Source organism: Cyanobium sp. Cruz CV13-4-11, from assembly GCF_024346055.1.
GTDB lineage: Bacteria > Cyanobacteriota > Cyanobacteriia > PCC-6307 > Cyanobiaceae > Cyanobium.
In genome coordinates this window covers 1-55965 of the sequence record NZ_JAGQCH010000019.1, presented here as the reverse complement: position 1 = coordinate 55965, position 55965 = coordinate 1, and the positions used below count along the sequence as shown (strand labels likewise).

General features: G+C 68.2%; 55 protein-coding genes and 1 pseudogene (1 of these 56 only partly in view). 25 read left to right on the top strand and 31 right to left on the bottom strand.

Annotated features, from left to right (window positions below; all coding sequences use genetic code 11):
- From hrpB to KBZ12_RS13790, 3 genes are all read right to left on the bottom strand, one after another.
- Positions 1–2125, bottom strand: the 5' portion of a protein-coding gene (gene hrpB / locus KBZ12_RS13800) for an ATP-dependent helicase HrpB (RefSeq protein WP_254958569.1). Its footprint begins 455 nt before the window's first position; the window shows 2125 of its 2580 coding nt (coding positions 1–2125); it begins with the start codon at positions 2123–2125; its stop codon lies beyond the left edge, outside the window.
- The gene (locus tag KBZ12_RS13795; RefSeq protein ID WP_254958568.1) at positions 2122–2505 is read right to left on the bottom strand and encodes a hypothetical protein; all 384 of its coding nucleotides are present in this window, start codon (positions 2503–2505) and stop codon (positions 2122–2124) included. Before KBZ12_RS13795 ends, hrpB begins: the two co-directional genes overlap by 4 nt.
- Positions 2506–2569: 64 nt before the next feature.
- Positions 2570–2860 (bottom strand): DUF2973 domain-containing protein, encoded by a 291-nt coding sequence (locus tag KBZ12_RS13790; RefSeq protein ID WP_254958553.1) that lies wholly within the window; start codon positions 2858–2860, stop codon positions 2570–2572.
- 254 nt (positions 2861–3114) lie between these two features.
- Here KBZ12_RS13790 and KBZ12_RS13785 point away from each other — a divergent pair, with 254 nt between their 5' ends.
- Entirely contained in the window at positions 3115–4275 is a 1161-nt protein-coding gene (locus KBZ12_RS13785; RefSeq protein WP_254958552.1) for a trypsin-like peptidase domain-containing protein, read from the top strand.
- A 59-nt stretch (positions 4276–4334) separates the two neighbouring features.
- Here the strand turns inward: KBZ12_RS13785 and KBZ12_RS13780 are convergent, their stop codons facing one another.
- From KBZ12_RS13780 to KBZ12_RS13760, 5 genes are all read right to left on the bottom strand, one after another.
- Complete coding sequence (locus tag KBZ12_RS13780; RefSeq protein ID WP_254958551.1) at positions 4335–4604, bottom strand: hypothetical protein; 270 nt, start codon at positions 4602–4604, stop codon at positions 4335–4337.
- A 208-nt stretch (positions 4605–4812) separates the two neighbouring features.
- Positions 4813–4977: a hypothetical protein gene (locus KBZ12_RS13775; protein WP_254958550.1), complete on the bottom strand. Its 165-nt coding sequence runs from the start codon at positions 4975–4977 to the stop codon at positions 4813–4815.
- 111 nt (positions 4978–5088) lie between these two features.
- Positions 5089–6828: an ABC-F family ATP-binding cassette domain-containing protein gene (locus KBZ12_RS13770; protein WP_315859323.1), complete on the bottom strand. Its 1740-nt coding sequence runs from the start codon at positions 6826–6828 to the stop codon at positions 5089–5091.
- 241 nt (positions 6829–7069) lie between these two features.
- A complete protein-coding gene (locus tag KBZ12_RS13765; protein WP_254958548.1) occupies positions 7070–7315 on the bottom strand; it encodes a hypothetical protein in 246 nt (81 codons plus the stop codon).
- A gap of 88 nt (positions 7316–7403) precedes the next feature.
- Positions 7404–7712, bottom strand: coding sequence for a hypothetical protein (locus KBZ12_RS13760; RefSeq protein ID WP_216909171.1), 309 nt, complete (start codon positions 7710–7712; stop codon positions 7404–7406).
- Between the two features lie 214 nt (positions 7713–7926).
- On the opposite strand from KBZ12_RS13760, the gene KBZ12_RS13750 reads away from it, so the two are divergent.
- Positions 7927–8259 (top strand): ribbon-helix-helix domain-containing protein, encoded by a 333-nt coding sequence (locus KBZ12_RS13750; protein WP_254958547.1) that lies wholly within the window; start codon positions 7927–7929, stop codon positions 8257–8259.
- On the opposite strand, the gene KBZ12_RS13745 is transcribed toward KBZ12_RS13750, so the two are convergent.
- From KBZ12_RS13745 to KBZ12_RS13715, 7 genes and pseudogenes are all read right to left on the bottom strand, one after another.
- Positions 8248–9387, bottom strand: coding sequence for an anhydro-N-acetylmuramic acid kinase (locus tag KBZ12_RS13745; protein ID WP_254958566.1), 1140 nt, complete (start codon positions 9385–9387; stop codon positions 8248–8250). The genes KBZ12_RS13750 and KBZ12_RS13745 overlap by 12 nt on opposite strands.
- A 20-nt stretch (positions 9388–9407) precedes the next feature.
- Positions 9408–10112: a TrkA family potassium uptake protein gene (locus KBZ12_RS13740; protein ID WP_254958546.1), complete on the bottom strand. Its 705-nt coding sequence runs from the start codon at positions 10110–10112 to the stop codon at positions 9408–9410.
- Between the two features lie 79 nt (positions 10113–10191).
- Positions 10192–11571 carry a TrkH family potassium uptake protein gene (locus KBZ12_RS13735; protein WP_254958545.1) on the bottom strand — a complete coding sequence of 460 codons (1380 nt, stop codon included), beginning with the start codon at positions 11569–11571 and terminating at the stop codon, positions 10192–10194.
- Entirely contained in the window at positions 11568–12203 is a 636-nt protein-coding gene (locus KBZ12_RS13730) for a peroxiredoxin (protein WP_254958565.1), read from the bottom strand. The genes KBZ12_RS13735 and KBZ12_RS13730 overlap by 4 nt, the downstream gene beginning before the upstream one ends.
- Before the next feature lie 84 nt (positions 12204–12287).
- Positions 12288–13550, bottom strand: a pseudogene (gene hflX / locus KBZ12_RS13725) (GTPase HflX); the annotation flags it as partial.
- Positions 13551–13897: 347 nt separating this feature from the next.
- Positions 13898–14560, bottom strand: a complete 663-nt coding sequence (locus KBZ12_RS13720; RefSeq protein ID WP_254958544.1) for an HAD-IA family hydrolase — start codon at positions 14558–14560, stop codon at positions 13898–13900.
- On the bottom strand, positions 14557–15771 hold the full coding sequence (locus KBZ12_RS13715) for an NAD(P)/FAD-dependent oxidoreductase (RefSeq protein ID WP_254958543.1): 1215 nt from the start codon (positions 15769–15771) through the stop codon (positions 14557–14559). The genes KBZ12_RS13720 and KBZ12_RS13715 overlap by 4 nt, the downstream gene beginning before the upstream one ends.
- Positions 15772–15822: 51 nt before the next feature.
- Between KBZ12_RS13715 and KBZ12_RS13710 the strand changes: the two genes are divergently transcribed.
- Both KBZ12_RS13710 and KBZ12_RS13705 read left to right on the top strand, forming a co-directional pair.
- Positions 15823–16644, top strand: coding sequence for a phosphoadenylyl-sulfate reductase (locus KBZ12_RS13710; protein WP_254958542.1), 822 nt, complete (start codon positions 15823–15825; stop codon positions 16642–16644).
- A gap of 1 nt (position 16645) precedes the next feature.
- On the top strand, positions 16646–17404 hold the full coding sequence (locus tag KBZ12_RS13705) for a type III pantothenate kinase (protein ID WP_254958541.1): 759 nt from the start codon (positions 16646–16648) through the stop codon (positions 17402–17404).
- On the opposite strand, the gene bcp is transcribed toward KBZ12_RS13705, so the two are convergent.
- Positions 17374–17841 (bottom strand): thioredoxin-dependent thiol peroxidase, encoded by a 468-nt coding sequence (gene bcp, locus KBZ12_RS13700; protein ID WP_254958540.1) that lies wholly within the window; start codon positions 17839–17841, stop codon positions 17374–17376. The genes KBZ12_RS13705 and bcp overlap by 31 nt on opposite strands.
- A gap of 226 nt (positions 17842–18067) precedes the next feature.
- On the opposite strand from bcp, the gene KBZ12_RS13695 reads away from it, so the two are divergent.
- The gene (locus KBZ12_RS13695; RefSeq protein ID WP_254958539.1) at positions 18068–18739 is read left to right on the top strand and encodes an alpha/beta hydrolase; all 672 of its coding nucleotides are present in this window, start codon (positions 18068–18070) and stop codon (positions 18737–18739) included.
- Positions 18740–18795: 56 nt separating this feature from the next.
- Here KBZ12_RS13695 and KBZ12_RS13690 read toward each other — a convergent pair whose 3' ends face one another.
- A complete protein-coding gene (locus KBZ12_RS13690; protein ID WP_254958538.1) occupies positions 18796–21030 on the bottom strand; it encodes an AAA family ATPase in 2235 nt (744 codons plus the stop codon).
- A gap of 72 nt (positions 21031–21102) precedes the next feature.
- Between KBZ12_RS13690 and KBZ12_RS13685 the strand changes: the two genes are divergently transcribed.
- The 12 genes from KBZ12_RS13685 (at position 21103) to gltS (ending at position 36802) form a co-directional block, all read left to right on the top strand.
- Positions 21103–22251, top strand: coding sequence for an efflux RND transporter periplasmic adaptor subunit (locus KBZ12_RS13685; RefSeq protein ID WP_254958537.1), 1149 nt, complete (start codon positions 21103–21105; stop codon positions 22249–22251).
- Positions 22252–22261: 10 nt separating this feature from the next.
- The gene (locus tag KBZ12_RS13680; protein ID WP_254958536.1) at positions 22262–25672 is read left to right on the top strand and encodes an efflux RND transporter permease subunit; all 3411 of its coding nucleotides are present in this window, start codon (positions 22262–22264) and stop codon (positions 25670–25672) included.
- A complete protein-coding gene (locus KBZ12_RS13675; RefSeq protein WP_254958535.1) occupies positions 25672–25956 on the top strand; it encodes a hypothetical protein in 285 nt (94 codons plus the stop codon). The genes KBZ12_RS13680 and KBZ12_RS13675 overlap by 1 nt, the downstream gene beginning before the upstream one ends.
- Positions 25957–26031: 75 nt before the next feature.
- Complete coding sequence (locus KBZ12_RS13670) at positions 26032–27174, top strand: efflux RND transporter periplasmic adaptor subunit (RefSeq protein WP_254958534.1); 1143 nt, start codon at positions 26032–26034, stop codon at positions 27172–27174.
- Positions 27175–27182: 8 nt separating this feature from the next.
- Positions 27183–30482 carry an efflux RND transporter permease subunit gene (locus KBZ12_RS13665; RefSeq protein ID WP_254958533.1) on the top strand — a complete coding sequence of 1100 codons (3300 nt, stop codon included), beginning with the start codon at positions 27183–27185 and terminating at the stop codon, positions 30480–30482.
- A 110-nt stretch (positions 30483–30592) separates the two neighbouring features.
- The gene (locus KBZ12_RS13660) at positions 30593–31027 is read left to right on the top strand and encodes a hypothetical protein (protein WP_254958532.1); all 435 of its coding nucleotides are present in this window, start codon (positions 30593–30595) and stop codon (positions 31025–31027) included.
- Between the two features lie 237 nt (positions 31028–31264).
- Positions 31265–32050 (top strand): LysM peptidoglycan-binding domain-containing protein, encoded by a 786-nt coding sequence (locus KBZ12_RS13655; RefSeq protein WP_254958531.1) that lies wholly within the window; start codon positions 31265–31267, stop codon positions 32048–32050.
- 148 nt (positions 32051–32198) lie between these two features.
- Positions 32199–32918 carry a 20S proteasome subunit A/B gene (locus KBZ12_RS13650; RefSeq protein ID WP_254958530.1) on the top strand — a complete coding sequence of 240 codons (720 nt, stop codon included), beginning with the start codon at positions 32199–32201 and terminating at the stop codon, positions 32916–32918.
- Positions 32919–32931: 13 nt separating this feature from the next.
- On the top strand, positions 32932–33918 hold the full coding sequence (gene glsA, locus KBZ12_RS13645) for a glutaminase A (protein WP_254958529.1): 987 nt from the start codon (positions 32932–32934) through the stop codon (positions 33916–33918).
- 74 nt (positions 33919–33992) lie between these two features.
- Entirely contained in the window at positions 33993–34997 is a 1005-nt protein-coding gene (locus KBZ12_RS13640) for an AI-2E family transporter (protein WP_254958528.1), read from the top strand.
- Between the two features lie 36 nt (positions 34998–35033).
- Positions 35034–35585, top strand: a complete 552-nt coding sequence (locus KBZ12_RS13635; RefSeq protein ID WP_254958527.1) for a hypothetical protein — start codon at positions 35034–35036, stop codon at positions 35583–35585.
- Positions 35586–35590: 5 nt separating this feature from the next.
- On the top strand, positions 35591–36802 hold the full coding sequence (gene gltS, locus KBZ12_RS13630; protein ID WP_254958526.1) for a sodium/glutamate symporter: 1212 nt from the start codon (positions 35591–35593) through the stop codon (positions 36800–36802).
- An 11-nt stretch (positions 36803–36813) separates the two neighbouring features.
- Here the strand turns inward: gltS and KBZ12_RS13625 are convergent, their stop codons facing one another.
- Positions 36814–38175 (bottom strand): carbohydrate porin, encoded by a 1362-nt coding sequence (locus KBZ12_RS13625; RefSeq protein WP_254958525.1) that lies wholly within the window; start codon positions 38173–38175, stop codon positions 36814–36816.
- Positions 38176–38188: 13 nt separating this feature from the next.
- Positions 38189–39835: an alpha-D-glucose phosphate-specific phosphoglucomutase gene (locus KBZ12_RS13620; RefSeq protein ID WP_254958524.1), complete on the bottom strand. Its 1647-nt coding sequence runs from the start codon at positions 39833–39835 to the stop codon at positions 38189–38191.
- Between the two features lie 117 nt (positions 39836–39952).
- Between KBZ12_RS13620 and KBZ12_RS13615 the strand changes: the two genes are divergently transcribed.
- Together KBZ12_RS13615 and KBZ12_RS13610 are read left to right on the top strand one after the other, a co-directional pair.
- Entirely contained in the window at positions 39953–40354 is a 402-nt protein-coding gene (locus tag KBZ12_RS13615) for a hypothetical protein (protein WP_254958523.1), read from the top strand.
- 16 nt (positions 40355–40370) lie between these two features.
- Complete coding sequence (locus tag KBZ12_RS13610; RefSeq protein WP_254958522.1) at positions 40371–40613, top strand: hypothetical protein; 243 nt, start codon at positions 40371–40373, stop codon at positions 40611–40613.
- Here the strand turns inward: KBZ12_RS13610 and KBZ12_RS13605 are convergent.
- The 8 genes from KBZ12_RS13605 to KBZ12_RS13570 all read right to left on the bottom strand — a co-directional run bounded on the left by KBZ12_RS13605 (position 40594) and on the right by KBZ12_RS13570 (position 47172).
- Positions 40594–41058 carry a hypothetical protein gene (locus KBZ12_RS13605; protein ID WP_254958521.1) on the bottom strand — a complete coding sequence of 155 codons (465 nt, stop codon included), beginning with the start codon at positions 41056–41058 and terminating at the stop codon, positions 40594–40596. The two genes, KBZ12_RS13610 and KBZ12_RS13605, sit on opposite strands and share 20 nt — an antisense overlap.
- Positions 41059–41093: 35 nt before the next feature.
- A complete protein-coding gene (locus KBZ12_RS13600) occupies positions 41094–42296 on the bottom strand; it encodes an FAD-dependent monooxygenase (protein ID WP_254958520.1) in 1203 nt (400 codons plus the stop codon).
- Positions 42297–42334: 38 nt separating this feature from the next.
- Positions 42335–42592: a hypothetical protein gene (locus KBZ12_RS13595; RefSeq protein WP_396101240.1), complete on the bottom strand. Its 258-nt coding sequence runs from the start codon at positions 42590–42592 to the stop codon at positions 42335–42337.
- Between the two features lie 26 nt (positions 42593–42618).
- Positions 42619–43986 carry a phospholipase D-like domain-containing protein gene (locus KBZ12_RS13590; protein ID WP_254958564.1) on the bottom strand — a complete coding sequence of 456 codons (1368 nt, stop codon included), beginning with the start codon at positions 43984–43986 and terminating at the stop codon, positions 42619–42621.
- A 161-nt stretch (positions 43987–44147) separates the two neighbouring features.
- Positions 44148–44354 (bottom strand): hypothetical protein, encoded by a 207-nt coding sequence (locus KBZ12_RS13585; RefSeq protein WP_254958518.1) that lies wholly within the window; start codon positions 44352–44354, stop codon positions 44148–44150.
- Entirely contained in the window at positions 44354–45415 is a 1062-nt protein-coding gene (locus tag KBZ12_RS13580; protein ID WP_254958563.1) for a DUF4912 domain-containing protein, read from the bottom strand. The genes KBZ12_RS13585 and KBZ12_RS13580 overlap by 1 nt, the downstream gene beginning before the upstream one ends.
- Before the next feature lie 245 nt (positions 45416–45660).
- Positions 45661–46425: a phycobilisome rod-core linker polypeptide gene (locus tag KBZ12_RS13575; protein WP_254958517.1), complete on the bottom strand. Its 765-nt coding sequence runs from the start codon at positions 46423–46425 to the stop codon at positions 45661–45663.
- Between the two features lie 117 nt (positions 46426–46542).
- On the bottom strand, positions 46543–47172 hold the full coding sequence (locus KBZ12_RS13570; RefSeq protein ID WP_254958516.1) for a phycobiliprotein lyase: 630 nt from the start codon (positions 47170–47172) through the stop codon (positions 46543–46545).
- A gap of 67 nt (positions 47173–47239) precedes the next feature.
- Here KBZ12_RS13570 and KBZ12_RS13565 point away from each other — a divergent pair, with 67 nt between their 5' ends.
- A complete protein-coding gene (locus tag KBZ12_RS13565; RefSeq protein WP_254958515.1) occupies positions 47240–48130 on the top strand; it encodes a DMT family transporter in 891 nt (296 codons plus the stop codon).
- Here the strand turns inward: KBZ12_RS13565 and KBZ12_RS13560 are convergent.
- Positions 48090–48464: a hypothetical protein gene (locus KBZ12_RS13560; RefSeq protein ID WP_254958514.1), complete on the bottom strand. Its 375-nt coding sequence runs from the start codon at positions 48462–48464 to the stop codon at positions 48090–48092. The two genes, KBZ12_RS13565 and KBZ12_RS13560, sit on opposite strands and share 41 nt — an antisense overlap.
- A 3-nt stretch (positions 48465–48467) precedes the next feature.
- Complete coding sequence (gene sufR, locus KBZ12_RS13555; protein ID WP_254958513.1) at positions 48468–49226, bottom strand: iron-sulfur cluster biosynthesis transcriptional regulator SufR; 759 nt, start codon at positions 49224–49226, stop codon at positions 48468–48470.
- Between the two features lie 212 nt (positions 49227–49438).
- On the opposite strand from sufR, the gene KBZ12_RS13550 reads away from it, so the two are divergent.
- The 5 genes from KBZ12_RS13550 to KBZ12_RS13530 all read left to right on the top strand — a co-directional run bounded on the left by KBZ12_RS13550 (position 49439) and on the right by KBZ12_RS13530 (position 54742).
- Entirely contained in the window at positions 49439–49804 is a 366-nt protein-coding gene (locus tag KBZ12_RS13550; protein ID WP_015109146.1) for a ferredoxin-thioredoxin reductase catalytic domain-containing protein, read from the top strand.
- Positions 49805–49820: 16 nt separating this feature from the next.
- Positions 49821–51263, top strand: a complete 1443-nt coding sequence (gene sufB / locus KBZ12_RS13545; protein ID WP_254958512.1) for a Fe-S cluster assembly protein SufB — start codon at positions 49821–49823, stop codon at positions 51261–51263.
- Between the two features lie 89 nt (positions 51264–51352).
- The gene (gene sufC / locus KBZ12_RS13540; RefSeq protein ID WP_254958511.1) at positions 51353–52156 is read left to right on the top strand and encodes a Fe-S cluster assembly ATPase SufC; all 804 of its coding nucleotides are present in this window, start codon (positions 51353–51355) and stop codon (positions 52154–52156) included.
- 1 nt (position 52157) lies between these two features.
- Complete coding sequence (gene sufD / locus KBZ12_RS13535; protein WP_254958509.1) at positions 52158–53438, top strand: Fe-S cluster assembly protein SufD; 1281 nt, start codon at positions 52158–52160, stop codon at positions 53436–53438.
- A 23-nt stretch (positions 53439–53461) separates the two neighbouring features.
- The gene (locus KBZ12_RS13530) at positions 53462–54742 is read left to right on the top strand and encodes a SufS family cysteine desulfurase (RefSeq protein WP_254958562.1); all 1281 of its coding nucleotides are present in this window, start codon (positions 53462–53464) and stop codon (positions 54740–54742) included.
- A gap of 375 nt (positions 54743–55117) precedes the next feature.
- Here the strand turns inward: KBZ12_RS13530 and KBZ12_RS18715 are convergent, their stop codons facing one another.
- Positions 55118–55372: a hypothetical protein gene (locus KBZ12_RS18715; RefSeq protein WP_396101236.1), complete on the bottom strand. Its 255-nt coding sequence runs from the start codon at positions 55370–55372 to the stop codon at positions 55118–55120.
- 15 nt (positions 55373–55387) lie between these two features.
- Positions 55388–55810: a hypothetical protein gene (locus KBZ12_RS13525; RefSeq protein WP_254958508.1), complete on the bottom strand. Its 423-nt coding sequence runs from the start codon at positions 55808–55810 to the stop codon at positions 55388–55390.
- Between the last annotated feature and the right edge of the window lie 155 nt (positions 55811–55965).

The following is a 55965-nucleotide window of genomic DNA, read 5'->3' as shown; positions in this document are numbered from 1 at the left end:
GGTGGGCCCCCAGCCACGAACCCGGATCCTGCTGCAGCCGCTCCGGCGAACGGTCGGGCCAGGGCGCCCCCAGGTGGCGGTGGGCCAGCATCAGACGCTGCTGCAGCTGGCGACTGCTGCGGCTCCAGGGCAGCACTTCCAAGCCCAGACTTTCCAGACCCTCCAGCAGCGCCCGCTCCACCACCTCCCCTGTGGCTTCGGGCCAGGGGCGACGCTCCAGCACCAGCGCCCCGGCGCGCCGCAGCCGTTCGCAGCGCACCCGCTGGTCGTGGCCATCCCAGCGGGCTTCGGTGCACTCCTCGACCCCGTCCGCCAGCAGCTCCTCCAGCCCCTGACGGGAGACGGCCACCGCCAGCCGCACCCGGGCCTCCTGGCCCTGGCCGTCGACGCTGGCAATCGCCAGGGCTTCAGTGCCGGTGAGGGGGTCCCCCGGGGGCAGAACGGCGCCGCGACCGCTGCGCATCAGAAAGCGCCCATCCCCCCGGCCCCGGCCCCGGCCGAGGGCCAGCCGCTCCGGGTAGGCCCAGCCCAGCAACTGGGCCGCCTGGGCATCCTCGGAGCCGGAGGCGGCATCGCGGCCCGAGCGGCTGGCTGCCGAAGGGTGTGGGCCATGGCTGTCCGTGAGCTGGCGCAGCAGCTGGGATTGGAGATCTCGCCAGGGACGCCGGGAGCCCGTGCGGCCGGCACCCCCGGGTCCGGCATCACCGCGCCGCAGCCAGTCGAGCCGCCGCATCAGATCGCTGCCCGCCTCGCGGCGATCGAGGGGATCCCGTTCGCTCAGCAGCACGGCCATGGCACTGGCCAGGGACTCCCAGCCCCGTTCCCTGGCCCGCAGCAGCATGTGGGCCAGGCGGGGATGGACCCCCAGCCGGGCCATCGCTCGCCCGTGGCCGGTGATACGCCCGCCGCCATCGATGGCCCCCAGCTGCCGCAGCAGGCTGCGGGCCTCCTCAAGGGACCGGCGAGGGGGCGCCGTGATCCAGGGCAGCGTGTCGTCCGCTGCGCCACCCCATTCCGCCAGCTGCAGGGCGATCGGCAGAGGATCGACCTCCAGCAGTTCCGGGGGATCGAAGGCAGGGCGCCGCTGCTGTTCCGCCGGGGACCAGAGCCGCAGGCAATGGCCGGGGCCAAGCCGTCCGGCCCGGCCGCGGCGCTGTTCGGCACTGGCCTGGCTGGCGGGCTGGGTGACCAGGCCGTCCATGCCCGTGGCCGGATCGAAGCGGCTCAGGCGGCTCAGGCCGCTGTCGATCACCAGGGTCACCCCCGCGATCGTGAGCGAACTCTCCGCCACCGCCGTGGCCAGCACCACCTTGCCGGCCGCCTGCTGGGTCGCCGCGATGGCCCGGCCCTGGGCCGCCAGCGGCAGTTGGCCATGCAGCAGAACGCAGTCGACGTCGGCACCCCAGGCGGTGGCTTCGATGGCCCGGCGCGTCGTTTCCAGCTCCCCGAGGCCCGGCAGGAAGACCAGCACGGTGCCCCGGGGCTGGGGCTGGTCCAGCCAGTGGCCTTCGAGGGCCCGCAGCACCTGGCGCTCCAGCCGCTCCTCCTGGCGCGGCGGTTGGTAGGCGACCGTGACCGGATGGCTGCGGCCCTCGCAGCTGATCACGCTGGCCCCATCCAGCTCGGCGGCCAAAGGTTCCAGGTCGAGGGTGGCCGACATCACCAGCAGCCGCAGCTCCGGGCGCAGCAGGCTGCGGGCCTGACGCACCAGGGCCAGGGCCAGATCCGCCTCGGCCTGCCGCTCATGGAATTCGTCAAAGATCACGCAGGCCACCCCTTCGAGGGCAGGATCGGCTTGGAGCCGGCGCAGGAACAGGCCGGCGGTGACCACCTCCAGACGGGTGTCCGCCGAGGTGCGCGATTCCAGCCGGACGCTGTAACCCACCCGGCCGCCGAGGGGTTCGCCCAGATTGGCCGCCAGGCGCTCGGCGGCGGAGCGGGCCGCCAGCCGGCGCGGCTCCAGCATCAGCAGCCGACCCTCCTGGCCGAAGCGCTCCAGCAGGGCCAGGGGGACCCGGGTGGTTTTGCCCGCGCCGGGTTCGGCCTGCAGCAGCAGGGTGGCCCCGGGCCCAAGGGCGGCGGTGATGGCCGCGAGGCGGCCGTCAATGGGCAGGGGCGACGTCAGCGCACGTGGCGGAGGCCGTCCACCGGGTGGTAAGCCTCACCGGTGGTTTCCTCGTAGACGATCGCCGGCAGGCCCGTTTCGAACATGGTCTGGAGGGCCTCCTTGAGATAGGGGTTCCAGCCCCCGGTGGTGACTTTGCCGTGACGCACCGTCCAGTCCCAGGTGCCCTGGAGATCGCGGGGAATCCGGCCCTCCCGATCCCGCCGGGCCACCAGGTCCTGGGATTCGACGATGCCCACCAGGATCGGATCCTTCCCGTAGGACGGGGTGATGGTCAGCTCGAGCCGGATGGGATCGTCCTTCACCATCTTGAGGCGAAAACGAGGTGGCAGTTTCAGTGCCCCGAGCACGGCCGCCACGATTCGCGTTCTCTGATCCACCATCGATCTCCGCCTTTGAGCGCGTTCACCTCAGGGAGCCTATTCAGCGGCCGGCCAGGGGTGGTCAGTTCGGATCGGCTGGGAAGGCGGGCTGCTCGTTGTCGCCACTGAAACGGATCGTCAGGAGATCTTCCTGGGTGAGCTGGCCATCGGCGTCGAGGAGCTCCGGATGGATGGTGAGCCGACCGGTGCGATCACCGATCGGGCCGCCTTGGTCGGTCGTGGCCGTCCCCGGATCGCCTGGCCTTGGAACGGCGCCGAACCCCCGTCCCATGACCCGGAACGCCTGCCAGAGAAGCAGAACAAAGCAGGCCCCATAAAGGATCGGGAAGATCTGCGAGAGGAGGGAAGTCATGGCGCGATGGGAACCCCGCATGCCGCGGAGTCTCCCCCATCATCACCCGTCTGAAGGAGCGGTGGCGGTGGCCAGCATCCAGGCCCAGAGGGAGGTGCATGCGGCTCCGAAGGCGAGAAAAGCCAGGAGCAGGCGGCTGGTGTCCATGACCCGATAAGAAAGTTTACAAATCCTAGCCGATCAGGCCGGTTTGCCTCCCCTTTCTCCTTTCCGGGGAGGTGTCTACGGTTTTGTTACTGCTGATCCTTTTCGCGATGCCTTCCTCCCGCGTTCTTGCCGTGGCCGCCGCCGGGCTTGCCACGGCCACGGCGGCGGCCACGGCCACGGTCATGGCGACCACGGCCCTGATCAGCCCGACCCTGACCCCCCCCGGCCTCGCCCAGCCAGCCGGGGCCGTGCTCGGGCGGCAATCCTTCGTGGCGGCGGCGATCCGCCGGGCCGGCCCGGCCGTGGTCACCATTGACACGGAGCGCACGGTGCAATCCGCCGGCGGCGGTGGCGGCCTGCCGCCGGGTCTGATGAATGACCCCCTGTTCCGTCAGTTCTTCGGCATCCCCCAGCAGGGGGCGCCCTCGCGGCGCACCGAGCGGGGCCAGGGCAGTGGGGTGATCCTGCAGTCCGATGGCCTGGTGCTCACCAACGCCCACGTGGTGGATCAGATCGACCGGGTGACCGTGGGTCTGGAGAATGGCCGGCGCTACGAGGGCCGGGTCGTGGGCCTCGACAAGCTCACCGACCTGGCCGTGGTGCGGCTGGTGGGGGCAGGACCCTGGCCCGTGGCTCCCTTGGGTAACTCCGATGCCCTGCAGGTGGGGGACTGGGCGATCGCAGTGGGGAATCCCTTCGGCCTCGATAACACGGTCACCCTGGGGATCATCAGCAGCTTGAACCGCAATGCCAGCAAGCTGGGCATCACCGACAAGCGGCTGGATCTGATCCAGACCGATGCCGCCATCAACCCCGGCAACTCCGGCGGACCGCTGCTCAACGCCGATGGGGAGGTGGTGGGGATCAACACCCTCGTGCGCTCAGGACCGGGGGCGGGTCTGGGCTTCGCCATCCCGATCAACCGTGCCCGCAGCATCGTCAATGAGCTGGTGGCGACCGGTCGTGCCACCCATCCGATGATCGGGGTGGGTCTTGATGAGGTCAGGGCGGCCAGTGGCCAGGGTTCGGGCCGGGGTGCGGTCGTGGTTTCCGTGCAACCCAACGGACCGGCGGACCGGGGCGGCCTCAGGACCGGTGACGTGATCGTTGCTGCCCAGGGGGCTGCAGTGAAGGATCCTTCCCAGGTGATCACCGCCGTGGAGCGGGCCGGGGTGGGAGGAACGCTCAACCTGACGGTGAACCGTCAGGGGGCGACGCTGAACCTGCGCCTGGTGCCAGGGGATATGGCTGCGTTGCGTCAGGGATGAGGGAGTGGCCCGACCCCGCCACCTCGGGGCCGGGCCACGGATAGGCCTCTGGGCAGAACTCAGAGGATGTCCATGCCCCCTTTGCCAGCGTCCGGACGCAGGGCGTCAAGCAGGCCGGAATCCACGGCGAGTTCGGCGCCGAAGCGGGCCGGTGCACCCAGCTGCTGCCGCATCACCCATTGGGTGGCCGCCTTCTGGCTCTGCCAGGCCTGCAGCAATTGCTTGGCCAGACCCCGCAGGACCTGGGGATCCCCAGTGGCATCGATGGCCCGGGTCATGCGCTCGAGCTCGAATTTCTGACCGAGGCTGAGCGCGAGGGGTTCGGACATGGTGGGAGGCGCGATGGGGCGTTTCTGACCGTCCCAAAGCTACAAACTGTTTCAAGATGTCACGTAGCGGCTGTTACAGGGCCTATGCCCTGGTCAGGAAATCCGCTCAACCCTTGCCTCTGGTCCGTTCCCTCTTGTCGCCGGCCCTGCGCAGCGATAGGGAAAGGACCATCCCCATCAGGGCCAAGCCCCGTCAGTGGCGCTTCCGTCAGTGGCGCTCGCGGAGCTCTTCAACGCAGCGGGTGACGCACTCCCCATCCTCCAGGGAGCAGGTGGTGATGCACTCGAAGTACACCTCCATCGAATCGCTGGTGCCGGCCGTTTCCTCCCGCTCGGCGGTCCAGCCCTCGGTGACGACGTTCTGGATGGTCATCGCTGCTCCTGGATGGGTGACCTTGTCAGACTATGCACACAGATCGCGCGACACCAGAGAAATGAGTCTTCCTGCCTAGGGAACCATGAAGTTGTATTTTCTCCCGCCTCCTCAGCCGCCGTTGCCGGCCTTGCCCCCGGCCTTCGCGGCCGACTTGGCCCGCTGCTTCTGACGCTGCTCCTGGCGTTTGGCGGCCAGCTTCTGCTCCTGCGCCAAGCGCTCGTTCTCCTCAACCTCCTCGCGTTTCTTTTCCTGGTAGTAGGCGTAGTCGCCGCGATAGAGCACCAGTTCGCCGTCGCGCACCTCCACGATCCGGTTGGCCACCCGGCCGATGAAGAAGCGGTCGTGGGAGACCAGCAGGGCCGCCCCCTCGTAGGCCATCAGGGCCTCCTCAAGCATCTGTTTGGCGGGGATGTCGAGGTGGTTGGTGGGCTCATCGAGCACCAGCAGGTTGCAGGGGGTGAGCAGCATCAGGGCCAGGGCCAGCCGGGCCTTCTCGCCGCCACTCAGCTTTTCCACCGGCTTGAAGACCGACTCGTTGCTGAAGCCGAAGCTGCCCAGCAGGGACCGCACCTGGGTCTGGGTCCAGTCGGGAACGGCCTCAAACAGGGTGTCGATCACCGATTTGGCCAGATCCAGGGCCTCTGCCTGGTTCTGCTCGAAGTAGCCCGCCACCACGTGATGCTCCCCCAGGCCCGCCTGGCCCTCCAGGGGAAGCTCGTAGCCCATCACCAGCCGCAGCAGGGTGGATTTCCCGGCTCCGTTCGGGCCGACGAAGGCGATCCGATCGCCGCGCTCCACCTCCAAATTCGCCCCCAGAAACAGAATCTGGTCGTCGTAGCCATGGGTGAGGTTCTCGATCGCCGCCACCACCCGACCCGAGCGGGGGGCGGGGGGAAAGGCGAACCGCGGCCCGCTCACCGACTCCAGCGGCGCCTCGATCCGCTCCACCTTGTCGAGCAGCTTCTCGCGGCTCTTGGCCTGGGTGCTGCGCGTCGCACTGGCCCGGAAGCGGTCGATGTAGGCCTGTTGGCTGCTCAGTTCCTTCTGCTGACGCTCGAACGCCGCCTGGCCGGCCTCCCGCTCCAGGGCCTTCTGCTCGAGATGCTGGCTGTAGTTGCCCAGGTAGGTCCGCGAGACGCCCCGCTCGGTCTCGACGATCTGGTTGCAGACCCGATCGAGAAAGGCCCGGTCGTGGCTGATCACCACCAGGGGAACCGTCTGATCCACCAGATAACTCTCCAGCCACTGGATCGTTTCGACGTCCAGGTGGTTGGTGGGTTCGTCGAGGAGCAGCAGATCCGGCTCCTGCAGGAGGATCTTGCCCAGGGCGATGCGCATCTGCCAGCCACCGGAGTAGTCCCCCACGACCCGCTCGGCCGTCTCGGGGGTGAAGCCGATGCTGGGCAGCAGCTTGTCGATGCGGGCATCGAGCTCGTAGCCGTGCAGGGCCTCGAATCGGCTCTGCAGCTGGCCGAGGTCGTCGATCAGCCGGTCGAGCAGGGCCGGATCCGCGGCGGCCTCCTCGGTGGCCATGGCCTCCTCCACCTGCCGTTGCCGGTTGAGCACCTCAGCCGCCTCACCAAAGGCCTGGAACAGTTCCTGGCGGACGCTGCGGGCGAGGTCGACATCGAACTCCTGCTGCAGGTAGGCGATGCGGGGATCCCCCTGGCGCACCACCTGGCCGCTGGTGGGTTCCTCCAGACCGGCGATGATGCGCATCTGGGTGGATTTACCGGCCCCGTTGACCCCCACCAGGCCGATCCGATCCCCCGCCTTGACTTCCCAGGTGATGTCCTTGAGCACCTCACCGGTGGGGTAGATCTTGCCGATGCGTTCGAGGCGCAGCACGGAGCGGATAGCGGTCGCAGTGAGCGCATCATCCCCTGTCGGGGCGTCCTGCAGACTGACAGACCGTTTCGGTCGTGTCGTCAGAATGATCAAGCGCCTTGAGCAGATCGCCGCCCTGGTGGTGGCGGCGGGCCTGGCGCTGACGAGCTACTGGCTGTTCTTCAGCTGGGCCCAGGGGGGGGGCTCCCAGCGTCGGGAACCGCCGCGCCGGCCCCAGCAGGAGGGACACCGTTCTCGAGCTTCAGAGGCCGCCCCGGGCCTTGATCAGCCACTGCTTGGTGGCGCCGTCATCGAGGCCGGCCAGATGGGCCTTGACCTCCTCCGGGCTGACCGGCAGGCCCGCCTGTTCGCCAAGGGCGACGATTCTGCTGAGGGCTCCGCTGGGATCCTGCAGGGCCTGACGGAACAGTGACTGGGTGAGCTCCACATCGTTGCTGATGCGTCCGTAGAGCTCTGCGGCGTTGTTGGTGGCGTTGCTGGTGGTCATCCTGGCCGGGATTCTTCCCTGACCTTATGGGCTGGGGGCCATCGGCGCAGCCATCGGCGGGTGGAACGTCAGGGGCGATGGGGCCGGATCAGGCGGCCTGAGGACTGGGGTCCTCCTCGGCGCCGCTGGCGGAGGCGTCTTCCATGCTGCGGGCATCGAGACAGAGCACCTTGCGCAGCTGGGCGTAGTTGGCAGCCAGGGACTGGCGTCCCTCCTGCTGGGCGCCGAACTCGGCCCGCTGAAGCACGTGATGCAGGTGGGTGAGCAGGTAGGTGCTGATCACGGCCGACACCAGCACATCGCTGCGTTCCGCCGTGCTGCGCCGTCGGCTCTGGCGGCTCTTCGGCTGCAGAGGGGTCTCGGAACCGGTGGGGCGGGACTGGGTGGAGCGGGCCATGGCGGAAGCGGCCGGTGGGCCGTCGGAAAGGACGGGGGTGGGGACGGTGGGCGTGGAGCAGGTGGGCGTGGGCCTGGGGAGGGGATTCCGGAAGGGGGCCGGAACGGTCCACAACCCTACTTTTGGATACTACCCATGACAGCCACTGTACACTTTTTCCTATCTCGCCGTACCCAAGCGGCAAGCCGCTTGCCGGCCCCCACCCAGAGGCACCGTGCCGACCCGCCAGACCTCCTCCAGCGGCAAGCCCAAGTCGCCGCGGATCCAGGTCGTCCTGCCGGAGGAGCTCTGTGCCCGCCTCGCCGCCCTGGCGGACAGCGAATCGCGCACGGTCAGTAACATGGCCAAGGTGCTGATCCAGCAAGGGGTGGACCGGCTTGAACAGCTGCAGCGCCCCGCTGAGACCGCCCAGGCGCCCTACCCGAGCGGGCCGGCCGCCGCCGATCGTTTCCGCCACGAGCTCGAACAGCAGGAACAGGCCGGCACCCGGCGGCTGCGCGGGGCACCGCGCCGGCTGCGCCTGCGCCAGCCCCCCCTAGCCCCCTGACGAGGGAGGCACGGCGATCACGCCGAGCACCGCAGCCCGCCTGGCTCCGGTGACCGAGGGCAGCGACCCCGGGTGGTTCCGCCATCGCCACCAGGCCAGCAGGGCAAAGGCCAGGGCCTCCCGCTGGTCATCGGCGATGCCATGGCTGGCCAGGCTGCGCACCGCCATGCCGCGGCAACGGCGCTGCAGCTGCTCCATCAGGAAGCCATTGCGGGTGCCGCCTCCGGCCACCAGCAGTTCCAGGGGACGGGGACTCCTGGCCAGGTCCTGCCCCACCACCGCCGCGCTGAAGGCCGTCAGGGTGGCCAGGGCATCGGCCGGCTCCACACCGGCGCCGAGCTCCGCCAGGCGGCGATCGAGATCGGCGGCCCCGAACAGCTCGCGTCCGGTGGATTTCGGTGGCGCCGCCTGGAAATAGGGCTCCCGCAGCCACTGCTGCAGCCGCCCCTCGTCGATGCGGCCCTGCCGTGCCCAGGCTCCGTCGGCATCGAAGTGCAGGCGTCCACCGCTGAAGCGGGCCACCGCCAGATCCAGCAGCGTGTTGGCCGGACCGCAGTCCCAGCCCTGCACCGGGGCGTTTCGGTCGGGGCCCGCGGGCGGGGGAAGCAGGGTGAGGTTGGCGATGCCGCCCAGGTTGAGCAGGGCACGCCAGCCGCCGATTCTCCCCAGCAAGGCGGCGTCGGTGGCCGGCACCAGGGGCGCGCCATGGCCGCCGAGGGCCAGATCGGCGCTGCGGAAGTCGAAGACCACCGGCCTGCCCAGCAGTTCCGCCAGCAACGGCCCCTGCAGCAGCTGCCAGCTGGCCCCGCGACGTTCCCCGTCCGGCGGGCGGTGCCAGAGGGTCTGCCCGTGGCAGCCCACCAGCTCGGCGCTGCCCTCCGGATCACAGGCCCGGGCCGCCACGGCCTGGTGCTCGGTGAGGTCTTCGGCCAGGGTCAGCCAGGCGTCGGCGTCCAGGGGCCTTCCCTGGCCGACAGCCACCAGGCGCTCGCGCAGGTCCGGCGGGTAGGGGGTGTGGGCGCCCGCAAGGATGCGCCAGCGGGGCCGGGCGGAACGACCCTCCAGGCGCACCAGCACCGCGTCCACCCCGTCGGCGCTGGTGCCGCTCATCAGGCCCAGCACCCGCATGGCCGTCCTTCGCAAGGCAATCAGTGGGTGGGCAGGGCTTCGAGGGCTTCACTGCTGCCCATCACCACCAGCAGCTCGGATTCGTTGAGCACGTGGGAGGCGGGGGGGTTGACCGTGAGCTGGTTGGAGGGGCCGGCGGCCAGCACGCTGACGTTGTAATTCTTGCGGAGGTTGAGATCCCGCAGCGACTGGCCGACGAAGGAGCCTGGAACCTTGATCTCCTCGATGCTGTTGCGGTCGTCGAGGCGGAGGCGCTCCAGCAGGTTGGGCCGGACCAGTTCCATGCCCAGCCGTGTTCCCTGCATCTTCGAAGGGAAGACCACCTTGTCGGCTCCGACCCGCCGCAACATCTTTTCGTGCAGGTCGCTGGTGGCCCTGGCGATCACCTGTTTGACCCGGCTGCCTTCACCGTCCCTGACGATCAGGGTGGCCGTGATGCTGGCGCCGATCGGTTCGCTGATGGCCACCACCACCGTGCCCACATCCAGGGCGCCGGCGGCCCTCAGGGCTTCCTCGTCGGTGCAGTCCACGACGCGGGCCTCGATGGCGGTGTCCATCTGGCGCAGCTCATCGATGGCCCGCTGGTTGTTGTCGATTGCCAGCACTTCGGCCCCATGGCGGAGGAGTTCCTTGCAGACGGCACTGCCGAAGCGACCGATCCCGATCACGGCGTAGCTGTTGGAGGTGTCGGCCTCACTGCCCTGCCATTGCCACCACTGGTTCATGAGGAGGACGTCGCAAGGGGCATGGCAGGAGCTGGGGCGGGGGAATCGTCAGGCTGGAGCGGAGTTGGACATCCGCCCGTCAGATGTAGAGCTCCTCGCGGGGGAAGCCCACCCGATTCTGGGGCCGGCTGCCATAGACAGCCGAAAGCAGAAGGAGAATACCGATCCGGCCCACGAACATGCCGATCATCAGCACCAGCTGGCCCCAGCGGTTGAGCTGGCTGGTGACGCCGACGTCGAGGCCCACGGTGCCGAAGGCGGACACGCAGGTGAACAGCTTTTCGAGGAAGGTGAAGGCCTCACTCCCCGGCGTTCCGGCGGTGGTGTTTCCCAGGCCCAGCAGCAGGGCCATCAGCAGGATGAACAGGCCCGAGCCGAGGGTGACCCCCACGGCCTTGAGGATCACCTTGAGGGGGATCTCCCGGTTCCTCACCACCACCGCATCATGGCCGCGCAGGGTGGATCGGGTGGCGGCGATCAGGGCCGCGAAGGTGGTGGTCTTGATGCCGCCGCCGGTGCCACCGGGGCTGGCGCCGATGAACATCAGGGTGATCATCAGCAGGATGCCCGAGTCGGAGATGGTCTCCAGGCTGAGGGGAACGGTGTTGAAGCCGGCGGTGCGGGTGGTGATCGACTGGAACAGGGTGACCTGAAGTTTGTTCCAGAACCCCATCCGACCCACCAGTTCCTCCGTCGCGAAGTGTTCGGTGAACATCAGGCCAACGGCCCCCACCACGATCAGCAGGATGGTGGTGCGAATCACCAACCGGGTGTGCAGGCTGAGGCGGCGGATGCGGGCCAGCCGGAAGCGGTTCACCCAGATGTCGTTGGTGACCCGCCAGCCGATGCCACCCATCACGATCAGCAGACCGATCACGCCATTGACGACGGGCTGGCTCTGGTAGCCGATCAGGTTGTCGCGCCATAGCCCGAAACCGGCGTTGTTGTAGGCGCTGATGCAGTGGAACAGCGAAGCCCAGAGTCGCTGGCCTTTGTCGGGAATATCGGTGAAGCCGAAGTTGTAAAGGATCAGGGTGCCGATGCCGATCACCGCCGCAGCGATCAGCAGGATCTGGTTCAGTGTGGTGCCGATGCCCCCCACGCCGAATTCATCCAGGGCGCGGCCCTTGTCGAGCCGCTGGCGCAGCCCCGAGCGGCCCTGGACAAACCCCTGCAGGAAGGTGGTGATCGCCATCAGCCCCAGGCCGCCGGTGAGGATCAGCCCGGCCAGGGCGACCTGGCCGGCAAAGGTGAGTTCGGCACCCACGTCGATGATCGACAGGCCCGTGACGGTGATGGCGGAGGTGACGGTGAAGAGGGCCTCCCAGAGGCCCACGTCATCAGTGGAGCAGAGCGGGCTTGCCAGCAGCAGTGTGCCAAAGGCAATCACCAGAGCGCCGGTGACAAGCGTGAACTGTGGCACCGTCAGACGGTGCCGCCAACTCTGCAGCCGCTTCATTTGTTGGGCTGGGGGGTCATCCGGAGATAGGGGCGGATCTCAGTGACACCCTTGGGGAACTTTGCCCGGGCTTCGTCGGTGGGGATCGAGGGCACCACCACGCAGTCGTCGCCTTCCTTCCAGTTCACCGGCGTGGCCACCTGGTGGTGGTCGGTGAGCTGGAGGGAATCGATCACCCGCAGGATCTCATCGAAGTTGCGGCCCGTGCTGGCGGGATAGGTGATCTGCAGCCGCAGCTTCTTGTTGGGGTCGATGATGAACACCGAGCGCACCGTCAGGTTGCTCAGGGCATTGGGGTGGATCATGCCGTACAGGCTGCTCACCTTCTTATCGCTGTCCGCGAGGATCGGATAGTCGACGGTGGTGTTCTGGGTCTCGTTGATGTCGCCGATCCAGCCCTTGTGGCTTTCGGCGGAATCGACGCTCAGGGCAATGGTCTTGACGTTGCGCTTCTCCCATTCGGGACGCAGCCGTGAGACCTCACCCAGCTCCGTCGTGCAGACGGGGGTGTAGTCGGCGGGATGGGAGAACAGCACCACCCAGCTGTCGCCGGCGAAGTCGTACAGATTGATCGGGCCGAGCTGGGACTCCTGAGTGAAATCAGGAACGGTGTCGCCCAGTTGCAGGGTCATCGGAGAAGAATTGGCGCCGGTCGATGCTGGCACAGCAGTGGGGCCGTCCGTTGTGGTTTCGGAGGGCCAGGACTGCAGCTCCTGGCGCAGATGCTGGAGGCCCAGGTCCGCGGTGGCTGAAACGAACAGCATGGCCGGATCCACCGCCCTGGCCCGCTCCAGTTCGCCGCTGGGGCAGCGGTCGATCTGGTTGCCGATCACCCGCCTGGGCATGGTGGCCTGCAGGGAATCGAGGATCGTCTGCACGGTGGAGAGCTGCTCGGGCCAGGCGGGATCGGCCAGGTCGACGACGATCAGCAGGCCATCGGCATCGAGCGCCTCCTCAAAGGTGGAGCGGAACGCCTCCATCAGCTGGGGGGGCAGATCGCGGATGAACCCCACCGTGTCGGTGACCAGCAGCGGCTGGCCGTCCGCCCCACCACCGGATGTCCGCTCGATGCGGCGGGTGGTGGGATCGAGGGTGGCGAACAGCTTGTTCTCGGCCATCACGGCCTGGCTGCCGCTGGCCCCGGTGAGGGCGTTGAGCAGGGAGCTCTTGCCGGCGTTGGTGTAACCCACCAGGGCCACCCGCGGCAGGTCGCGGCGCCCCTCCCGCAGGCGGGCCCGGTGGGCCCCCAGGCGCTGCACCTCCCGCTGCAGCCGTTCGATGCGCCGGGCGATGGCGCGCCGGTCCTTCTCCAGCTGGGTTTCGCCGGGGCCCCGGGTGCCGATGCCGCCCCCCTGCCGTGACAGGCTCAGGCCCCGGCCCGTGAGCCGCGGCAGGCGGTAACGCAGTTGGGCCAGCTCCACCTGCAGCCGACCGGCGCCGCTGGCTGCCCGCTGGGCAAAGATGTCGAGGATCAGTTCGCTGCGGTCGCTCACCGGCAGGTCGAGCAGCCCCTCCAGGTCGCGGGCCTGGGCCGGGGTGAGTTCCCGATCGGCCACCACCAGGCTGGCGCCGACGCGGCGCGCCTCCAGGGCCGCCTCCCGCAGCTTGCCCTCCCCCCAGGGGTTGCGGGAGACGGGGCCCTGGCGGCGCTGCTCCATCCGGCCCACCGGCACGGCACCGGCGCTGCGCACCAGGCCTTCCAGTTCGGCGATGCGCCGGTCGCTCAGGGCCCGGTCACCACTGGTCTGGACCAGCAGGAGCACCCGCTCGGGGCCCTCCAGGGCGGGGGGCGCCTCCGGTGGCTCCGCAGCGGCGAGGGCGACGGGGTCGAGGCCGCAGAGGTCGGCCAGATCCCCCTCCAGGGCGCAGTCCCAGGCGCTCTCACCGCTGCCGGCCGGGGTGTGGATCGCCGCCGGCCAGCGTCCGCCGGTGTCCGGTTGCTGGCCGAAGCGCAGCCAGAGGTCCGGCGCCACGTCCATGCCCACCACGGCCTCCTGGGCCGTGGGCTGCAGGTGCGCCTGGCGTCCAGCCCCCGCGCAGGTCAGCAGACGCAGGTTGTGGCCCTGACGCCTGGAGGGGCCGGGAAGTTTCTCCAGCAGGCGCGCCGAATGGTCCAGTTCCCCCACCCACAGCAGGCGGCACAGACCGCGCCCATCGACCACCAGGGTGAGGGGCAGCGCCAGATCGCGGCCCTCGGCCGCCAGGCGCTGCAGGGTGAGCAGATCCGCCACCGCATCGCCTGGATGACGCCGGTGGCAGATCTGCTCCAGCCGACGCCGCTCCGAGGGTCTCAGACCCACGGTTCTGCCGGCCAGCACTCCCTGCCTCAAGGACGCTGCACCAGCAGGCAACGCACGCCGGCGGCCCGGGCGCCGGCCCCGTCCTCGGGACTGTCGCCCACGTGCCAGACCTGGGACGGCGGCAGATCAAGCGACTCCAGGGCGATCTGGAACGGCAGAGGCGACGGCTTGGCGGCCCCGGCACTGCTGGACACCACCACCGCCGCGAACAGATCCGCCAGGCCCAGGCCCTCCAGCAGCGGCTGCAGCCGCCGGTCGAAGTTGCTGACCACGGCCAGGCGCAGCCCCGCCCCGTGCCAGCGGCGCAGAACGGCGGGCACATCGGCGTAGACGTGCCACAGGGAGGGATCGGCGAAGCGATCAAACAGGGCGTCGTGGAGGGCCGCCGGGGCCGCGGCTGCACCGGCGGCCCCGAGGACGGCATCGATGCGCTCCCCCCACCAGCGGCGCTCCGCCTGGAGCAGGCTGTCGCCCTCGAGGCCTGGGAAGGCCAGGGTTGGGGCCTGCCGCAGCACGCCAGGGAAGGCCCGGTCGATGGCGTCGGCGGCGACGTCTAGGCCGTGCTCGGCCGCCACGGCGGCGTAGGTGTTGCCCACCGAGCTGCGCAGGCCGATCAAGGTGCCCATGGCATCGAGCAGCAGGCCCCTGGGACGGGGCCAGGTCGACGGGGGAGCCGGCATCGCCGTCATGGTGTCCAGTCGGCCAGCCAGCCGGCGGCGACCCTCAGCTGGTGAGGGCGGCCCGGCAGACGGGTCAGGTAGGCCAGCCGGCGTAGCTGGTAGGCCGCCGGTCCGGCCAGGGTGACACCGGAGCCGGTGAGGCTGGCTTCACCGACGCCCAGGCTCATCATTTCGCCCAGATCCTTCCACTGGAAGGGCTCCAGGGGTTCGCCCCGCAGGGAGTGGATCAGGTTGGTGGCCAGCACCGCGGCCTGCTGGAAGGCCACCTGGGCCGTGGCCGGCGTGGCGGCGCCCGGAGCCTCGCTGTCCGTTCCTTCCGGATCCACCGGGGCTGCCAGATCTCCGGCCACAAAAAGATCGCGATGGTCCTGCAGGCGCAGATCGGCACCGCAGAGCAGGCGGCCGCGGCTGTCGCAGGCGGGGGGGGGATCGATCCGGGGTGCCCGGAAGCTCAATCCGGCGGTCCAGACCACCGCCCGAACGGCGAGGGTTTCGCTGTGGGCGGGGCTCTCCCCATCGGATTGGCAGCGGAGGCTGATCGCTTCGGCGTCGACCGCCTCCACCTGGGTCCCGAGGCGCAGACGCACGTCACGGCGCCGCAGGGCCAGGGCGGCCTGTTCCCGGTTGAAGGCCCTGGACTGGGGCAGCAGCTGCGGCCCTTGCTCGATCAGTTCGATCACGGCGCTGCCCTCGGCCATGTCGGCGAGCTTGCAGGCCAGCTCCACCCCGGTGGGGCCCGCCCCCACCACGGCGAGGCGCTGCAGGGGGCGACGCTGCTGTTTCAGGTCGGCCACCAGGCACTGGAGTCGCTCCACATCGGCCAGGTTGCGGAAGCCGAGGCTGTGGCGGTCGGCGCCTGGCACCGCAAAGGTGTTGCTTTCGGCGCCCGTGGCGATCACCAGGCGGCCGTAGGGGAGGGTCCGGCCCGCCGCCGTGTGCAGTTCGTGGCGCTCGGCATCGATCCGCTCCACCCGGTCCTGCAGCCAGGCCAGGCCGCGGCCCGCGAGCAGAGCGTCGTAGCGGGGGGCGATTTCCCAGCAGCGCAACTCACCGCTGAGCAGTTCGTAGAGGAGGGGAAGAAACAGGAACCGGTCGTTCGGCTCGATCAGCAGGACGGGCGGATGGTTCTTCCGCTGGGCCAGGGCCAGGGCTGTGTACAGACCTCCGAAGCCACCCCCGACGATGACGACGTTCTGGGCCTTTTCCGGTTGCCCTTGCATGACGTCACCTTAACCACAATCCCCGGATGCCTGAAGGGCGATGATGGGGCGATGGTGTCCTTCCCCCTCACGGCTTCCATCAGCCCCGAGGGCAGCGCGGCTGGTCCGGATGCGGCCCACCAGGCCCTGCCCCGGGATCGCCATGGAGCGGCCATCGACCTCGATGCCGCCCGTTCCGAGCTCGAGCCCCTCGATGCCATCGGCCGGATGCGCTGGGCCCAGGAGGCCTTCGCCGGCCACTTCGCCATCACCACGAGTTTCGGCATCCAGTCGGCGGTGATGCTCCACATGGTGAGCGCCCTCGACGGCTCCGGCGCCTGGCCGGCGATCCCCGTGCTCTGGGTCGATACGGGCTATCTGCCCCCCGAGACCTACCGCTACGCAGACGAGCTCTGCGAACGCCTCCAGCTGAATCTGCATGTCCTGCAGGCTGAAATCAGCCCGGCCCGGATGGAGGCCCTGCACGGCCGCCTCTGGGAAACGGGGAATCCTGAGGACATGCGCGCTTACAACCGGCTGCGCAAGGTCGAACCCCTAGACCGCAGACTGGAGCAGCTGGAGGTGCATTGCTGGGCCAGTGGCGTGCGCGCCGGCCAGACCGACCACCGCGGTGCGATGCATTGCCTCGATCCGGTGCGGGAGCGTTGGTCGCTGCGGCCCCTGCTCGCCTGGAGCCGCCGTGACGTCTACTACTACTTGCGGGAGCACGACCTGCCCCAGCACCCGCTGTTCGAGCAGGGGTATTCCACGGTGGGCGACTGGCACACCAGCGCCCCTGACGACGGCACCACCAATGGCCGGTCCACACGGTTTGGCGGGCTGCAGCAGGAGTGCGGCATCCACATGCCCGGGCTGATGGGCGAGGGCATCTGAGGTGCAGGCTTGCCAGCTTCGCTGGCTGCTGATCGGCAACAGCCGCTGGCACTGGGCCCTGGGCGGGGCGGACGGATTGGGGGGCGAACCGGTGCCGCAATTTCTTCACCTGCCCCCGCAGGTGGCTGCGGTGGATCCGCCCGTGGCCTGGGCGGCGGTGGGCCGGGTGCCTCCCGAGGCCGCCCTGCCAGCGGAGACGCGCCTGGCTCTGGAGGATGTGCCCCTGGCTGACGCCCCCCCCTGGCTGGGCATCGATCGGGCCCTGGCGGGCTGGTGGGCGGCGCGGGTCACCGGCGGCCCCGTGCTGGTGGCCGATGTCGGCACGGTGCTGAGTCTCACCCGGGTCGACGGCCGTGGGCGCTTCGCCGGCGGCCGGTTGATGGCGGGCGCGGCCCTGCAGCTGGGGGCCATGGGCTCGGGCACCGAGGGTTTGCCTTCCCTGGAGAGGCCCCTGGTGGGTGACGTCAGCGGGGAGTCCTGGCCGCGGGCCACCGAGGCGGCGATGCGGCAGGGGGTGGCCGAGGGGCTGGCCGCCGCGGTGCTGGAGGCCGGACGGCAGGCCAGGACGCTGGAGGCCGGCTGCCGGATCGTGCTCACAGGGGGAGACGGACCAACCCTGCTGCCGCTGTTGCGCAGGGCGGGGATGGGGGAGGCCGTCCTGCTGCACCGCCCCGATCTCTGCCTGGAGGCCCTTGTGGCCCTGCGGCCCCGTCCGCCGGCCGGCGCCGTTCAGGCCAGGCCCAGGTCCTCGAGGATCTGATCGGCCATGGCTTCGGCCTTCACCTTGAGATAAACGCGCTCCAGCTTGCCCTCGGCATCGACCACGAAGGTGTGCCGCATCATCCCCATGTACTCCTTGCCCATGAACTTCTTGAGGCCGTAGCTGGCGTACGACTCGGCCACCGGGCAGGGCTCGGCGTCGGTCAGCAGGGTGAAGGGCAGGTCGTACTTGGCGACGAACTTGCCGTGGCTGGCCGCCCCGTCCTTGCTGATGCCCAGCACCCGGATGCCATGGGTTTCGAAGGCGCTCCAGCGGTCCCTGAAGTTGCAGGCTTCCTTCGTGCAGCCCGGCGTGTCGTCCTTTGGATAGAAGTAAATGACCACACGCTGCCCCTTCAACGCGGCCAGGGACACGGCCTCGCCCGTCTGATCGGGGAGGGTGAAATCGGGGGCTGGATCTCCCACCTGCAGGGCCATGGATCGAACCTTGAAAACGAAGGAGGCGCCTGTAGCCTAGGGGAGTCAGTCCTAGCGGGTCCCTTTGGCATCCAGGGCTCCCGAGCCGGCTGAGTCGCGGCGAGACAGTCCCACGTCGTGCCCGAAACCCCTGTCTTCTGTGTGGAGAGGCAAAGAAACCGCACACATGCTGTAGTCAGAAGCACTCTGGATCGCTAGGTTGACTTTGAAGTCAACATCGTCTCCCGTGTTCAAGCAACTTCTCACCGGTCTCTTCGTGGGAACGGCCCTCACGGCTTCCGTGCTGCCCGCTTCCGCGGCTGTGGACAATGATCTGCCTGTGCGTTGGAACACCGGCGGTGCCGTGTGGTCCACCAATCAGAGTGCCTTCGACACCTTCCTGAAGTCCGGTGACATCACCGACCGCGGCCTGGAGGGCGGTCTCGCCCGCTCCGGCTGGACCTCCGACGAAGTCAAGTCGGGCATGAACAAAACCTACGCCGTCAACCTGGTGGGGGTGTCGCGCTTCCTCTATTCCGCCGCCGGTGTGAAGTTCCTGAAGAACGCCACCAACAGCTATTTCCCTTACTACAGCATGAATACCTATGCTGTTCAGGCCCTCCGGTCGGCGATCATCTCCGACTCCAAGGACGGCTCGATCTCCTCGGCCGGCATCATGAAGGCCCTGCCCACCGACTTCCGTCTGGCTGATTTCTGCAACACCTACACCGGTTCCCAGAACATCTGCGCCGAAGGCCGTTGCCAGGCCGGCACCGCCCAGTGCACCTCCCTGCTGTCCTGGTACGTCTTTCTGCCCGCCTGCATCCAGGCCAACCAGATGGCCGATCCCGTGGCCATGGTCCGTGACACCCCCGCCCCTGCTCCTGTGATGGATCAGCCGGTTCGCGGCCTCTGGTGAGCGACCGGGGAGGCTCTCTCCCCACCCGCTTCAGCCCCGGCGTTGCCGGGGCTTTTTTATGGCCCCGGGTTTCTGTGGGCCAGCAGCAGGGTGTGCCCGAGGGGCTGGGGCAGGGACACCCCCCGTCGCTCCCGGAACAGGGCCTCGAGGCCCTTGCGGCCAGCGGCCGGAAGGACCGAGGCCAGATGCTTCCGGTAGTTGGCCTCCCTGCCGAACCAGCGCTCCAGCAGGGCGTCGCCCAGGGAAAGCTCGAGTCCCTCCTCCCAGAAGCGGCGCTGCACGATCCAGCCAAGGGATTCCAGGGTCTCCTGGACCCGATCGGCCAGCTGGGCGTCGCCTGCCAGCCACTCCCGTTCCCGGTCGGCCGCGCGCTCAAGAACGGCCGGCACGTTGCCTGCGTCGCGGCTGAGCAGGTGGGTACGCAGGCTGCCCGCCGGTCCCAGCAACGGATGGGTGAACAGCAAGCGGGCCCGGGCTCCCGGGGCCGCCAGGGCCGTGAGCTGCTCCAGCCAGGCCAGCCGTTGCGGCGCTGAACAGGTCCGCCACGGTTGACGCGCGGCGATCCACTCGAAGCGACCCTCGCCTTTGGGCGGAGCGGCCAGCTGCGCCTGGAGCTGGTCGGGGGCGTCGGGTGCCACCGCCAGCAGGCGTGGGCGCCGCAGCTGATCCAGCAGCTGCAGCTGGGCCTGCAGGCGATCGAGCACTGCCGTTGACGGCGTGGTGAGCACCACCTCCCCCTCGCTGGTGGCCTCGAGCGGATCGAGGGCCCAGAGCAGGGAGTGGGCTTCGACCACCAGCACCCGGTCGAGGCGCCCGATCGCGGCGTCCTGCCAGAAGCGCTGGCGCAGCCGGTCGAGCCGTTCCCCCTCGGCCCCGGCCTGGCGCTGCAGCCAGCGGTTCAGCAGGGGGTCGTCCGGACTGCTGCTGAGCAGGTCGCCCCGGTCATCGGCCGCGGTTTCGGCCGCGGCGGCCAGCTGGGCGGCCCGGCGCTGCTGCAGCCGTTTGCGCAACCCCCCTTCCCAGCCCAGGGATCCCGGCTGCCAGAACACCTCCCCCTGCAGGGCCTGGGGCAGGTACTGCTGGGCCACCCAGTGGTCGGCATAGGCGTGGGGATAGCGGTAGCCCACCCCATCGCCGAAGGCCTGCCCGTCCCGGTTGGCATCGCGCAGATGGGCCGGCACCTGCTGGCGGCGGCTCTCGCGCACCGCCTTCACCGCATCGAAGAAGCCCAGGCTGCTGTTGCTCTTCTCGGTGCCGGCCAGATAAAGGGTGGCGTGGGCCAGGGGGTAGAGCCCCTCCGGCAGACCCACCCGGTCGAAGGCGGCGGCGCACGCCTCCACCACCACCATCGCCTGGGGATCGGCCAGGCCGATGTCCTCGCCGGCGGAGATCAGCAGACGCCGCAGGATGAAGCGGGGGTTCTCGCCCGCTTCCACCATCCGCGCCAGCCAGAACAGGGCCGCGTCCGGATCGGAGCCCCGGATCGATTTGATGAAGGCGCTGATGGTGTCGAAGTGGGCATCACCCTGCTTGTCGTAGAGCACCGCCCGCTGCTGGATCGATTCCTCGGCAATGGCCAGATCGATGCGGATCACGCCGCCTGCATCGGCTTCGGTGGTTTCCACCGCCAGTTCCAGGGCATTGAGCAGGCTGCGGGCATCGCCCCCCGCCACGTCCAGCAGGTGGGCGGTGGCCTCCTCGGACAGTTCGACGCGGCGCTGGCCGAAGCCGTGCTCTGGATCCGCCAGGGCCCGCTCCAGCAATGCCCGCAGGTCGTCCGGTTCCAGGGGCTGGAGGCGGAACAGGCGGGAGCGGCTGACCAGGGCCTTGTTGACTTCGAAGTAGGGATTTTCGGTGGTGGCCCCGATCAGGGTGACGGTGCCGTTCTCCACCCAGGGCAGCAGGGCGTCCTGCTGGGCACTGTTGAACCGATGCACCTCGTCGATGAACAGGATCGTGCGCAGGCCGTGGTGCTCCAGGCGCAACTTGGCGGCGTCCACCTCGGCGCGCAGGTCCTTCACCCCGGCCAGCACGGCGTTGAGGCTGCTGAAGTGGGCCCGAGTGCTGCCGGCGATGATCCGCGCCAGGGTGGTCTTGCCGGTGCCGGGGGGGCCGTGCAGGATCAGGTTGCCGACCCGGTCGGCGGCGATGGCACGGCGCAGCAGCCGGCCCGGACCCAGGATCGCCGCCTGGCCCACGAAGTCGTCGAGGCTGCGCGGCCGCAGGCGGTCGGCCAGCGGGGCGATCCTGCGCCTGGCTTGCTCGCCCTGATGGCTGAACAGATCACTCACCGCCCCATCATCCCGCCGCATTGGCCTCTGGAGCGGTACGGTCTGCCGGAAGCCTTGCTAATCGCTGAACCCGTGATCGGCCATCCGAGCAGGCCGCCGTCTGGCGAGGCCCCCACGAGGCGATGTCGATGGACTGGCCGGGGTCTCCAGGGAGCAGCCGCCGCCCTGTTCGGCGCCACCCTGCTGGGGGCCTGCCAGGCCGAACCTCCCGCCGCCCGGCCGCCCCTTTCGGTCAGCGCCGAAGCCGCCACCCTGGCGCCCTTCACCGACAACGTCGACACCGTCAGCACCCTGGAGGCCCTCGAGGAGGTGCGGCTGGCGGCCCAGGCCGGCGGGCGCATCAAGCGCCTGCTGGTGGGCCAGGGAGACAAGGTGGCCAGCGGCCAGCTGCTGCTGGTGCTCGATCAGGCCCAGATCCGGGCCGATGTGGCTCGACTGGAGGCGGAGGTGCAGACCAACAAGCTCAACTTCGAGCGCTACGAATACCTCGTGCGTCAGGGGGCGGCCAGCGCCTTCCAGCGGGACAGTTTCCGCCAGAACTACATCTCCTCCCAGCAGAATCTGGTGTCCCGCCGGGCGGATCTGGCCTTCCGCGATCTCGTGGCCCCCACCGGCGGCACCGTGGGGGATGTGAAGGTGAAGGTGGGCGATGTGATCAAGGAGGGCGATCCATTCACCACGATCATCCGCAACGACCGCCTGACGGCCCGGGTGGATGTGCCGGCCGTGTTCTCCAATCGGTTGCGGCTGGGGCAGACGGTGATCCTCATGGATCCCGCCACCAACAAGCCGATGGCCCAGAGCGTGATCAGATCCCTCGATCCCGGCGTGGTGGCCGGCACCCAGTCGCTGCTGGCCAAGGCCGAGTTCGCCAATCCGTCGGGGGTGCTGCGCACCGGTCTGCGCACCCGCACCCGCCTGGTGCTGGACAGCCGCCAGGAGCTCTCGGTGCCCTTCGCCGCCGTTACGCAGATCTCCGGCCAGAGCTTTGTCTACGCGGTGGGCAGCCTGGCCGACCTGGAGCGGCGTCCGGGCCGGACCGATCTGGCCGTGGCACGCAAGCTCCCCGCCGGCACCAGCTTCGCCCTGCAGACCCCCGTGCAGCTGGGGCCCTTGCAGAACAACCGCTATCCGGTGCTCAAGGGACTCCAGGCTGGGGCCCGCGTCATCACCACCAACCTGATCAATCTCCGCAACGGCGCGCCCGTCAAGGTCAACTGAGCCCAGCCTGATGTCACCTTCGAACACGTTCATCCTCAGGCCGGTGCTCACCACGGTGTGCAGTCTGTTGATCGTGATCGCCGGACTGATCGCGATCCCGCTGCTGCCGATCGAGAATCTGCCGGACATCGCTCCTCCGACGGTGAGGGTCACCTCCCGCTATGTGGGGGCCGATGCGGTCAGCGTGGAGCAGGGCGTCACGAGTGTGCTCGAGCAGCAGATCAATGGGGTGGAGAACATGGAGTTCATCACCTCCAACAGTGCGGCCGATGGTTCCAGTGCCATCTCCGTCACGTTTGCTAGCGGCAGTGATGGCGACATCAACCAGGTGAATGTGCAGAACCGGGTATCCCTGGCCCAGCCGAGCCTGCCGGAAGAGGTACGCCAGTCGGGCATCACGGTGAACAAGGCCTCAAACTCCATCCTCCTTGTTTATAATTTCACCAGCGAAGATCCGAAACAGCAATTCAGCCTTGAGACCATCAGCGGGCTCCTGGATCAGAACATCACCGATGCTGTCCGGCGGGTTCCGGGCGTCGGTGAACTCACCTACTTCGGCAACCGGCAGCTGGCCTTCCGCCTCTGGCTCGACCCGGATCGCCTGGCGGCCAACAAGCTGAGCGCCGCCGATGTGGTGCAGGCCCTGCGCAGCCAGAATCGTCTGGTGCCCGTCGGACGCATCGGCGGTGCCCCCTCCCCCGAGGGCCAGCAGTTCACCCTGACGGTGCAGCTGCAGGGACGGTTGCGGACCACCGAGGAATTCGGGGCGATGATCCTGCGCTCCACCTCCGAGGGCGGGCTGGTGCGCCTGAGCGACGTGGGACGGGTGACGCTGGGGGGTGAATCCTTCGACATCGAAGCCACCGACCTGCGCGGTGTTCCATCGGTGGGGATGGCGATTTATCAGCTCACCGGCAGCAATGCCCTCGAAGTCTCCAGTGGCGTGGAGGAAGTGATCAAGGAATTCGAGGACGTCATGCCGGCGGGCATGACGATCCAGAAGATCTACGACAACACCGAGTTCGTCGAGGCCTCGATCGATGGCGTCACCTCCGCCCTGCGGGAAGCGGTGGTGCTGGTGGTGCTGATCCTGTTCCTGTTCCTGCAGAACTGGAAGGCCACCCTGGTGCCGGCCATCGCCATCCCGGTGGCCCTGGTGGGCACGTTTCTGTTCGTGCAGGCTTTCGGCTTCACCCTCAACCAGCTCACCCTTTTCGGCCTGGTGCTGGCCACGGGGTTGGTGGTGGATGACGCCATCACCGTGATTGAGGACACCTCGACCAAGAAAGCCTCCGGGCTGAGCGCCCTGGAGAGCTCCAAAGCCACCATGGATGAGTTGTTCGGGGCGGTGATCGCCACCTCCCTGGTGCTGTTCGCGGTGTTTGTACCGGTGCTGTTCTTCCCCGGGGCCACCGGAACGATCTACAAGCAGTTCGCTGCCACGATCATCTTCTCGATCCTGATCTCCACGTTCAACGCCCTCACCTTCTCGCCGATGCTCTCGGCCCTGTTGCTGGCCCGGGAGAGCGAGCCGCCCAGCCGCCGTACCTATGCCATCTCCGGGGTGTTCATCGGCTTCGTGTACGGCCTCCTCGCCAGCGGCGGCGGCACCCTGGTGGCCCTGGGCATGCTGGCGCTGGCCACGGGGATCGGCTTTGGCCTGCTTCTGATCACGGGTCTCCCCCTGCGGCTGCCCTTCGCGATCGGTGGCGCCGTCTCGGCCCTGCTGCTGGCGGGGGTCAACAACCAACTGGAGGTGTTGATCTACTCCCTGATCGGTGGGGTGCTGGGTTGGGGAGCTCCCTTCATCTTCCGGCGCTTCAACGTCATCTATGGCGCTGTTGAGCGGCGCTATCAAGCTGGACTGGGCTGGGTGCTCGGCAAGCGTCGTCTCATGATGGCTCTCCTGGCCGGTGGCATCGTTCTCACCGGTTTCGCCTTCACCTCCATCCCGACGGGCTTCGTGCCCGTGGAGGATCAGGGCTACGCCATCGGCTTCGTCCAGGCCCCCGACGGGGCTTCTCTCGAAAACACCCGCCGCATCAACCAGCGGGTGGCCGAAATCCTGCGCAGCGAAAAGGACATCACCACGGCGGCGGTGTTCAGCGGCGCCAGTCTCGATGGCAACGCCCCCAACCGGGGCCTGTTCTTCTTCGGCACCCGCAACTGGGATGAGCGCACCTCCTCGGACCAGTCGGTGGCGGCGATCACCCAGCGGCTGAACCGCAAGCTCTCGGTGATCGAGGAGGCCAGGATCATTGTCGTCGAACCCCCCGCCATTCCCGGCTACGGCACGGGCGCCGGTTTCGAGATGCAGATGCTCAACCGCAGCGGTGGCTCCCTCACGCCTGCGGATTTCTTCGCGGCGGCCACCCAGCTGGTCGGCAAGGCCAATCAGAGCGGCCTGTTCGACCGGGTGTTCACCCAGTTCTCTCCTGAAGCCCCCCAGCTGCAGATCCTCGTCGACCGCGACCGTATGGCCGCTCTCGGAGTCGACTACGGCACGGCGATGCAGACCTTCAGCTTCAACATCGGTTCGTTCTATGTGAATGACACCTTCGATGCCGGCAGGGTGCGCCGCATCTTCGTGCAGGCCGATGAGCGCTACCGCTCCAATCCGGACCAGCTGAAATCCCTGTACGTGCCCAATGCCAGGGGTGATCAGATTCCCCTGTCGGAGTTCATCCAGGTGGAGCCGGTCACGGGTCCTTCGGTGATTCCCCGCTTCAACCTGTTCCGCTCCATCAAGGTGGAGGGTTCAGCCCTTGCCGGGCGCAGCTCCGGCCAGGCGATCAAGGACATCCAGGACATCTTCGAGAGCCTGTCTACCACCGGCATCGGCTTCGACTGGACCGGCATTTCACGGGAGGAGGTGAGCGCTGGAGCCCTGGCGATCGTGATTTTCGCCCTCGGGATTCTCGCGGTTTATCTGGTGCTTTCAGCCCAGTACGAGAGCTACAGCGATCCTTTGATCATCCTGATGACCGTGCCGACGGCCATGCTGGGCGCCCTGGCTTTCCTGGCCCTGAGGGGTGAAGTCCTCAACATCTACGCCCAGGTGGGCCTGGTGATGCTGATCGGCCTGGCGGCCAAGAACGGCATCCTGATCGTTGATCTCGCCAACCAGCGCATGGAGGAGGGCGCAAGTGCCATGGAGGCGGCACGGGCCTCGGCCCAGTCCCGCTTCCGGCCGATTCTGATGACCGCCATCTCCTCCCTGTTCGGCTTCCTGCCCCTGGTGCTGGCCACCGGTGCCGGTGCCCGCAGCCAGGCCTCCCTGGGTACGGTGGTGTTTGGCGGCCTGGCCGTGGCCACGGTGTTGTCCCTGTTCGTGGTGCCGGTGTTCTACGTCGTCGTGAAACAGCTCACAGGGGCTTCGCCTCCGGCGGCGGCTGAGGCCCCGGCGGGCGGAGCGTCCTGATGGCGGCCCCCTGCCCACCACTCAGTGGCCGGCGGGTGCTGGGTGCAGGCATGATCACCGGTCTGGTGGGGTTGGCGATCGCCCAGTTCCTGCGGGCCATCGTGGCGAACACTCCCCTGAGGATCACTCCCCAGGCCCTGTTCTGGAGCACGGTGGTGTTCGGAGGCTTCGGCGTCGTGGCCGGCATGGCGGTGGAGGCGGTGCGCCAGCTGCAGGAGTCCAATCCGGAGCCTGAGTACCACCGGCACCACAGCCGCCGAGGCGGGCCTGGCCCCCACGCCTGAGGGGCCGCAAGTCGCTCCGGACCAGTGGGGCGAAGCGGTCTTTCCCGGTACCTTTCAGAGGTATGAACCGGTCCGGTGCGCAGGCAGACCTTCCCCCCTCTCCTTCCCCTGGCGCTGGTGCTGGCGGCCTGCGGCGCCCCTAAGCCCGAGGCCAAACGACCGCTGGTGGTGCAGACGGTGACAGTGGGGGAGTTCCGTTTTGCCCCGGGCATCGAGACGATCAGCGTCATCGAGTCCACCTCCAACGTGGTGATGCGGCCCCAGTCCGATGGCCGGGTGGTCCGCATCCTGGCCAGGGAGGGCCAGCGGGTGAAGGCGGGCCAGCCCATCCTCGTGCTCGACAACGTGCAGGAATCGGCCACCCTCGATTCGGATCGGGCCGAGGCGATCAAGGATCGCGTCAACGCGGAGCGCTACGTCTTCCTCAACGAGCAGGGGGCCGTCTCGACCAAAGACCGGGATTACTACATCACCCAGGCGATCCAGAGCCGGGACCAGGCCCGCTCCAGCGCCGCCACCCTGGGCTACAAGTTCGTCACCGCCCCCATTGACGGGGAAATCGGCAACCTCGATTCCGTCAAACTCGGCGATTACGTGCGCCAGGGCCAGGCGATCACCGGAATCGTCAACAACAGCTCTCTCTGGACCCTGATGGATGTGCCGGCCACCCAGTCCAGCCAGGTGAAGATCGGCCAGCCGGTGCAGGTGGAGAGCCAGAGCAATCCTCCGGTGAAGGGCGTGGGCCAGGTGGTGTTCGTCTCCCCGTACTTCGCCACCGCTCAGCAGGGCTCCTCCACCCAGCCGAATACGGTGCTGGTGAAAGCGGTGTTTCCGAATCTCACGGGGGTCCTGAAGACCGGCCAGTACGTGCGCAACCGCATCATCACCGGCATCAGCGACCAGCTGGCGGTGCCGGTGGAGGCGGTGATGATGCAGGCCCAGCAACCCTTCGTGTATAAGGTGCTGCCCCTCGCCACGATCCTGCCCCAGATCAAGGCCTCCGATCAGCTGTTGCCCGCCCAGAAGCAGCAGCTGGAGAAACTTCCCGGCACCACGCCGGTGGTGGTTCAGACGGCTGTGACGCTCGGCAAGCTGCAGAACAACGCCTATCCGGTGCTTTCAGGCCTGGCCAAGGGGGATGAGGTGGTGGTGAGCAACACGGCCCTGCTGCGCTCCGGCATGCCGGTGAAGCGGGCGCCGGCGCCAGCGGCGAGCTGAGCGAACCGATGTCATTCTCCGATAACTTCATCAAGCGGCCGGTCCTGACCACCGTCTGCAGCATCCTGATCGTGCTGGTGGGTCTGATCGCCATTCCCACCCTCTCGATTGAGAACCTCCCAAACATCGCCCCTCCGCTGATCCAGGTGACCTCCAACTATGGAGGCGCCAATTCCCTGGTCACTGAGCAGGCGGTGACCAACCCCATCGAGCAGCAGATCAACGGCGTTCCGGGCGCGAATTACATTTCCTCCACCAGCAACATGTCTGGGACGAGCACGATTCAGGTCTTTTTCAACGAAGGGACTGATATCAACATCGACCAGGTGAATGTCCAGAACCGCGTCTCCCTGGCGATGCCCCAGTTGCCCCAGCAGGTGCAGGCCACCGGGGTTTCGGTGATGCAGAGCACCCCGTCGATCCTGCTGGCCTATCAGGTCTCCTCGACGGAAGGCCAGTTCGATGCCTCCTATCTCAACGGCCTCATCTATCAGAACCTTTATTTTCAGCTGGAGAGGGTGCCCGGCGTGGCCACCGTCAACCTGCTGGGTGGCAGCAATCCCGCTTTCTGGTTGTTCGTCGATGCCAACAAGCTGACAGCCAACAATCTCACCGCCGACCAGGTGGTCAATGCGGTGAGCAGCCAGAACTCCGTGGCGATCGGTGGCCTGGTGGGGGGACCGCCAGCAGGGGGAAACCAGAAGTTCGCCTACCCGATCCTGGTGGAGAACAACGGAAATCTGGTGTCGGTTGAGGAGCTCAACAACCTGATCGTCGGCCGCACGCCCGCCGGCAACCTGCTGCGGCTCAAGGATGTCGGCGAGGCCACCTACGGCGCTAACACCTACGCCCAGCAGGCCGTCAGCATCGAGGGCCACCCCTCGATCACGGTCGCCGTCTTCCAGACCCCCGAGAGCAATGCCCTCGACGTTTCGAACCAGGTGGTGCAGGTGATGAATCAGTTCACCCAGACCGTCCCTCCGGGGGTCAAGGTGTTCGAGATCTACAACATCGGCCAGTTCATCGAGTCGGCCGTGGAGGGCGTGGTGGATGCCCTTGGCCTGGCCATTGTGCTGGTGCTGTTGATCCTGTTTCTGTTTCTGCAGGACTGGAGGGCCACCGTGGTGCCCAGCCTGGCGATTCCGATCTCCCTGATCGGCACCTTCGCCTTCGTGAAGATCTTCGGTTTCTCGATCAACCAGCTCACCCTGCTGGGCCTGGTGCTGGCCACGGGCCTGGTGGTGGATGACGCCATCGTGGTGATCGAAGCGGTGGAGAAGAACCTGGAGAAGGGGATGCGCCCCCGCCAGGCCGCCATGGAATGCATGGGTGAATTGTTCGGTGCCCTGGTGGCCACAGCCCTGGTGCTGATGGCGGTGTTTGTGCCTGTGGCCTTCTATCCCGGGGGCATCGGCATCATCTACAAGCAGTTCGCTCTCACCATCGCCTTCTCGATTGCGATCTCCGCCTTCAATGCGCTCACCTTCTCCCCTATGCTTTCTGCCCTGTTGCTGAGGAGCCAGAAGTCGGCGCCTCCGGGCCGGCTGGTGGGCATCATCGGTGGCGTGGTGGTGGGCCTGGCCTTCGGCCGTTTCAGCGCCGCCTCCTTCGGCAACCTCACGTACGTCTTGGGCGTGGTGGTCGGTGTGCTGGCCGGCGCCAATCTGGTCTGGATCTTCAACCGCTTCAACGCCTTCTTCACACGCCTGGAGCGCGGCTATGCCGCGATGGTGGCGGCCCTGATCGCCAGGCGCCGCTGGATCTTGGTGGGTCTGGGCGGCGGCATCGCCCTCACCCTGTTCGCCTTCTCCGCCCTTCCCTCCGCCTTCATCCCGGAAGAAGACCAGGGCTATGGCATGGGCATCTTCCAGCTCCAGAACGGTGCCTCCCTCAGCCAGACCCAGGCCACAGCCCTGGAGGTGGCCAAGGTGCTCAATGCCGAGCCGGAGATCATCGCCGGTTCGGTGGTGAGTGGCTACGGCTTCAACGGCTCCAGTCCTGATCAGGGGGTGTTCTTCTTCGGCTTCAAGCCGCTCGAGGAACGCAGCGGGACCGATCAGAAGGCACCGGCGATCGTCAACCGGCTCAACGCCAAGTTCAGCGAGATCAGCTCCGGCATGGCGGTGGCGGCCCAGCCTCCGGCGATCCCGGGCTTCTCGGCCCAGGGCGGCTTCTACTTCCAGTTCAACGATCTCAGCAATGGGGCCTACAGCTTCAACCAGCTCAATGACCAGGCCAAACAACTGATCCAGGCGGGCACGGCCAGCGGCGGCTTCTCCACCCTTTACACCCAGTTCATCCCCAGCGCCCCGGCCTTCGGGCTGAAGATCGACCGCTCGATCCTCGGGGCCCTCAACGTCGATTTCCAGCAGGCGATGCAGACCATCGCCGTGCTGGCGGGCAGCAACTATTCGGGCCTCACCTATGAGAGTGGCCAGGTCAGGAACATCTACGTGCAGGCGGCTTCCGAGAACCGCAGTTCCCTGGAGGATGTGCTCAGTTACTACGTGCGCAGCAAAGACAACAAGCTGGTTCAGGTGTCGGAGTTCGCCACCGCGGAACTCACCAGCGCCCCTCCGGTGATCAGCCACTTCAACCTCTACCGCACGATCCTGATTCAGGGGGCCGAGTCGATCGGCAAGAGTTCCGGGCAGGCCCTGACGTTGATCCAGGACCTCTTCCATGCCCAGGACTTCAACAACATCGGCCATGCCTTCACCGGCCTGGCTGCCCTGCAGCTGTCGGCGGGCAACGCCAGTGTGCTGGTGTTCGGCCTGGGGATCCTGGTGGTCTACTTGGTGCTTTCGGCCCAGTACGAGAGCTATGTGACGCCGGTGATCATCCTGATGACCGTGCCCCTGGCCATGCTCGGCGCCCTGGCGTTCCTGGCCCTGCGCTCGATCGATCTCAACATCTACGCCCAGGTGGGCCTGGTGACCCTGATCGGGCTGGCGGCCAAGAACGGCATCCTGATCGTCGAGGTGGCCGAGCAGCACATGAAGGAGGGCATGACGGCCGCGGAGGCCGCCATCGCCTCTGCCGAGTCGCGGCTGCGTCCGATCCTGATGACGGCCATCGCCGCCCTGGCCGGCTTCCTGCCCCTGGTGGTGGCCACCACGGCGGGGGCCAACAGCCAGCAGTCCCTGGGGACGGTGATCTTTGGCGGCCTGCTGGTGGCCACGGTGCTGTCGCTGGGGGTGGTGCCCCCCTTCTATGTCGTGGTGAAGGCCCTGGAGGCCCGTTGGTTCGGCGAGTCCGAAACCGAGCCGGCGGATCTGGCCGTCGCCCAGGACAGCCCCCCCGGCTAGGGCCAGCCTGGCTGCAGGCATGTAACGAATCATTCGCCGGCCTGGCTGCGCCATTGCGGTCGCAGGGCCAGGCCGTGAGGATCGTCCAAAGGGGTTGTCGAGAGATCACCATGCTGCCGACGCTTTCCGAACGGTTGCGGGAGCAGCAAGCCAGGACCAGGAGCCGGCCCCCATCGCGCCAGCCCTGGCCCCTGCCCAGCGAGCCGCCCACGGCCCTGCTGTTCCAACCCCTGCCGCAGGCGCCAGATCCGGTCGTCGCTGTCTCTCCGGAGCCCGTCGCCCCCACGGCGCCCCAGACCCGGACGGCCCAGGCCGAGGCGTTGCTGCTGGTCGTCTGGGCCGTGCTGGTGGTGATCGATGGAGTGCTGGCGCTCGCCGCCCTGATCGATCGCCTGGCGTCCCGGGAGCGGGGAAGCACCGGGGAGCACCACCAGAAGAGGGTCACCCTGGCGGCGTCATCCTCCGCAGCGGTGTCTGAGTCCTCCCGAGGCCCCGAGCGCCGCAAAGTTGCTGCAGAGATGCCGCTGGTCGCCACCTCAATGTGAAGCAACTTTGTAACGTCTTGATGTAACGGCAGGGAGGCAAATTCCTGTCGCTTGTTGGCTGATTGTCTTCCTCGTCCGGCGCGTACCTCTGGTAGTTTCGTTGTCCAGAGATTGGTGGGGATCGTGAGTCGAACAGCAGCGGCTACGCAGGGGTTTCTGGCCGTCCTTGTTTTCTCCTGCGCCGGTTTCGGCCTCAGCTCCGAGGCCTTTGCGCAGGCGGCTCCGCCTGGGCGAGCTGTGAAGGTTGTCCAGGGGGACACGCTCGAGGCCCTGGCCGCCCGGTACGGGGTGAGCCTGCAGGACTTGATGCGGCTGAACGCGATCACCCGGCCCGAGGAGCTGCAGATCGGCCAGTCACTGAAACTGCCGCCATCGAAGGGCCTTGTGCAGGTGCGCACGGGTGACACGCTGGCTGTCCTGGCGGCCCGCCACCGCACCACCGTGGCGGAGCTTCAGAAGCTGAACCCCGGGATGAAGCCCGACCAGTTGAAGGTCGGCGTCTGGCTGAAGCTGCCTGCGGCGCCCGCTGGGGCCAAGGCCATACCGGCGGCCACCGCCACAGCCACCGCCAAGCCCGCTCCCAAACCCACGGCCACGGCCACGGTTGCACCCAAACCCACGGCCACCCCCAAACCCCCGGGGCCGGGCAGTTCTCCGGCGGTGAAGGCACCGGCGGCACCCACCGCCCCCCCCTCGCCCGTGCCGCCACAGCCGGGGGAGGCGGTGCGCTGGCGCTTCTACGGCAACACCCTCGTTGACTGGGGCGGCTGGAAGCTCCACAGCGGTGGTGTGCGGGTCAGCCTGGTGCAGCCCACCCAGGCGGAGGTCGGGCCGATCCGGGCGCAGGCGACGGCAGTGGCGGTGCATTGCAGCAGCCTGCGCCAGGCCTGGCTGATCAACGGGGCCTGGGGACCCTGGGTGGTTCCCGAGGGCCGTTCGGTGGCGCAACAGATCGTCCTGGATCTTTGCGCCAACGTCAGCGATCCCACCGCCCCGGCCGTTCCGCCCCCTGCCGCCCCTTGAGGGCCTGAGCGCCGGCGGCGCCTGGGGAAGTGATCTTGATCACTTTCGGGGTCTTTGATTGTGGCCATGGGCTAACCTTCAAACACCATGTCTGCAGCCTTTCACGGTGACGTATTGCATCGGTTACTGGCTGGAGAGGGGTTTGGTGATGGTCTCCGACTCCCGCACAAATGCTGGCGTTGACTACATCTCCAGCTATAGCAAGATGCATGTGTTTCAGCCATCGTCGGATCGGCTGTTCGTGCTTCTGGCGGCGGGTAATCTGGCCACCACCCAGGCCGTGATCAGCTGGATCCGCCGGGATCTCGACCGGCCGGCCGAGGCGTTCGTCGCAGGGGTCAGGGATCTGCGCTCCTGCGATTATCTGTTCGAAGCGGCCGCCTACATCGGCCGGGTGAGCGTGGCGGTGCAGCAGGAGAATGCCGCCGCCCTCCAGCAGGCGGGGGCCAGTGGGGGGGCCTCGTTCATCCTGGGCGGCCAGATCGCCGGGGAGGCCCACGGTCTGTATCTGGTGTATCCCCAGGGCAACGCCATCATGGCCACCCGCGAAACGCCCTACCTGCAGATCGGCGAGACGAAATATGGCAAACCCCCCCTCGATAATGTGGGCCACACGAACCTCTCCCTGGAGGACGCCGCCCGGCTCTGCCTGATCTCGGAGGTGCTCACCCAGCGCTCCAATCTCACCGTGGGACCTCCGTTCGAGCTGGCCATCCTTCCCGCGGATGCCCTGGCGATGTCCCACCAGCTGACCTTGGGGGCGGAGGCTCCTGAGCTGGCCGCCATGGTCGAGACCTGGAGCGACGCCCAACGGGAAGCCCTCCATCGCCTGCCCAGCTTTCCCTGGGAGCAGGCGTCGCCCACCTGAGTCCTCTACCGCCATGTGGTCTGTTTCCGAATGGGTGTCCAACGGCCACCTGCCCACCGCCGAGGTGGTGCAGGAGCTGGTGGACGAGGCCCATGGCCGCTTCGCGCCGGTTCTGGATGGCCAGGTGGCCGACTACATCCCCGCCCTGGCGGCGGCGGTTCCCGAGAATTTCGGTCTCTGTGTGTCGAGTTGCGGCGGGGCGTTGTTCGAGGCGGGCGAAGCCCGGGTGGCTTTCAGCATCCAGAGCATCTCCAAGCCATTTCTGTTTGCGTTGATCTGCCAGGCCATCGGTGAGGAGGAGGCGCGCGAGAAGCTCGGCGTCAACAGCACCGGCCTGCCGTTCAACTCCGTCCTGGCGGTGGAGCGCAGCGGCGAGGGCCTCTCCAATCCGATGGTGAACGCCGGGGCGATCGCCGCCACCAGCCTGGCGCCGGGGGCCAGCAGTGAGGAGAAGTGGGCCTTCATTCAGGACGGTTTTTCCCGTTTCGCCGGCCGGCGGCTGGAGGTCGATGGGCGGGTCTTCGATTCGGAGCTGGCCAGCAATCGCCGCAACGCCGGTCTGGCCACCCTGCTGAGCGACCATGACCGCATCTGGTGGGATCCCGACGAGGCCACCGAGCTCTATACCCGCCAGTGTTCCCTCAGTGTCACGGCGGCCGACCTGGCCGTGATGGCCGCCACCCTGGCCAACGGCGGACGCCAGCCCGTCACGGGCGAGCAGGTGATCGAGGCGGTCCATTGTCAGCACGTGCTGGCGGTGATGGTCACCGCCGGGTTGTATGAAACCTCCGGCGACTGGCTGTATGCCACCGGCCTGCCGGGGAAAAGCGGCGTGGCCGGCGGCATGATCACGGTGGCCCCGGGCAAGGGGGGCCTGGCGACGTATTCGCCACCCCTCGATGAGGCAGGCAACAGTGTGCGCGGCCAGCTCACGGCGCGCTTCCTCTCCGAACGGCTGGGTCTGAATCTGTTCGCCTCCCGGCCCGGGGGGAGCGGCTGAAGCATGGCCGCTGCAAGGGAGATGACGGCCTCGTCTGTCTACGATCCAGCCTCAGCAGGGAGCTTTTTGTCGCCATGATCAGCACCACCAATCTCCTGCGCTATCTCCTGCTGGTGGCCTGCATCGGCGTCACGGTGGTGATCTTCAATTACTTTTCAGGCACGATTGCGGTGTTCACGGCCGCCGCCATCGTGGCGGCCCTGCTCAATGTCCCGGTGAAGTGGCTGAGCCGTTATCTGCCACGGGGATGGTCGATTGCTGCCGTTTGCTTCAGCGCTTTGATCCTCCTGGTTGGCTTCATCACTGGCATTGGCCTGCAGGTGCTGAACCAGGGCCAGGGTCTGCTGCTGGATCTGCAAGGCAGCTTGAAACAGCAGGACCTCACGCCCCTGCATCAATACCTCAAAACCTATGGATTCGCCAGAATCACCACGTTGCTGCAGGAGGGTTTGCTGACGGGGCTGGGGTTGTTGCAAACCGTGTTTTCCGGGGTCTTCACGGGTATTTTCGGTGCAGTGATCAGTCTCTACATGCTGATCGATGGGGAGAAGCTGTGGAAAGGATTTCTGGGGCTGATTCCTGAACAGCATCGTGATCGTTTCGCCGTGACCTTTCTGCAGAGCGTTCTGGGATTCATTCGCGGCCAGCTGCTGCTGATGGTGTTTCTGACCGTCTCAACGGCCGTGATCTTTCCGCTGCTGGGTGTGAAGTACAGCTTGATTCTGGCCGTCATTGTTGGGGTCCTTGATGTGATCCCGGGGATCGGCGCCACCCTCGGCATCGTTTTGATCTCGTTGATGGTCTTCACCTCCCAGGGGGCAGACATCGGCTTGCGGGCCTTGATCGCGTCCGTGCTGCTCGGTCAGATTCAGGACAACATCGTCCGGCCCAAGGTGATGGGCCAGGCGATGGAGCTCAATCCGGTGATTCTCTTTTTGGCCCTCTTCATCGGACAGCGGGTTGCTGGCCTGTTGGGGGTGTTCCTGTCGATCCCTCTGGCTGGCATGATCGCGATCTGGGTTCATTCCGAACGCCAGAAAAATGACTTCCTCAGTCTCACTCCAGCGCGTGAGGAATAGACCAGTGATCACAACCAGGCCCCGTCTTGCAAGCGTTTGGCGTCCTCGTCCCAAGGGTGTTGGTGGGCGGAGTCGCAGCCGGCTGTCATGCTGCTCGTTACTGATCTCCTTGGTACTCCCTTGACTGTGAACCGTGCGATCCTTGCCGCCCTCACGGCGCTTACCGCAACAGCAGCCACCGGTGTTCCGGCGGCGCAGGCCAGTTGCCGCTTTCTGATGCCGCTCGGGGGCGGCGGCACCCCGGTGGTGTCCAAGCGGATCGGTCCGGATCGGCTCGTGGGCCGCACGAACTGGAACACTGACTTCATCGTGGATCGCAACTTCCGCAGTTATCGTTTCTTCTTCACATCGGCCTCCACCGAGCGGGCCAGCTTCCCGGTGTCGGGTTTCATGGTGTTCACCGACGGCAGCAACCTGCAGGTGATCAACGAAACACCGACGTTTGAGCCAGGCACGGGGCGGATGTTCGGGCCCTTCCAGGCCGTTCCCGGCAAGCGCACCAGGCTGATGAACTTCCGGGTGGGATCCTCCACCACGCCGGCCGCCATCGGATTCAGCTACCGCATTTCTGTCCAGGGCTGTGAATAAAAGCCATGCAGTTTGAAAGCTTCGCGACCTTCAACATCGCCATCGTGGTGCTGGCGATCGGCCGCTGGCTGAACCGAAAGGTGGGCGTCCTGCGGGAGTTCAACATTCCAGAGCCGGTCACCAGCGGGCTGCTCGTCTGCCTGCTGCTGGCCCTGATCCATGGTTTCACGGGCCTGGAGATCGGTTTCAACCTGCAGGCTCGGGATTTCCTGCTGCTTTACTTCTTTGCAGCCATCGGCCTCAGCGCCGATATCAGCATGCTGCTCTCGGGGGGCTGGACACTGCTGATCCTTGTGGTCACCACGGTGGTGTTCATCGTGCTTCAGAATCTCACCGGGGTCGGCATGGCCACGCTGCTCGGTTTTAACCCACTGGTGGGGCTACTGGGGGGATCGGTGTCGATGCTGGGCGGCCACGGCACGGCGATCGCCTGGGCGCCGACCTTCGCCGATGTCCACGGGATTGGCAACGCCCAGGAAATCGGCATCGCCTGCGCCACCTTTGGTCTGGTGCTGGCCTCGTTGATGGGGGGGCCGATCGCCCGGCTTCTGATCCGCAGCAATAAGTTGAAGCCGGAGGCCACCGCTGACCTTGATGACGGCTCTGGGGGGGGCGGTGCGTCCGCCAGGCCTCGCCCGCGGGAGCCCGTCACCTATTTCAGTCTGCTGCGGACGCTCTTCTGGCTGAATATGAGCCTGGGTTTGGGGGAACTGCTGTTTAAGGCCGTTGACGCCAGCGGCGGCAAGTTGCCGCTGTTCGTCTGTTGTCTGTTTGCGGCGATCCTGCTCACCAACACCGTGCCCCGCCTGCTGCCGATCTGTTTTCTGGCTGCACCCCGATCGTTGGCGATTGTGTCGGACATTTCCCTGGGCATCTTCCTGACGATGTCCCTGATGAGCCTGCAACTGTGGACGATTGCCTCGTTGGCGGGCCCGATTCTCGCCATCCTTGCCGCCCAGTTCACGATCGCTTTTCTGTACGTCTTGTTTGTGGTGTTCCGGGCCATGGGGAGCGATTACGAGGCCGCCGTGATCTGTTCCGGATTCGCGGGCTTTTCCCTCGGGGCCACTCCGACGGCGATGGCCAACATGTCGGCGGTGGCCCAGAAGTACGGTCCCGCCCGCCGGGCCTTCATCGTCGTGCCGCTGGTCTCAGGCTTCTTCGTGGACATCAGCAACGCCGTGGTGATCCAGCGCTTCCTGCACTGGCTCGCCTGACCCCAGGCCGCTCAGAAGCGCAGGGTCGTCCGGATCAGTCCGGCCCACACCCCCAGGCTGGCATCCCCCCCTGAAGCAGCGGGGAACAGCAGGGCCTGGGACAGGTCGGCGCTGCCGCTGAGGGCGCCCCTTGGCCGGCTCAGCCAGAAAAGGGCCGGAGTCACCCAGAGCTCATCGCTCAGCTGGATCCGGTAATAGATCTCGACGGCCAGCCCCCGGTCGTCGAGGCTGCTCTGGCTGGGCGTCTGGATCGCGATCACGTGGGCGGGGGAGCCGACAGCCAGCCCCAGGCTGTTGCCCACCCCCAGGACGTCGCTCCAGACCAGGCCGCTGTACCAGGAGCGGCTGCGCACCCCCGAGAGGCCGGCCACCGCCGGGGAGCCGAAGCCGAACGTGTCCTGGCCCCAGCCGGCGCTGATCGAGGGGAGCCAGCCGGAGCGGCGGGGCTGCCAGTAGCCCGCCAGCGACCAGGAACCCAGGCTGCCGTCGCGGCCGCCGGCCGCCAGTTCGCTGGCCAGGGGAGTGCCCCGCAGTCTCACCTGGGGGCCGCTCAAGCTCCAGGCCCCGGTGATGTTCCACTGGGGCCGGCTCAGGGCTAGCTGCACGGTGCTGGTCTGGGAGGAGGAGCCGGAGAACAGGCCGCTGCCCTGCCCGTTGCCCCCGGCCTGGCCGGCCACGTAGGCGTAGCCCAGGCTCAGCCCCTGCAGCCCGCCTTGGGGCTGCCACCAGAGTCCGAAGCCTCCCCCCAACCGTTTGCTGTAGGTGCCAGGCGAGCCGGCGAACTGGAACAGATCCAGGATCGGGGAGGCGTTGTAGACACTCGGCCAGACGGGGAGCATGTCGAGCTGCATGATCCGGGGCCCGACGCTGAGCCGGATCTCGGGGCTGAGCGGCAGCTGCAGGTAGGCCCGGTTGATGCTGATCAGCCGACCGGAGCATCCCTGCACCCCGGCGCCGCAGGCCGGTTCCTGGAAGGCCACGTCCAGCCGGCTCAGGGGGGTGGGCGGGTTGGAGAAGAAGCCTGAGGGGGCGAAATCGCCGCTGCGCAGGCGGATGCGGAACAGGTCCTGGCCCGTGAAGCTGGTGTCGATCGTCAGGCGCAGCTCGTGGTTGAGGCTGACGCCGTTCAGCAGCGGTGCCCCCGCCGCGGTGTTGCTGGCACGGTCCACCTCGTTGCCGGTGTACCGGAGGCTCCCCATGACGCCGTTGATCTGCAGGTTCACCGTGGTGGTGGGCGCGAACCGGGTGGCCTCGAGCGCCTCGGTGGCGGCCTGGGGGGCCTTCGGAGGCAACTCCTGGGCCAGCAGGGGCCCGCCGGCACCGCAGACCCAGGCCGCCATCAGCCAGGGAAGGGTGGCGCCAGGGGGCCTCATGGTCGCTGGTCGCTCAGGTGATCACGGTGGGCCGCTCCATGCCGGTGCGCAGCCGGATTTCGGCCAGCGCGTCGATGGCGACGATCAGATCCTCCAGGGCCCGCTGGGGGTTCTGATCGAGGTCGCCGCTGGGGGGCACATAGCTCTCCAGGTACACCCGTAGCGTGGCCCCCTTGGTGCCCGTGCCGGAGAGGCGCAGCACCACTCGGCTGCCGTCGTCGAGCAGCACCCGCAGGCCCTGGCCCTTGCTGATCGAGCCATCCACCGGGTCGGTGTAGCCGAAGTCGTCGGCGGCGTGGATCGTGCGGCCGGCGAAGGCCTGGCCCGGCAGGGCGGTGAGCATGCCTGAGACCCGGTCGTAGAGGCCATGGGCCGCCTCGCTGGCCACGGCTTCGTAGTCGTGGCGGGAGTAGTAGTGGCGGCCAAAGCGGCTCCAGTGGCCTGCCATCACCTCGGCCACCGAGCAGCCGCGCACCGCCAGGATCTGCAGCCAGAACAGCACGGCCCAGAGCCCGTCCTTCTCGCGGATGTGGTTGCTGCCGGTGCCGAAGCTCTCCTCGCCGCAGAGGGTGATCCGGCCGGCATCGAGCAGGTTGCCGAAGAACTTCCAGCCCGTGGGCGTCTCGAAGCAGGGGATGCCCAGCTCGGTGGCCACCACGTCGGCGGCGGCACTGGTGGGCATCGAGCGGGCCACGCCGGCCAGGCCATCGGCATAGCCGGGGGCCTGGGTGGCGTTGGCGGTGAGCACGGCCAGGCTGTCGCTGGGATTCACGAAGCAGTTCCGGCCCAGGATCATGTTGCGGTCGCCGTCGCCGTCGCAGGCGGCGCCGAAGTCGTAGGCGCCCCCGACCAGCAGCAGGTCGGCCAGCTCGTGGGCGTAGGTGAGGTTGGGGTCGGGGTGGCCGCCGCCGAAGTCGGCCAGGGGCACGCCGTTGCGCACCGTGCCGGCAGGGGCCCCCAGCAGCCCTTCAAACAGACGGGAGGCGTAGGGGCCGGTGACGGCATGCATGGCATCGAAGGCCACCCGGAAGTCGCCCCGCAGCAGGGCGGCGATGCGGTCGAAGTCGAACAGCTTCTGCATCAACGCCACGTAGTCGTCGACCCCGTCGATCACCTCGACGGCCATGGCGCCGAGGCTGGTGGTCCCGGGGGCGTCCAGGTTCAGGGGCTCGGCGTCGAGGATCCGGTAGCCCTCCAGGCTGAGGGTGGCCCCATGGATGGCATCGGTGACCGATTCCGGTGCCGGCCCGCCGTTGGCGCCGTTGATCTTGACGCCGAAGTCGCCGTCCAGGCCGCCGGGGTTGTGGCTGGCCGACAGGATGATGCCGGCCACGGCGCCGCGGCTGCGGATCAGGTGGGAGGCGGCCGGTGTGGAGAGGATGCCGCCGGTGGTGGTGATCAGGCGGCTGACCCCGTGGGCCGCGGCCATGCGGGCGATGACGCTGATGGCCGGGATGTTGCCGAAGCGGCCGTCACCGCCCACCACCAGGGTTCCCCCCGCGACCCCGGGCACCACCCGCAGGGAGGCCTCGATGAAGCTCTCCAGGTAGTGGGGGGTCTGGAACTGGCGGGTGCTCTTGCGCAGACCGGAGGTGCCGGGCTTCTGGTCGTCGAAGGGTCGCTCCAGCGCCACCTGACGCAGCTCGGTCGTCTTCGCCATGGCCGGCGTCCTGGGGGGTTGGGGGAGCTCCAAGCTACCTCCGGCGACCGTTCCGGCCGCCCCGTTCTTGGTGTCGCTGACAGGGCTGGCTAGCCTGGAGACAATTGCGCTGACCCCATGGCCCCACGGATGCTCCTCACCGGTGTGGGCCTGGCCGTCGCCGCCATGGCCGGGGCGGTTGTGCTGCATCTGGCCCCCACCAGGGCGGCGGTGATGGGCGCACCGAAGGCCCTTCCCTATCCCGAAGCGGTGGACCGCACCCACGCCGCCGCTGAAGCGGTGCTGGCCGGGGCCGGGGCCGAAACCTGCCTGCGGGGCAAGCTCACCAACGCTCTGCTGGGGCTCTCGAGAAGCTGTGAGGCGAAGGGCGAGCGCAACCCCCTGTGCCAGCTGGCCGACAAGGCCGCCGTCGTCACCCCGATGAGCCTGGCCTTCATGCAAGACACGGCAACCCGCCTGCTGGCGTTGATTGACGCCCCGGCGGCCGGAATCCCCCAGGCCACCAAGCCCCAACCCTGACCTCTTCTCGCCCTCCATGGACGTCCAGCACCCTTCGGATGACGGCCCCCTGTCGCCGCAACAGCTCCAGCTGCTCGAGCAGTTCCGCCACCGCGTCGAGGCGAAGATCAGCAACCACGGCCTCACCAGCGCCGACGTGGCCGAGCTGGTGGCAGACCTGCGCGGCCATCCCGAGATGAGCCGCCAGATGATGGCCGAGCTGACTCAGGAGCTGCAGCGGCTGCTGCCCGGCCAGCGCTTCAGTTTTGATTGGGATTGATCAGGTTCAGGCCCCCCTGCCTGGGGGCGGCATTGGCCGCCGGCTTGGCGACGGGTAACTGCAGGCGGCAGACGGCCGTGAGGCTGCGGGCGGCCCGGTCGATCGGTTCGCGACGCTCGAAGCTGTTGCTGGCGGCCACCACCGACCGCTGACGGATGGTCCAGAGCGTGTCCTTGCAGCTGGCCGGCAGGCGCGGGTGGTCGAGCAGGGGGTCGGCGAGGCTGCGGGCCTTGTCGCAGGGTTCGGCCGTGTTCTCGCGACTGCAGGCCAGGGCGATCAGCTGCAGGGAGCGGAATTCGGCGGAGGGCGGAAAGGGGGGCGGCTCCGGTGCGGCCCGCAGCGGTGAGGCCCCGAGCAACGGCAGGCTCGCCAGCAGCGCCAGCTGAGGCAGGGACGCTCTCAGGCGGCGTGGGCCGGGGCGGCTGACGGAAACGGTCCGGTCCATGGCGGGCGGGGAGGTCCCCCAATCATGGCCGCCGCTCACAGGTCCGTGGCGATCGCCTTGACGCCGTTGCGCAGTTCCCGCTGGCTGGCCCGCCAGCGCCGCTCCAGCAGGGGGCCGCTCCAGCGGGCGGTGCGGGCCAGCAGGCTCCGCAGCCGGTGCCGCCGCCGCAACAGATCGGCCCGGCGGGCCTCCTCCTCCTGCAGCTGCTGGATCCGCCGGATCTCCGGCAGCCGCTCGGCGCAAATCGCCGCAGCAGCGGCATCGATGACGGCAGGGCCACCCTCCAGCAGGGCAGGCGCCAGGTGCCGGCCGGCCACCAGGGCATCGCGCAGGGCCATGTTGATGCCTTGGGCCCGCAGCGGACTCATGGGGTGGGCGGCATCGCCGAGCAGCAGCAGGCCCGGCCGTTGCCAGCGTGGGCACAGCCCCACCCGCACCGGCAGCCGCACCGGCCCCTGCACGGACGTCTCGGCCAGGGCCCGCCAGTGCCGGGCCAGGGGCTCGGGGGCGTCCCGGGCCCAGAGCGCCAGCCAGGCCCCGGGGCTGGCCGGGGTGGGAGCGGGGGCGGCCCCACCCGGCTCGATCGCCCAGCCGAGCTGCACGCCGCCGCGGGCGGAGGGGAACAGGGCATAGCTGCCGGCGGCGCCCACCACGGTCACGAAGCGGCCGGCCAGCCAACGCACCAGCGCCTCGGATCCGGGGGCCTCCAGCCGGAACCAGAGCACGTCGAGGGGGCTGGGGGCGCTCTCCAGCGCCAGTTTCGCCTTGCGGCGCAGCAGCGATTCCCTGCCATCGCAGGCCACCACCAGGTCGGCCTCCAGGCTGGCGCCGTCCGCCAGGCACACCCCGGTGATGCGGCCGCCCTGCTCCAGCAGGTCAGTGGCGGCCTGGCCGGCGTGGAACCGGAAGCCCTCCAGCCGGCTCGCCTGGGCCAGCAGCTCCTGCAGCAGCGCCTCCTGGTCGATCAGGGTGCAGGGGACGGGGCTGCCCATGGGCTCGGGCGACTCGAACAGGAGCTGGCCATCGAGGAAGAAGCTCCAGGCCGCCAGAGGCCGCTGGGCCACCGCCGGCGGGAGCGGCTGCAGGCCCATGGCGGCCAGGGCCGCCAGGCCGCTGGGCATCAGCCCTTCGCCCCGGAAAGGACGGCCGCCACGGCCGGTGGCGTCAATCAGCTCGACCGGGAGGCCGCGGCGGGCCAGCAGCAGGGCCAGGCTGGCGCCGGCGGGACCGGCCCCCACCACCACCACCCGGGCGGCGGTGGTCCCGGACGGGCTGCTCAGGTGAAGGAGTTGTAGTTGAGTCCTTCCTCGGGGTTGGCGGTCTCCGCCCCCTGGAGGGAGTTCTTCATCCTGAGCAGGTAGTCGACCAGTTCCTGCTGAACGGTCAGCAGCTCGCTGGTGCAGCCCCGGAAGGCGGCACGGTGGCGGATTTCGTCGTGGCGGGTGTGAAGGTCCCGCAGCATCAGGTTGATGGCATCCAGGCGTGGGGTGACCTGGCGGGAGCTGGCGGTGGCAGTGGCGGCGGGAGTGGACACCGGGTCCATGGATCTTGTACTTAGAGTTACCGAATCGTAGTCGTCGCCGTGGGCGCGGATTCGGCGGGCCGCTGCGTTCCACTGCCGCAGCTGCGGCGTCGCTGCTCCATGCGGCGGGCCAGCCGGCCGCTGACGCCCAGTTCGGCCCCACGCCAGAGGCGGTCGATCTCCGCCTCGAAGTGGCGGGCCAGCACGGGGGAGCGGATCAGCAGCAGGGTTTCATCGTTCTGGAACGCGGCACTGGGGCTCCAGTTGAAGCTGCCGGTGATCACCTGCCGGCCATCGAGCACGGCGAATTTGTGGTGCAGCTTGTCTCCCCCGGCCAGGCGGGGCGTGCCGACTCCCTCCACGGGGGTGCCCCAGGCCCGGTTGCCGGCTTCGATCCTGCAGTCCTGGTCGGGCAGGGTCACGCCGAGCAGGTCGAGGGTTTCGCTGAAGGCCCGGTTGGCGAAATCCGGATCCGCCAGCAGGCGCAGTTTCACGCCACGGCCATGCAGCTCCTGGAGCCGGTCGGCCAGGTTCTGGCCCGAGAAGACGAACAGGGCCAGATCGAGGCGCCGGCGGGTGGTGGCCAGCTTGGTTTCCAGCCAGGCCAGGCCCTGGTTGGGATCACGGCGGCGGTGGGGGGAGAACAGCACCTCCACAGGCGTGCCGGCCACGTCAACCACCTGGGGGCCGCCGCCCTCCTTGGCGATGCCGAAGCGGCTGTCGGGCTGACCGCCGGGGCCATCGCCCCAGAGCCGGGCGAATTCGGCGGCGAACACCCCGGCCAGGGCGAGGCTGTCGAAGCGCAGCAGGTGGTTGACGTTGCCGCGGGTGCTGGGCGCCCCCGCATCGCCGTGGATGCAGGAGGGGCTGAAGTTGGCCGAGCCGGTCACCACCACCCGGCCATCGACCACGAGGAACTTGTGGTGCATGAGGCCGCTGCCGCGGCTGCCGTCGGCGGTGTCGTCGAGCAGGGGCACTCCGGCCCGCTGCAGCACGGCGACGGCGTCCCCCTGGCCGAGGGCAGCCAGCTGCTGCTGGCGCTGGCGCTGGTGGGGCGGCAGATCCACGGGATGCTGCTGGCTCCAAGGGGTGCTGTAGAGGTTCTCCAGCACCACCCGCACCCGCACCCCCCGGCGGTGCCGTTCCGCCAAGGCCTCCGCCACCGCCGGCAGGGAGAGCTCCTGCACCGCCACCAGGATCTCCTGGCGGGCTTCGCGGATGCTCTCGAGCAGCAGGGCCTCCAGGTCATCCCCCTGGCGCCACTGGCCGCTGATCGGGCTGCGGTAGCGGCTGTCGCCGCGGTGGTTGAAGGCCACCCGGATGGCCGCTGGCAGAGGCAGGGCCCGGGGCGATCCCCCGCTCAGGGCCGCCGGCGCGGGGCCGCAGCCGCCGAGCAGCCCGACCATGGCCAGGGCGACCACGGGCCGCAGGGCGGGCCGGAGCCGGGGGAGGGGCGCGAGAGGGTCCACGGGATGGCGGGGCGGCAGGTTCCGCTCCTTCAGCCTTCCCGGCGGTGGACATCGCACGGCTGGCTCGCCGTGGGGCTCGCCGCTTGCTCAGTCGGGCCTCAGTGGTGGCCGGGCATCTCCGAGGTGCGCAGCATGGCGGCGAACCAGAGGGTGCCGATCACCACGGCGGCGATCACCCCCGAGGCAATGCTGACCCGCAGCATCAGGATCGGCACCACCAGTGGGAAAAGGATGCTGCCGGCCATCGGGGTGAGGGCCACGACCAGCTTGAGCAGGTTGCGGTTGGAGTTGGCGGGGGCGTCCATCAGAACCACTCGGCCACGGCCTGGCTGGCCGGGTTGCTGTTGTCTTCCGGCGTGGAGCGGCGGAACTCCATGGTGATGCTGCGCTTCTGCTCACCATCGGCCGCCACGGCCTCGATCGGATAGAGCTGCTGGCCATCCCGGAAGGGCACCTGCACCCGGAAGGTGCCATCGGCCGAGAGGGGCACCTCCTCGCCGCCGATGCTGAGGCGGGCAGCCGGGTCGGTGGCGCCATAGACAATCAGCTCGGCATCGGCCACCAGCCAGAAGGAGCGCTGACGGGAGCCCACCCCCCCCATGCCGGAGGCGCTGCGGCCCGAGGCCCAGGGGCCGGCACCGGAGGCGGAGAATTCGCTGCCGCCTTCCAGACCGGCGGCGGAATCGATCTCGTGGAAGGCCTCGGAGCCGCGGCCCAGGCGGCGCCACTGGCTGGTGGCGCTTTGGTAAAGGCGCTCATGCAGGCCGGAATCGACGGCTTCAGCGGGGGCGGGCAGGCTGGTGCTGCCGGAGGAGGGGAAGGCGTCGAGGGAGAAGGGAACGAACTGATCGAGGATCTGCTCGGAGGGATGCAGCGACGGCACCCGGGCGACCGAGGAATAGGCCAGGGAGATCCAGCCGCCGCCAGCGCCCTTGCGGTAGCCGAGCTCGACCCGGTAGTCGCGGTCGGAGAGGGGGACGGGCAGGTACCACTCGGTGGCATGGCTGTCGACCACCACCTCCTGGAGGGTGTGGGGGTGGGCCGAACCGCCGGCCAGGCCGGTCACGTCGGCGACGCGCAGGCAGAGCTGGGAGGCGCCGGCATGGAGAGCATCGGAGCGGTCGTCCTCGGAGATGTCCCAGAAGACATAGGCCCACTGGGGATCGCGGGGCAGGAAGACGACACGGGTCTCGGCAGCGGGTCGGGGGGCCGGGAGCATGTCCGCCTCGATGCGCTCAAGGCTCCGCCCTTCCCCCTCCTCCACCTGGCGGGTGCTGATGGCCTCCACCAGCTCCTCCTTGGACTTGCGGCTGTACAGAGAAACGCCGAGGTCACTGGCGATCTGCCGCAGCTGGCGCAGCGTCATCATGGCCAGGGAGGTCAGCGTCTTCTGGCTCACAACATCAGAATTCGTTTGGGATCAGTCTGGAGGACGTTCCCGCCTTTGGGCGAAGCCAGCCCTTGGTGGTCAGGATCCACTGACGGCTTGGGGCTCATCGCTCCCCCTCGCCCCAGACGGGGACACAAAAAAGCCCTGCAGCAGTGAAGCTGCAGGGCCACGGTGCGATCAGGAGCCAGTGCAGGTGGGACACCTGTCGGCGAAGGCCGGACTCAGCGGCCGATGCTGCGGTAGGGAACCTTGGCGAGGTAGTCCATGCCGGTGTTGCCGGCGGCGGCGCCGCCGACGCCACGCAGGGCGGGCAGGGTGCGGACCCAGGGCAGGTAGTCCTGCGGGAAGCCGCCACGGCGCTGCTGGGAGCGCTCGGGAAAGCTGCGGGTCTTGCCGGTGTAGACGATCTGGGGGAAGCCCAGGATGCCGCGGTAGTACGACTCGTAACGGGGCGAGGTGAGGTTGAAGGGGGTCTCACCGACTTCGCGGAAGCCCACCACCCGGTTGCGGTGGTAAGGCACGGTGTCGTAACCGAAGGCCTCCAGGTACTCCTGGGAGTCGAGGATGGCGTCCACCGCGCCCTTAACGCCTTTGGTCATGATCACCGCGGACCAGGCGATCTCCTCGGACTTGCCGTGGACCGGGCGGCCCAGCAGCTTCTCGACCAGGTGGCGGGCCACCCGGTAGTTGCTGTTGAGGTTGTAGAAGCTGCGGTTGAAGGTGTCCGACAGGCACAGGGCGCGGATGAACTCCCGCACGTTGATCTGGCCGTCCCGCAGCTGGGACTCAAGGGTGCGGTCGCGGTCGACCTTGAAGGCATGGAAGAAGATCTGGCGGTAGGCCGCTTCGATCACGAAATTCTGATCTTCCCGGTCCATGGCCTTGTCCATGGACACGGCCATGGGGTCCTCGTCGGAACCCACCCGGAACGGCGTCACACGCGAGTTCTGGGAGGTGGGGGCGTACTTGAGGAGTGGAAGAGCCACGCGTGGTCCGGCATCCGTCGTTGGGGATCGTAGAAGTAGGGCCCCGGCGCCCCCGGGCGCAGGCGGGCAGGGCTCACAGTCCGTAACGTTGGCGACACAACACCGGCGCCGCTCCCGTCACCAGCCCAGGGCTGACAGGCAGGCGGTTTCGGGGCTGGGGGAGGGGCTGTTCGGGGCTGGGGATTCGCTTTCCGTGGCGCTGGCCGCCGCCGCCTCGTCGGGAATCCGGGTCTCGACGCAGAAGGAGGCGGTGTTGGAGAGCCCCTCGACGGTGCTGGTGCGCAGGCGCACGTCGGGCCCGGCGAAGCTGAAGCGCTCCAGGCTGTTCATCGTTTCGTAGCTGGTGGTGAGCAGCAGGCCGTCCCGGTCGTCCATGGCGAAGTGGCCCGCCACCGGCGCCGTTTCGGCGTAGCCGCGGTCGCGCAGCAGCAGGCCGCTGCGGCCCCGTTCATCGGTGGGGATCAGGCCGAAGACGCTTTCGCCCTCGTGGGCCTCGCCGGCTTTGTCCCAGGCCATCGAGCCGCTCCAGCGCACCCGGCAGCCGCCCACCAGGCCGGCGGGATCCTGGCCGTGGAGCACGGCGATCGCCTCCAGGCGCGGATCGGCCGCCTCCAGTTCCACCACTTCAATGAAGGAGCCGCCCGCCTCGGCGCGACGGTGCAGCAGGTGGTGGCTGCTGCGCTGGGAGCGCCAGCGGCCGCAGCTGAGCCGGAAGAAGCTGATGGCGTCGGCGATGGATCCGCTCACGGGGGGCCTCAGGCGATGGGGCGCGATCAGGCGATGATCGCAACTCTCCCACCCTCCCGCGGCCCCCTTGTCCGCCGCCCCCGTCGCCGCCGGCCTGGCGGCCGCCTTTTGCTGGGCCTTCTCCAGCCTGCTCTGGCGCCGGCTGCCCACCTCCCTCTCGGCCGCCCGGCTGAACCTGCTCAAGAACCTGCTGGCGGTGGCCCTGCTGCTGCCGCTGGCCCTCGTCCTGCCGTGGCAGATGGCGCCGCGCGCGCTGGTGCTGCTGGCCCTCAGCGGCGTGCTGGGGATCGCCCTGGGGGACACGCTGTTCTTCGCCGCCCTGCGGCGGCTGGGCACCCGGCGGACCCTCACCATTGATGCCGGCGGGCCGGCGGTCACGAGCCTGGCGGGGGTGGCGCTGCTGGGGGAGGTGCCCCGGCCGGCCCAGTGGCTAGGGATCGCGCTGATCACCCTGGCGGTGCTGCTGGTGGTTCACCAGCGCGCCCCCAGGGAGGACCAGCCGGCGGGCGCCGAAGCGGCTGGGGTGGCCCTGGCCCTCGGGGCCCTGGCCTGCGGCAGCGGCGGGGCGCTGCTGGCGCGGGCGGGGCTGCTGGCCGGAGGGCCGGAGCCGCTGCAGGCCGCCACCCTGCGGCTGGCGGCGGCGGCGCTGATGATGCTGCCGTTGCTGGCGGGACTGCCGCGGGCCGTGCAAGGGCCCCGGCCGGCCGGGCGCCGCTGGCCCCTGGCCCTGGCGGCGACCCTGCTGGGCACCAGCGCCGGCATCGCCCTGCAGCAGACCGCCCTGGCTGGCTTGCCGGGGGGCCTCGCCGTGGCCCTGCTGTCGACGGCGCCGGTGATGGCCCTGCCCCTGGCGGCCCTGGAGGGCGACCGGCCCGGCTGGCGGGGGGTGCTGGCCGCCGCCGCCGCCCTGGCCGGGGTCAGCCTGGTGGCGGGACTGGTGGGGTTGCCGGGGGCCTGACGCGCCGGTCAGCCTCGTGGGTGGCCCAGTGGACCAGGTCGGCCAGGTCGAGGGCCAGGGGCTCCCGGCCAGAGGCGGTGGCGATGGCCGCCAGCTGGGTGGCTACGTGGCCCATCTGGTGGAGGAAGGCCTCGGCGAAGCCGGCATCAGCGGCGATCACCGGCTGGGTGGCGGCCCAGGCCGCCACCCAGCCCTCTGGCGGGAGCCCGCCGGCCCGCTGTCCGGCAATGGCCTGCAGGGTGCGCAGGCCATGGGCCAGGAGCCGCAGGTGGTGGCGCTCCAGGGTGGGCAGCAGGGTGGCCTCCAGTTCCTGCAGCTCGTCAGGGCTGAGCACGGCTCAGGGGGCTGGCGTGGGGCCGGCGGCCACGGGAGTTCCGGTGACTGGGTTCCCGGTGACGGGGTTCCCGGTGACGGGGGCGATGCGGAAACCGCAGCTGTGGCCCCCCTCCAGCCGCCAGTGGACGCGCTCCACGGCGCAGTCGGGGAAGGTGTGGCGGATCAGGCGCAGTTCCTGGTCGCAGACCACCGGGTACTGCTCGGCGATGCGCATCACCGAGCAGTGGAATTCGCTGATCACCCAGGCGGGCCCCTCGCCGTCTTCGGCGGCCTCGTCGTCGCGGCGGCATTCGGCCACGTAGCCCTCCTTGCGCCGCAGTTCCACCAGCTGCTCGATCCGCTGGCCGAGGGGGCCGCTGCCGATCAGGCGGCGGTAGTCGGCGGCCTTCTCCTCGGCCTGCTGGCGCAGCACCAGCTCGAGGGTGTCCGCCGGCAGGCTTTCGGTGAGGGTGTGGAGCAGGCCGAGGGCGAAGTTCTCGCTGCCATCGGGGAAGCGGCCCTGGCCCTGGTCGGTGAGTCGCCAGCGGTTGCTGGGGCGGCCGGGGCCTTCATGGGAGGGGCTGGCTTCCACCAGACCGTCGTCCTCGAGGCTGCGCAGGTGCCGGCGCATGGCCTGGACCGACACCCCCAGGGACCCCGCCAGTTGGGAGGCCGTCGCCTCGCCTTCCCGGAGCAGCACGGACAGGGCCGCCTCCCGGGTGGGATGGGCTGCCTCGGCGGGGCCGGCCGCGGGGGAGGAGGACTGGGCGGGGGCGCTCATGACGGGCGTCAGACAAAAACGACGGTCGTCTGACCAAAACACCATGCCACGCACACCGGGGGAATGGGGGCTGGCCCGTGGTGCCCGCCGGGGCGTCACAATGGCCTCCCAACGCCGTCACCGGACCACGCCTGTGCCTTAGGCTCCCGCAGTAACGAAACCAAAGTGTTTCGTTATTCGATCCACCGGTGCGCGCAACCGACGCTCTGCCCATGACCGACGCCTCCACCACCACGACCCCCGCCGCCGGTGCCGAAAGCCTGGAGGTGATCCGTCGCTTCGCGGAAACCTACGCCCAGCGCACCGGCACCTACTTCTGCAGCGATCCGGGAGTCACCGCCGTGGTGCTGGAGGGTCTGGCCCGCCACAAGGACGAACTGGGCGGGGCCCTCTGCCCCTGCCGCCACTACGAAGACAAGGAGGCCGAGGTGGCCCAGGCGTTCTGGAACTGCCCCTGCGTGCCGATGCGTGAGCGCAAGGAATGCCACTGCATGCTCTTCCTCACTGAAGACAACCCCTTCCGCGGCGAGCAGCAGACCATCAGCCTCGAAGACGTCCAGTCCCTCACCGCCGGCTGAACCGGCCCCCTTCCCCATGGCGAGCAGCGCAACCGTCGGCGATCTGGTGAGCCAGCCGTACAAATACGGCTTCGTCACCGACATCGAAACCGAGAAGATCGCCAAGGGGCTCAGCGAAGACGTGGTGCGGCTGATCTCCGCCAAGAAGTGCGAGCCTGCCTTTCTGCTTGATTTCCGCCTGCGCTCGTTCCGCCAGTGGCTGCAGATGGAGGAGCCCGACTGGGCTTCCTTGGGCCATCCGCCGATCGACTACCAGGAGATCATCTATTACGCGGCGCCCAAGCAGCAGGAGAAGAAGGCCAGTCTCGATGAGGTGGACCCGAAGCTGCTGGAAACCTTCGAGAAGCTCGGCATCCCCCTGAGCGAGCAGAAGCGCCTCTCCAATGTGGCCGTGGATGCGGTGTTCGACAGCGTTTCGATTGCCACCACCTACCGGGAGAAGCTGGCCGAGCACGGCGTGATCTTCTGCTCGATCAGCGAGGCGGTGAAGGATCACGCCGACCTGATCGAGAAGTACCTCGGCACGGTGGTGCCCGGCAACGACAACTATTTCGCCGCCCTTAATTCGGCCGTGTTCAGTGACGGCTCCTTCGTGTTCATCCCGAAGGGCGTGGCATGCCCGATGGAGCTCTCCACTTACTTCCGCATCAACTCCGGCGACACCGGCCAGTTCGAGCGCACTTTGATCGTGGCCGAGGAAGGGGCTTCGGTGAGCTACCTGGAGGGCTGCACGGCGCCGATGTTCGACACCAACCAGCTGCATGCGGCGGTGGTGGAACTGGTGGCCCTCGATGACGCCTCGATCAAGTACTCCACCGTCCAGAACTGGTACGCGGGGGATGAGAACGGCAAGGGCGGCATCTACAACTTCGTCACCAAGCGCGGCCAGTGCCGCGGTGATCGCAGCCACATCAGCTGGACCCAGGTGGAAACCGGCTCGGCGATCACCTGGAAGTACCCCAGCTGCGTGCTGCAGGGGGCCGATTCGGTGGGCGAGTTCTACTCGGTGGCCCTCACCAACAACCGCCAGCAGGCCGACACCGGCACCAAGATGATCCACGTGGGTCCCCGCACCCGCTCCACGATCGTGAGCAAGGGGATCAGCGCCGGCCACTCCTCCAACAGCTACCGGGGGCTGGTGCAGCTGGGCCCCAAGGCCGTGGGCGCCCGCAACTACAGCCAGTGCGATTCGATGCTGATCGGCGACCAGGCCGCCGCCAACACCTACCCCTACATCCGCTCCCAGCAGCCGGAGGCCCTTATCGAGCACGAGGCCAGCACCTGCCGCATCTCCGCCGACCAGCTCTTCTATCTGCAGAGCCGGGGGATCGCCTTCGAGGAGGCGGTGTCGATGATGGTGAGCGGCTTTTGCCGCGACGTCTTCAACCAGCTGCCGATGGAGTTCGCCGCCGAGGCCGACAAGCTGCTGGCCCTCAAGCTCGAGGGTTCGGTCGGCTGATCCCGGCCCACGGCCACCCCGGCCCACGGCCACCTCGGCCGGCCCAACGCTTCTTCCCCCGTCCCTTCCCTGCCCTTTTCTCCCCCGCCGTGATCCGCCCCGACGCTCCCGTCCTGCTCGAGATCCGTGATCTCACGGCCCGCGTGGAGGACCAGCCGATCCTCAAGGGGGTGTCCCTCACGATCCGCGCCGGCGAGATCCATGCGGTGATGGGCCGCAACGGCAGCGGCAAGAGCACCCTCTCCAAGGTGCTGGCGGGCCACCCGGCCTACACCGTCACCGGCGGCACCGTCCTTTACAAAGGCGAAGACCTGCTGAGCCTCGAGCCCGAACTGCGGGCCCGGGCCGGCCTGTTCCTCGGCTTCCAGTACCCGGTGGAGATCCCCGGGGTGAGCAACCTGGAGTTCCTGCGGGTGGCCACCAATGCCCGCCGCGCCGGCAAGGGGCAGGAGGAGCTCGACACCTTCGCCTTCGAGGACCTGGTGCGTGAACGGCTGCAGGTGGTGCAGATGGATCCGGCCTTCCTGGAGCGGAGCGTCAACGAGGGCTTCTCCGGTGGCGAGAAGAAGCGCAACGAGATCCTGCAGATGGCCCTGCTCGACCCCCTGGTGGCCGTGCTCGACGAGACCGACTCCGGCCTCGACATCGATGCCCTGCGCATCGTGGCCGGCGGCGTGAACCACCTGGCCGGCCCCGACAACGCCACCCTGCTGATCACCCATTACCAGCGTCTGCTGGATGTGATCACCCCCGATTACGTGCACGTGATGGCGGCGGGCCGGATCCTGCGCACCGGAGGCAAGGAGCTGGCCCTGGAGCTGGAGGAGCGCGGCTACGACTGGGTCGACGCCGAACTGGCGGCCACCGAGCGCACGCCGGCGGAGGTGGGCTGAGATGGTGGCCGCTTCGCTCTCCACCCCCGCGGCTGCTGCGGGCGCAGGCCCCGGCAGCTGGCTCGCCGCCCTGCTGGCGAACGCCACCGGTGTCGCCTCCGCTGGCGCCGATGCCCTGGCCCCCAGCCGCGCTCGTGCGGCCCAGATCCTGGCGCAGACCCCCCTGCCCTCGCGCCGTGTGGAGGCCTGGCGCTTCACCGACCTGGTGCCCCTCACCGCCCTAAGCCCAACCCTGCTCAGCCCCGCCCCGGCGGAGCAGCCCCAGACGGCCGCCGGCAGCCTGCGGCTGAGCCTGGATGGCCACAGCGATGCCCTGGCCGGGATCAACCTGCCGGTGGGCCTGGAGCCCATCAGCGGCGACGAACTGAACGCGACCCTGGGCAAGGTGCTGGCCGCCACCGGCAGCGCCGAGCTCTGGCCGGTGCTGCTCAACGGCGCCACGGCGCAACAGGTGTTGGCCCTGCGGGTGCGCGGCACGGTTGCCACCACCCTGGAGCTGGTGAGTGACGCCGGCGCCGGCGAGGGGATCCTGCCCCTGCGGCTGCTGCTGGTGCTGGAACCGGGCGCTTCTTTGGAAGTGCTGCAGGTGCACCGCAGCAGCGGCGCCAACCTCACCAGCGTGGTGCTGGAGGCCCGCCTGGGCGAGGGCGCCGAGCTGCGCCACGGCCTGCTGGCGCCTGGCGCCGAAACCGGCTGCCTGCTGGCCACCGTGGCGGTGGAGCAGGCCACGGGCAGCCGCTACAGCGGCGTGAGTGCCCACGGCGGCTGGGCCCTGGGGCGGCTGGAGCCGCGGCTGTTGCAGCGCGAGGGGGCGGCCCACAGCGCCCTCAAGGCCCTGCAGCTCGCGGATGGCCGCCAAATCAGTGACACCCACAGCCAGATGGTGTTCGCCGGCCCGGACGGGCGGCTGGAGCAGTTGCACAAGGCGGTGGCCGACGGCCAGGGCCGCAGCGTGTTCAACGGGGCGGTGCAGGTGCCCCGTGCAGCCCAGCGCACCGATGCGGCCCAGCTGAGCCGCAACCTGCTGCTGTCGGACCGGGCCCGCATCGACACCAAGCCCGAGCTGGAGATCGTCGCCGACGACGTGCGTTGCGCCCATGGCGCCACCGTGAGCCGGCTGGAGCAGGACGAACTCTTCTACCTGCAGAGCCGCGGCATTGCCGCCGACCAGGCGGCCCGGCTGCTGTTGCGCGGCTTCTGCGAGGAGGTGCTGCAGGAACTCCCTGAGGCCGCCCGGCCGTGGCAGGCTCTGGCCAGCTTGCTGGGGGAGCAGGGACGATGACACCAACCTCCACCAACTCCCCGATGGTCGCGGCGCCGCCCCTGGCGGGCTCCCAGGTGGTGGCCGACCTGGCGGTGCAGACGCGCCCCGATTTCCCCCTGCTGGCCCAGACGGCCTGCCTGGGGCAGCCGCTGATCTACCTGGATTACGCCGCCACCAGCCAGAAGCCGCACCAGGTGCTGGAGGCGCTGCAGCAGTACTACAGCCTCGATAACGCCAATGTGCACCGCGGCGCCCACCAGCTGAGCGCGCGCGCCACCGACCATTTCGAGGCGGCCCGGGGCAAGGTGGCCAGCTTCATCGGTGCCGCCAGCGCCCGGGAGATCGTGTTCACCCGCAACGCCAGCGAGGCGATCAACCTCGTGGCCCGCACCTGGGGTGACGCCAACCTGCGGGAGGGCGATGAGGTGCTGCTGTCGGTGATGGAGCACCACAGCAACCTGGTGCCCTGGCAGCTGCTGGCGGCCCGGACGGGGTGCGTGCTGCGCCATGCGGGCGTCACCGAGAGCGGCGAGCTGGATCTGGAGGATCTGAAGGCCAAGATCAGCGATCGCACCAGGCTGGTGAGCCTGGTGCATGTGAGCAACACCCTGGGCTGTCTCAATCCGATCGAGGCGGTGGCCGAATTGGCCCACGGGGCCGGCGCCCTGCTGCTGGTGGATGCCTGCCAGAGCCTGCCCCACAAGCCGGTGGACGTGGCCGCCCTGGGGGCCGACTTCCTGGTGGGTTCGTCCCACAAGCTGTGCGGCCCGACGGGCATGGGCTTCCTCTGGGCCCACGAGGCGCTGCTGGAGGCGATGCCGCCGTTCCTGGGGGGCGGCGAGATGATCCACGACGTGTACCTGGACCACAGCACCTGGGCCGACCTGCCCCACAAGTTCGAAGCCGGCACCCCGGCGATCGGTGAGGCGATCGGCATGGGCGCGGCCCTCGATTACCTGCAGAACCTGGGCATGGAGCGCATCCACGCCTGGGAGCAGCAGCTCACCCGGCGCCTGTTCGAGCGGCTGCAGGCCATCGACGGGGTGCGGATCCTGGGGCCCACTCCGGACCAACAGCCCGATCGGGCCGCCTTAGCCGCGTTCAGTGTGGACGGCCTGCACGCCAACGACATCGCCGCCCTGCTGGATTCGGCGGGAGTGTGCATCCGCAGCGGCCACCACTGCACCCAGCCCCTGCACCGCCACTACGGCCTGTCCAGTTCCGCCCGCGCCAGCCTGGGTTTCACCACCACCCCCGAAGAGATTGACCGCTTTGCTGAGGAGCTGGAGGGAACGATCGGCTTTTTGAGGGAGCACAGCTGAGGGGGGGTGGCCAACGGAGGTTGCCGGACTGTTGAAGATCACGTTGGCAGGTTTTGATCTGCGGTCTTGATGGGCATTGGCCTGACTCTTCGTTGAGCGTCAGCCAGGGATTTGGAATCGGATCTGTATCGGGTAGAACATCTGGATATCGGACCCGTGAACCACGGCTATCGTTGGTCGACCCGAAGCAGATAACTCCTGCACTGCAATGGTTTTGGCGGAACTCAGTTCGATGCTTCGGCGTGGTTCACGGATGGATGGGGCTGCCATTGGGTGGTTGCCGGAAACCATCTAATTGGGGACTCCTGAAAAAGCTTCCAGCGAGTCGCTTTGATTCCAGCCAAGAAACAGGGGTGCAGGAAGCTCACTTGTTGGCTATGCAGTGACGGGCAATCCTTCTGTTTCAATCCGCAAAATAGTTCTGAGCGCCATCCAGAGGGAGCCTGGCCTCTGAAAGGCATAAATCCAGACAAAAATAGTGATAAAAAAGAGGCGGAGGAGCCTCCGGATCTTCTCTGCGCACATCACCACAAAGGCCATGGAGATCGAGTTCTCTGCACCTGTGCTCAACCGAGCCATAATCAAATCTAGTGAATACTTCCTCTTCCCTGATCCAAAGCATCCTTCCACTTCGTTTCGTCTCCGCTAGTCTGCGCTGAGCTGCTGCTTTTGAGTAGCACTAATCTCTGGATTATTAGGCGGCCTTCCCAGTCGCTTACCAGAAAGCCGTATATCGTTCCGAGTGCAGAAGTTTCGGTTCTTGGTGTTGATGTAGATGCGATCTGCGCAGATTCGCTCGGGGAAGCAGCCATACTCTTGCTTGTATTTCTTAGCTTGTGGAATCAGGTCTTCGGATTCGTTGTATGGATCCCAGCTGATCCTGTGCAGGAAGGCAAAGCCGTTTCGCACAGATACACTAATTTTGGCGCCAAACTCAACAGCAGCTCTCGCCTTGCCTCGAACAATGGGCCGTACGTGTCGCTGAACCAAGTTCACAATGCGATTGGGCATGCTGCGCGTCTTGGAGTAAAGCAGGATGCTTTGCTGGCGGTGCAGCTCGCTGATCACCAGCAGTTTCTGCCACCAATGGGTCTTTGTATGTGTTCAGGGGTCGGGACGTCCCCCGCGGGACTGCATTTCTGACAGCTCATCGCTGAGCGATCAAGAAGCAGTGCTCTGTGCTGCTGATTCAGGGATCGGGCAGCAGTGTCGGCATCACCCCA

Excerpts from the sequence above, each read along its gene's own strand:
- KBZ12_RS13790 (WP_254958553.1), bottom strand. The coding sequence starts at position 2,860 with ATGACTTCCCTCCTCTCGCAGATCTTCCCGATCCTTTATGGGGCCTGC.
- KBZ12_RS13785 (WP_254958552.1), top strand. The coding sequence starts at position 3,115 with ATGCCTTCCTCCCGCGTTCTTGCCGTGGCCGCCGCCGGGCTTGCCACG.
- KBZ12_RS13780 (WP_254958551.1), bottom strand. The coding sequence starts at position 4,604 with ATGTCCGAACCCCTCGCGCTCAGCCTCGGTCAGAAATTCGAGCTCGAG.
- KBZ12_RS13775 (WP_254958550.1), bottom strand. The coding sequence starts at position 4,977 with ATGACCATCCAGAACGTCGTCACCGAGGGCTGGACCGCCGAGCGGGAG.
- KBZ12_RS13765 (WP_254958548.1), bottom strand. The coding sequence starts at position 7,315 with ATGACCACCAGCAACGCCACCAACAACGCCGCAGAGCTCTACGGACGC.
- KBZ12_RS13760 (WP_216909171.1), bottom strand. The coding sequence starts at position 7,712 with ATGGCCCGCTCCACCCAGTCCCGCCCCACCGGTTCCGAGACCCCTCTG.
- KBZ12_RS13745 (WP_254958566.1), bottom strand. The coding sequence starts at position 9,387 with ATGCGGGTGCTGGGCCTGATGAGCGGCACCAGCGCCGACGGGGTGGAC.
- KBZ12_RS13740 (WP_254958546.1), bottom strand. The coding sequence starts at position 10,112 with ATGAACCAGTGGTGGCAATGGCAGGGCAGTGAGGCCGACACCTCCAAC.
- KBZ12_RS13735 (WP_254958545.1), bottom strand. The coding sequence starts at position 11,571 with ATGAAGCGGCTGCAGAGTTGGCGGCACCGTCTGACGGTGCCACAGTTC.
- KBZ12_RS13730 (WP_254958565.1), bottom strand. The coding sequence starts at position 12,203 with ATGACCCTGCAACTGGGCGACACCGTTCCTGATTTCACTCAGGAGTCC.
- KBZ12_RS13720 (WP_254958544.1), bottom strand. The coding sequence starts at position 14,560 with ATGACGGCGATGCCGGCTCCCCCGTCGACCTGGCCCCGTCCCAGGGGC.
- KBZ12_RS13715 (WP_254958543.1), bottom strand. The coding sequence starts at position 15,771 with ATGCAAGGGCAACCGGAAAAGGCCCAGAACGTCGTCATCGTCGGGGGT.
- KBZ12_RS13710 (WP_254958542.1), top strand. The coding sequence starts at position 15,823 with ATGGTGTCCTTCCCCCTCACGGCTTCCATCAGCCCCGAGGGCAGCGCG.
- bcp (WP_254958540.1), bottom strand. The coding sequence starts at position 17,841 with ATGGCCCTGCAGGTGGGAGATCCAGCCCCCGATTTCACCCTCCCCGAT.
- KBZ12_RS13680 (WP_254958536.1), top strand. The coding sequence starts at position 22,262 with ATGTCACCTTCGAACACGTTCATCCTCAGGCCGGTGCTCACCACGGTG.
- KBZ12_RS13675 (WP_254958535.1), top strand. The coding sequence starts at position 25,672 with ATGGCGGCCCCCTGCCCACCACTCAGTGGCCGGCGGGTGCTGGGTGCA.
- KBZ12_RS13665 (WP_254958533.1), top strand. The coding sequence starts at position 27,183 with ATGTCATTCTCCGATAACTTCATCAAGCGGCCGGTCCTGACCACCGTC.
- KBZ12_RS13660 (WP_254958532.1), top strand. The coding sequence starts at position 30,593 with ATGCTGCCGACGCTTTCCGAACGGTTGCGGGAGCAGCAAGCCAGGACC.
- KBZ12_RS13650 (WP_254958530.1), top strand. The coding sequence starts at position 32,199 with ATGGTCTCCGACTCCCGCACAAATGCTGGCGTTGACTACATCTCCAGC.
- glsA (WP_254958529.1), top strand. The coding sequence starts at position 32,932 with ATGTGGTCTGTTTCCGAATGGGTGTCCAACGGCCACCTGCCCACCGCC.
- KBZ12_RS13640 (WP_254958528.1), top strand. The coding sequence starts at position 33,993 with ATGATCAGCACCACCAATCTCCTGCGCTATCTCCTGCTGGTGGCCTGC.
- gltS (WP_254958526.1), top strand. The coding sequence starts at position 35,591 with ATGCAGTTTGAAAGCTTCGCGACCTTCAACATCGCCATCGTGGTGCTG.
- KBZ12_RS13625 (WP_254958525.1), bottom strand. The coding sequence starts at position 38,175 with ATGAGGCCCCCTGGCGCCACCCTTCCCTGGCTGATGGCGGCCTGGGTC.
- KBZ12_RS13620 (WP_254958524.1), bottom strand. The coding sequence starts at position 39,835 with ATGGCGAAGACGACCGAGCTGCGTCAGGTGGCGCTGGAGCGACCCTTC.
- KBZ12_RS13615 (WP_254958523.1), top strand. The coding sequence starts at position 39,953 with ATGGCCCCACGGATGCTCCTCACCGGTGTGGGCCTGGCCGTCGCCGCC.
- KBZ12_RS13610 (WP_254958522.1), top strand. The coding sequence starts at position 40,371 with ATGGACGTCCAGCACCCTTCGGATGACGGCCCCCTGTCGCCGCAACAG.
- KBZ12_RS13605 (WP_254958521.1), bottom strand. The coding sequence starts at position 41,058 with ATGGACCGGACCGTTTCCGTCAGCCGCCCCGGCCCACGCCGCCTGAGA.
- KBZ12_RS13590 (WP_254958564.1), bottom strand. The coding sequence starts at position 43,986 with ATGGTCGGGCTGCTCGGCGGCTGCGGCCCCGCGCCGGCGGCCCTGAGC.
- KBZ12_RS13585 (WP_254958518.1), bottom strand. The coding sequence starts at position 44,354 with ATGGACGCCCCCGCCAACTCCAACCGCAACCTGCTCAAGCTGGTCGTG.
- KBZ12_RS13580 (WP_254958563.1), bottom strand. The coding sequence starts at position 45,415 with ATGACGCTGCGCCAGCTGCGGCAGATCGCCAGTGACCTCGGCGTTTCT.
- sufR (WP_254958513.1), bottom strand. The coding sequence starts at position 49,226 with ATGAGCGCCCCCGCCCAGTCCTCCTCCCCCGCGGCCGGCCCCGCCGAG.
- KBZ12_RS13550 (WP_015109146.1), top strand. The coding sequence starts at position 49,439 with ATGACCGACGCCTCCACCACCACGACCCCCGCCGCCGGTGCCGAAAGC.
- sufB (WP_254958512.1), top strand. The coding sequence starts at position 49,821 with ATGGCGAGCAGCGCAACCGTCGGCGATCTGGTGAGCCAGCCGTACAAA.
- sufD (WP_254958509.1), top strand. The coding sequence starts at position 52,158 with ATGGTGGCCGCTTCGCTCTCCACCCCCGCGGCTGCTGCGGGCGCAGGC.
- KBZ12_RS13530 (WP_254958562.1), top strand. The coding sequence starts at position 53,462 with ATGGTCGCGGCGCCGCCCCTGGCGGGCTCCCAGGTGGTGGCCGACCTG.